The sequence below is a fragment of the Actinosynnema sp. NPDC023794 genome, from assembly GCF_040639675.1.
GTDB classification, from domain to species: domain Bacteria; phylum Actinomycetota; class Actinomycetes; order Mycobacteriales; family Pseudonocardiaceae; genus Actinosynnema; species Actinosynnema luteola.
Genome location: NZ_JBFAFR010000017.1, coordinates 55664 through 113334 on the forward strand (window position 1 = coordinate 55664; position 57671 = coordinate 113334).

General features: G+C 72.7%; 46 protein-coding genes and 1 pseudogene (2 of these 47 running past the window's edge). 19 read left to right on the top strand and 28 right to left on the bottom strand.

Features of this window, described 5'->3' with window-relative positions; all coding sequences use genetic code 11:
- The 3 genes in view from AB0H12_RS28995 to AB0H12_RS29005 are tightly spaced (at most 56 nt apart) and all read right to left on the bottom strand, a layout consistent with a single transcriptional unit that may run on beyond the window.
- Nucleotides 1-1236, bottom strand: the 5' portion of a protein-coding gene (locus AB0H12_RS28995) for an ABC transporter substrate-binding protein (RefSeq protein ID WP_499627049.1). The gene continues 111 nt to the left of window position 1, outside the view; 1236 of the gene's 1347 nt are visible here — the first part of the coding sequence; the start codon lies at nt 1234-1236; its stop codon lies off the left edge, out of view.
- A gap of 33 nt (nt 1237-1269) precedes the next feature.
- Nucleotides 1270-2079: a carbohydrate ABC transporter permease gene (locus tag AB0H12_RS29000; RefSeq protein WP_499627221.1), complete on the bottom strand. Its 810-nt coding sequence runs from the start codon at nt 2077-2079 to the stop codon at nt 1270-1272.
- A gap of 56 nt (nt 2080-2135) precedes the next feature.
- On the bottom strand, nt 2136-3074 hold the full coding sequence (locus tag AB0H12_RS29005; protein ID WP_499627051.1) for a carbohydrate ABC transporter permease: 939 nt from the start codon (nt 3072-3074) through the stop codon (nt 2136-2138).
- Between the two features lie 243 nt (nt 3075-3317).
- Between AB0H12_RS29005 and AB0H12_RS29010 the strand changes: the two genes are divergently transcribed.
- Nucleotides 3318-4736 (top strand): ricin-type beta-trefoil lectin domain protein, encoded by a 1419-nt coding sequence (locus tag AB0H12_RS29010; protein WP_499627053.1) that lies wholly within the window; start codon nt 3318-3320, stop codon nt 4734-4736.
- A 36-nt stretch (nt 4737-4772) separates the two neighbouring features.
- Here the strand turns inward: AB0H12_RS29010 and AB0H12_RS29015 are convergent, their stop codons facing one another.
- The gene (locus AB0H12_RS29015; protein ID WP_499627054.1) at nt 4773-6071 is read right to left on the bottom strand and encodes a BNR repeat-containing protein; all 1299 of its coding nucleotides are present in this window, start codon (nt 6069-6071) and stop codon (nt 4773-4775) included.
- Nucleotides 6072-6286: 215 nt separating this feature from the next.
- On the opposite strand from AB0H12_RS29015, the gene AB0H12_RS29020 reads away from it, so the two are divergent.
- Nucleotides 6287-7237 carry a sugar kinase gene (locus tag AB0H12_RS29020; protein WP_499627224.1) on the top strand — a complete coding sequence of 317 codons (951 nt, stop codon included), beginning with the start codon at nt 6287-6289 and terminating at the stop codon, nt 7235-7237.
- Between the two features lie 33 nt (nt 7238-7270).
- Here AB0H12_RS29020 and AB0H12_RS29025 read toward each other — a convergent pair whose 3' ends face one another.
- Nucleotides 7271-8377 carry a LacI family DNA-binding transcriptional regulator gene (locus AB0H12_RS29025; RefSeq protein WP_499627056.1) on the bottom strand — a complete coding sequence of 369 codons (1107 nt, stop codon included), beginning with the start codon at nt 8375-8377 and terminating at the stop codon, nt 7271-7273.
- Nucleotides 8378-8516: 139 nt separating this feature from the next.
- On the opposite strand from AB0H12_RS29025, the gene kduI reads away from it, so the two are divergent.
- Both kduI and AB0H12_RS29035 read left to right on the top strand, forming a co-directional pair.
- Nucleotides 8517-9347, top strand: a complete 831-nt coding sequence (kduI, locus tag AB0H12_RS29030; RefSeq protein WP_499627058.1) for a 5-dehydro-4-deoxy-D-glucuronate isomerase — start codon at nt 8517-8519, stop codon at nt 9345-9347.
- Nucleotides 9344-10114, top strand: a complete 771-nt coding sequence (locus AB0H12_RS29035; protein WP_499627060.1) for an SDR family oxidoreductase — start codon at nt 9344-9346, stop codon at nt 10112-10114. The genes kduI and AB0H12_RS29035 overlap by 4 nt, the downstream gene beginning before the upstream one ends.
- 6 nt (nt 10115-10120) lie before the next feature.
- Here AB0H12_RS29035 and AB0H12_RS29040 read toward each other — a convergent pair whose 3' ends face one another.
- On the bottom strand, nt 10121-11230 hold the full coding sequence (locus tag AB0H12_RS29040) for a LacI family DNA-binding transcriptional regulator (protein WP_499627062.1): 1110 nt from the start codon (nt 11228-11230) through the stop codon (nt 10121-10123).
- A gap of 360 nt (nt 11231-11590) precedes the next feature.
- Here AB0H12_RS29040 and AB0H12_RS29045 point away from each other — a divergent pair, with 360 nt between their 5' ends.
- From AB0H12_RS29045 to AB0H12_RS29070, 6 genes are all read left to right on the top strand, one after another.
- The gene (locus tag AB0H12_RS29045; protein ID WP_499627064.1) at nt 11591-13552 is read left to right on the top strand and encodes a DUF2264 domain-containing protein; all 1962 of its coding nucleotides are present in this window, start codon (nt 11591-11593) and stop codon (nt 13550-13552) included.
- A gap of 62 nt (nt 13553-13614) precedes the next feature.
- Nucleotides 13615-14919, top strand: coding sequence for an ABC transporter substrate-binding protein (locus tag AB0H12_RS29050; protein ID WP_499627066.1), 1305 nt, complete (start codon nt 13615-13617; stop codon nt 14917-14919).
- A gap of 76 nt (nt 14920-14995) precedes the next feature.
- Nucleotides 14996-15916, top strand: a complete 921-nt coding sequence (locus AB0H12_RS29055) for a carbohydrate ABC transporter permease (RefSeq protein ID WP_499627068.1) — start codon at nt 14996-14998, stop codon at nt 15914-15916.
- Nucleotides 15916-16824, top strand: coding sequence for a carbohydrate ABC transporter permease (locus AB0H12_RS29060; protein ID WP_499627070.1), 909 nt, complete (start codon nt 15916-15918; stop codon nt 16822-16824). Before AB0H12_RS29055 ends, AB0H12_RS29060 begins: the two co-directional genes overlap by 1 nt.
- A gap of 5 nt (nt 16825-16829) precedes the next feature.
- A complete protein-coding gene (locus AB0H12_RS29065) occupies nt 16830-17516 on the top strand; it encodes a YesL family protein (RefSeq protein WP_499627072.1) in 687 nt (228 codons plus the stop codon).
- A gap of 40 nt (nt 17517-17556) precedes the next feature.
- A complete protein-coding gene (locus tag AB0H12_RS29070) occupies nt 17557-18741 on the top strand; it encodes a glycoside hydrolase family 88 protein (protein WP_499627074.1) in 1185 nt (394 codons plus the stop codon).
- 43 nt (nt 18742-18784) lie between these two features.
- Here AB0H12_RS29070 and AB0H12_RS29075 read toward each other — a convergent pair whose 3' ends face one another.
- The gene (locus AB0H12_RS29075) at nt 18785-20236 is read right to left on the bottom strand and encodes a glycoside hydrolase family 43 protein (RefSeq protein ID WP_499627075.1); all 1452 of its coding nucleotides are present in this window, start codon (nt 20234-20236) and stop codon (nt 18785-18787) included.
- Between the two features lie 425 nt (nt 20237-20661).
- Here AB0H12_RS29075 and helR point away from each other — a divergent pair, with 425 nt between their 5' ends.
- Nucleotides 20662-22863: an RNA polymerase recycling motor ATPase HelR gene (gene helR, locus AB0H12_RS29080; protein WP_499627077.1), complete on the top strand. Its 2202-nt coding sequence runs from the start codon at nt 20662-20664 to the stop codon at nt 22861-22863.
- Nucleotides 22864-23158: 295 nt separating this feature from the next.
- Here helR and AB0H12_RS29085 read toward each other — a convergent pair whose 3' ends face one another.
- The 6 genes from AB0H12_RS29085 to AB0H12_RS29110 are packed head-to-tail and all read right to left on the bottom strand — an operon-like array spanning nt 23159 to nt 31512.
- Nucleotides 23159-24445 carry a cation:proton antiporter gene (locus AB0H12_RS29085; protein WP_499627078.1) on the bottom strand — a complete coding sequence of 429 codons (1287 nt, stop codon included), beginning with the start codon at nt 24443-24445 and terminating at the stop codon, nt 23159-23161.
- A complete protein-coding gene (locus tag AB0H12_RS29090; RefSeq protein WP_499627080.1) occupies nt 24442-25833 on the bottom strand; it encodes a cytochrome P450 in 1392 nt (463 codons plus the stop codon). The genes AB0H12_RS29085 and AB0H12_RS29090 overlap by 4 nt, the downstream gene beginning before the upstream one ends.
- A complete protein-coding gene (locus AB0H12_RS29095; protein WP_499627081.1) occupies nt 25824-26915 on the bottom strand; it encodes an alpha-hydroxy acid oxidase in 1092 nt (363 codons plus the stop codon). Before AB0H12_RS29095 ends, AB0H12_RS29090 begins: the two co-directional genes overlap by 10 nt.
- Complete coding sequence (locus tag AB0H12_RS29100) at nt 26912-28495, bottom strand: NAD(P)-binding domain-containing protein (protein WP_499627084.1); 1584 nt, start codon at nt 28493-28495, stop codon at nt 26912-26914. Before AB0H12_RS29100 ends, AB0H12_RS29095 begins: the two co-directional genes overlap by 4 nt.
- A gap of 10 nt (nt 28496-28505) precedes the next feature.
- Entirely contained in the window at nt 28506-29975 is a 1470-nt protein-coding gene (locus AB0H12_RS29105; RefSeq protein ID WP_499627086.1) for a class I adenylate-forming enzyme family protein, read from the bottom strand.
- A complete protein-coding gene (locus AB0H12_RS29110; RefSeq protein WP_499627087.1) occupies nt 29962-31512 on the bottom strand; it encodes an FAD-dependent oxidoreductase in 1551 nt (516 codons plus the stop codon). Before AB0H12_RS29110 ends, AB0H12_RS29105 begins: the two co-directional genes overlap by 14 nt.
- 63 nt (nt 31513-31575) lie before the next feature.
- Between AB0H12_RS29110 and AB0H12_RS29115 the strand changes: the two genes are divergently transcribed.
- Entirely contained in the window at nt 31576-33072 is a 1497-nt protein-coding gene (locus tag AB0H12_RS29115) for an aromatic amino acid ammonia-lyase (RefSeq protein WP_499627089.1), read from the top strand.
- Between the two features lie 70 nt (nt 33073-33142).
- Here the strand turns inward: AB0H12_RS29115 and AB0H12_RS29120 are convergent, their stop codons facing one another.
- Nucleotides 33143-34435: a sensor histidine kinase gene (locus AB0H12_RS29120; protein WP_499627091.1), complete on the bottom strand. Its 1293-nt coding sequence runs from the start codon at nt 34433-34435 to the stop codon at nt 33143-33145.
- The gene (locus tag AB0H12_RS29125; RefSeq protein ID WP_499627227.1) at nt 34432-35079 is read right to left on the bottom strand and encodes a response regulator transcription factor; all 648 of its coding nucleotides are present in this window, start codon (nt 35077-35079) and stop codon (nt 34432-34434) included. The genes AB0H12_RS29120 and AB0H12_RS29125 overlap by 4 nt, the downstream gene beginning before the upstream one ends.
- Nucleotides 35080-35287: 208 nt before the next feature.
- On the opposite strand from AB0H12_RS29125, the gene AB0H12_RS29130 reads away from it, so the two are divergent.
- Together AB0H12_RS29130 and AB0H12_RS29135 are read left to right on the top strand one after the other, a co-directional pair.
- Nucleotides 35288-35662, top strand: a complete 375-nt coding sequence (locus AB0H12_RS29130) for a PadR family transcriptional regulator (protein WP_499627093.1) — start codon at nt 35288-35290, stop codon at nt 35660-35662.
- On the top strand, nt 35659-37026 hold the full coding sequence (locus AB0H12_RS29135; protein WP_499627095.1) for a permease prefix domain 1-containing protein: 1368 nt from the start codon (nt 35659-35661) through the stop codon (nt 37024-37026). Before AB0H12_RS29130 ends, AB0H12_RS29135 begins: the two co-directional genes overlap by 4 nt.
- Nucleotides 37027-37060: 34 nt before the next feature.
- Here the strand turns inward: AB0H12_RS29135 and AB0H12_RS29140 are convergent, their stop codons facing one another.
- From AB0H12_RS29140 to AB0H12_RS29175, 8 genes are all read right to left on the bottom strand, one after another.
- On the bottom strand, nt 37061-38254 hold the full coding sequence (locus AB0H12_RS29140; protein WP_499627096.1) for a 3-deoxy-7-phosphoheptulonate synthase: 1194 nt from the start codon (nt 38252-38254) through the stop codon (nt 37061-37063).
- Nucleotides 38238-39449, bottom strand: coding sequence for an FAD-dependent monooxygenase (locus tag AB0H12_RS29145; protein WP_499627098.1), 1212 nt, complete (start codon nt 39447-39449; stop codon nt 38238-38240). The genes AB0H12_RS29140 and AB0H12_RS29145 overlap by 17 nt, the downstream gene beginning before the upstream one ends.
- Complete coding sequence (locus AB0H12_RS29150) at nt 39446-39595, bottom strand: hypothetical protein (RefSeq protein ID WP_499627100.1); 150 nt, start codon at nt 39593-39595, stop codon at nt 39446-39448. The genes AB0H12_RS29145 and AB0H12_RS29150 overlap by 4 nt, the downstream gene beginning before the upstream one ends.
- A gap of 512 nt (nt 39596-40107) precedes the next feature.
- Nucleotides 40108-41031 carry a hypothetical protein gene (locus AB0H12_RS29155; RefSeq protein WP_499627101.1) on the bottom strand — a complete coding sequence of 308 codons (924 nt, stop codon included), beginning with the start codon at nt 41029-41031 and terminating at the stop codon, nt 40108-40110.
- Entirely contained in the window at nt 41028-41351 is a 324-nt protein-coding gene (locus tag AB0H12_RS29160; RefSeq protein ID WP_499627103.1) for a PadR family transcriptional regulator, read from the bottom strand. Before AB0H12_RS29160 ends, AB0H12_RS29155 begins: the two co-directional genes overlap by 4 nt.
- Nucleotides 41352-41456: 105 nt before the next feature.
- Nucleotides 41457-41912 (bottom strand): pyridoxamine 5'-phosphate oxidase family protein, encoded by a 456-nt coding sequence (locus AB0H12_RS29165; protein WP_499627104.1) that lies wholly within the window; start codon nt 41910-41912, stop codon nt 41457-41459.
- Nucleotides 41909-42538 (bottom strand): glyoxalase, encoded by a 630-nt coding sequence (locus AB0H12_RS29170; RefSeq protein WP_499627106.1) that lies wholly within the window; start codon nt 42536-42538, stop codon nt 41909-41911. The genes AB0H12_RS29165 and AB0H12_RS29170 overlap by 4 nt, the downstream gene beginning before the upstream one ends.
- 244 nt (nt 42539-42782) lie before the next feature.
- A complete protein-coding gene (locus AB0H12_RS29175; protein WP_499627108.1) occupies nt 42783-44207 on the bottom strand; it encodes a WGR domain-containing protein in 1425 nt (474 codons plus the stop codon).
- Nucleotides 44208-44686: 479 nt separating this feature from the next.
- On the opposite strand from AB0H12_RS29175, the pseudogene AB0H12_RS29180 reads away from it, so the two are divergent.
- Nucleotides 44687-45874 (top strand): annotated as a pseudogene (locus AB0H12_RS29180) (transcription termination factor Rho, short form); the annotation flags it as partial.
- Between the two features lie 21 nt (nt 45875-45895).
- On the opposite strand, the gene AB0H12_RS29185 reads toward AB0H12_RS29180, so the two are convergent.
- Nucleotides 45896-46825 carry a DMT family transporter gene (locus AB0H12_RS29185; protein WP_499627109.1) on the bottom strand — a complete coding sequence of 310 codons (930 nt, stop codon included), beginning with the start codon at nt 46823-46825 and terminating at the stop codon, nt 45896-45898.
- 47 nt (nt 46826-46872) lie between these two features.
- On the opposite strand from AB0H12_RS29185, the gene AB0H12_RS29190 reads away from it, so the two are divergent.
- Nucleotides 46873-47784 (top strand): LysR family transcriptional regulator, encoded by a 912-nt coding sequence (locus AB0H12_RS29190; RefSeq protein WP_499627110.1) that lies wholly within the window; start codon nt 46873-46875, stop codon nt 47782-47784.
- Between the two features lie 73 nt (nt 47785-47857).
- Here AB0H12_RS29190 and AB0H12_RS29195 read toward each other — a convergent pair whose 3' ends face one another.
- Both AB0H12_RS29195 and AB0H12_RS29200 read right to left on the bottom strand, forming a co-directional pair.
- Nucleotides 47858-49300, bottom strand: coding sequence for an RICIN domain-containing protein (locus AB0H12_RS29195; RefSeq protein WP_499627112.1), 1443 nt, complete (start codon nt 49298-49300; stop codon nt 47858-47860).
- Between the two features lie 310 nt (nt 49301-49610).
- Nucleotides 49611-50288, bottom strand: a complete 678-nt coding sequence (locus AB0H12_RS29200) for a hypothetical protein (protein WP_499627113.1) — start codon at nt 50286-50288, stop codon at nt 49611-49613.
- Nucleotides 50289-50531: 243 nt separating this feature from the next.
- Here AB0H12_RS29200 and AB0H12_RS29205 point away from each other — a divergent pair, with 243 nt between their 5' ends.
- From AB0H12_RS29205 to AB0H12_RS29215, 3 genes are all read left to right on the top strand, one after another.
- On the top strand, nt 50532-51173 hold the full coding sequence (locus tag AB0H12_RS29205) for a TNT domain-containing protein (RefSeq protein ID WP_499627115.1): 642 nt from the start codon (nt 50532-50534) through the stop codon (nt 51171-51173).
- A gap of 210 nt (nt 51174-51383) precedes the next feature.
- Nucleotides 51384-52706: a cytochrome P450 gene (locus tag AB0H12_RS29210; RefSeq protein WP_499627117.1), complete on the top strand. Its 1323-nt coding sequence runs from the start codon at nt 51384-51386 to the stop codon at nt 52704-52706.
- A 70-nt stretch (nt 52707-52776) separates the two neighbouring features.
- Nucleotides 52777-55932 carry an ATP-binding protein gene (locus AB0H12_RS29215; RefSeq protein WP_499627118.1) on the top strand — a complete coding sequence of 1052 codons (3156 nt, stop codon included), beginning with the start codon at nt 52777-52779 and terminating at the stop codon, nt 55930-55932.
- Nucleotides 55933-55943: 11 nt separating this feature from the next.
- Here the strand turns inward: AB0H12_RS29215 and AB0H12_RS29220 are convergent, their stop codons facing one another.
- Both AB0H12_RS29220 and AB0H12_RS29225 read right to left on the bottom strand, forming a co-directional pair.
- The gene (locus AB0H12_RS29220; RefSeq protein ID WP_499627120.1) at nt 55944-56735 is read right to left on the bottom strand and encodes an ABC transporter permease; all 792 of its coding nucleotides are present in this window, start codon (nt 56733-56735) and stop codon (nt 55944-55946) included.
- Nucleotides 56732-57671 carry the 3' portion of an ATP-binding cassette domain-containing protein gene (locus AB0H12_RS29225; protein ID WP_499627121.1) on the bottom strand. Its footprint extends 32 nt past the window's final position, so 940 of the gene's 972 nt are visible here — the last part of the coding sequence; its start codon lies beyond the right edge, outside the window — the gene reads right to left on this strand; the stop codon is at nt 56732-56734. The genes AB0H12_RS29220 and AB0H12_RS29225 overlap by 4 nt, the downstream gene beginning before the upstream one ends.

The following is a 57671-nucleotide window of genomic DNA, read 5'->3' on the forward strand; positions in this document are numbered from 1 at the left end:
GTCGTTGAAGACGGTGTTGGCGTAGAGCTGGTAGGGCAGGTAGCTCCAGCCTGGCACGACCTGGCCGGCGGCGGCGGTCAGGACCTGGTTGATCTGCTGCCCGCCGAAGTAGGGCGAGGGCTTGTCCTTGAAGGCCGCGGAGTCGAGGTCGGCCTTCGTGGCGGGGAAGCCGCCGCTCTCCAGGAACGGCTTGACGCCGTTGCCGTTGTTGAGCCAGCGCACGAAGGCCGCCGCGAGCGCGGGCTTGGCGCTCTGCTTGAGCACCGACTGCGTGCTGCCGCCGTTCTCCGCGGTCACCGGCGTGCCGCCGTCGTAGGTCGGCATCGGGGCGACGGCCCACTTGCCCGCGCCGCCCGGCACCGAGGACTCCATCACGCCGGGCATCCACGCGCCGGTCGGCAGCGTGGCGATCGTGCCGTCACCCAGCGCCTTGTACCAGGCGTCGCTCCAGCCGGGGATCGAGGAGACCAGCTTCTCCTCGACGAGCTGGTCCCACGCGGCGGTCCACTTCTTCGCGCCCTCGTCCTGGAGGTCGATCTTCACGGACTTGCCGTCCGTGCTGAACGGCTTGCCGCCCGCCTGCCAGATCATGCTGGTCGTGAAGCCCGCGTCACCGGTGTCGTTGGTGATGTACTTGGTCGGGTCGGCGGCGTGCAGCTTCCGGGCCGCTTCGACGTACTCGTCCCAGGTCTTGGGGACGGTGATGCCGTGCTGGTCGAAGAGCGCCTTGTTGTAGAACAGGGCCATGGGGCCGGAGTCCTGGGGCAGGCCGAACAGGCCGCCGCCGACCTTGACCGAGTTCCACGTCGAGGGGGTGTAATCGCCCTCGAACGCCTGGAAGCCGTACTGGCCGAGGTCGACCAGCGAGCCGGTCAGCGCGAACTGGGGGAGTGCCTGGTACTCGACCTGGGCGACGTCGGGCGCGCCGGAGCCGGCCTTGATGGCGTTCTGGAGCTTGGTGTAGTGGTCGTTGCCGGTGCCGGCGTTGACGTAGTTGACCTTGATGTTGGGGAATTCCTTCTGGAACGCCTCGACCTGCGCCTTGGCGGACGGGGTCCAGCTCCAGTAGGTGATCTCGCCCCCGTCGCGCAGGGCGGCGTCGACCGCGTCCTGGGTGCCGGTTGCGCCGCCCGGCGTCGTGCCGCCGCCGTCGCCGCCGGAGGAGCAGGCGGAGAGCACGGTGGCGAGGGCGGTGGCCAGGACTATGGCCACCCGGCTGCGCCTGGTGGGTGACATGGTTGGGGGTCCTTTCGCGGCGGTGGGAGAGGGTTACTGCTTGACGCTGCCCGCGGTCAGGCCCGACTGCCAGAAGCGTTGGAGCAGCAGGAAAGCGATGACGAGCGGGACGATGGTGATGACGGAACCGGTGATCACGAGGTGGTAGATCGGCTGCGCGCCGACACCGGCGGCCTGCGCGCTCCACTGGTTCAGGCCCACGGTGAGCGGGTACCACTCGGGTTTGCTGAGCATGATCAGCGGCAGGAAGTAGTTGTTCCACGTCGACACCACCGCGAACAGCGCGACCGTCACCACACCCGGCGCGAGCAGGCGCAGCGTGACGGTGAAGAAGATCCGCAGCTCGCCCGCGCCGTCGATGCGGGCGGCCTCCAGCAGCTCGTCGGGCACGGCCTCGGTGGTGTAGGTCCACACCAGGTACAGGCCGAACGGGCTGACCAGGGACGGGATGATGATCGCCCACGGCGTGTTGGTCAGGCCCAGGTTGCTGAACATCAGGAACGTCGGCACGGCCAACGCGGTGCCGGGGATCGCGATCGCGCCCAGCAGCACGGCGAACACGGCGCGTCGGCCGCGGAAGCGGTACTTGGCCAGGCCGTAGCCTGCGGCGGTGGCCAGGGCGGTCGCACCGCCCGCGCCAACGACGACGTAGAGCAGGGTGTTGCCCAGCCAGCGCAGGAAGATCCCGTTGTCGTGGGTGAACGTCTGCCCGATGTTGTCGAACAGCGCGAACGTGCCGCCGAAGGCCAGGCCGGACGTCGACAGCAGGTCCTGCTGGGTCTTGGTGGCGCTGATCAGCAACCACGCCAGCGGCACCAGCGTGTAGACCAGGTAGACGGTCATCACCGCGGTCAGCACGCGGGACTTGCGGGGTCGGAGCGGGGACAGGGCCACGGTCCTCACGCACCCTTCCGGGAGCCGCGCAGCTGCACGACGTAGGCGATGATGGCGGTGATGACGCCCATGACGATCGCCACCGTGGCCGAGTAGTTGTACTGCTGGCCGCCGAAGGACAGCGTGTAGGCGTACATGTTCGGCGTGTAGAAGGTGCCGATCACGTTGGGCGCCAACGCCCGCAGGATGTTCGGCTCGTTGAACAGCTGGAAACTGCCGATGATCGAGAAGATCGTCGCGATCATCAACGCGCCCCGGATCGCCGGGAGCTTCACGCTCGCGATCGTCCGGAACGTGCCGGCCCCGTCGATGGCGGCGGCCTCGTACAGGTCGTGCGGCACGACTTTGAGCGCCGAGTAGAGGATCAACATGTTGTAGCCGACGAACTCCCACGTCACGATGTTGCCGATGGACAGCAGGATCCAGTCGCCCGACAGGGGTGCGACCACCTTGTCCCCCAACAGCCTGTTGAGGTCCGCGGTGAGGCCGAAGCTGTCGCCGTAGATGAAGCCCCACATCAGCGTCGCCACCACCGCCGGCACCGCGTAGGGCAGGAACACCACGATCCGGAAGAACCCCGCCGCGTGCAGCCGGGCGCTGTCGATCGCCAACGCCGCCACCAGCGCCAACCCCAACATGACCGGCACCTGGACCACCAGGAACAGCAGCACCCGCAGGAACGACTCCCAGAACTTCCCGTCCCCGAGCACCGCCGCGTAGTTGTCCAGCCCCACGAACTCCGTGCCGCCGAAGAACACCTGCTCGCGGAACAGGCTCAACCACACCGCGTAGACGATCGGCGCCAGGAACACCAACGCGAACACGGCCAGGAACGGCGCGACGAACAGCCAACCCTTCCGGTCGACGCGCAGGCGGCCGACGTTGCGCGCCGGACGTGCCGGACGTGCCGGTGGCGCTTCGACCGGCGCCGAGATGGACGTCATCGTCTCTCCTGTTGACCACGGCGGTGATGTTTACGCAAACATTTGGCGGCCGACGCTAGCTCGTCGGTTCGGGCCTGTCCAGGGGGCGAGGAGACCCGGGGCCCGGTGCGGGTTCCCGACCGGCCCCCCTTGACAGGCTGTCGTCCGGGTCACACACTGGCGCGGCCGCCGGTCATGTTTGCGCAAACATGACGTGTTCCGCAAGGTCCCCTCCACTCGGCACCACTCATGAGGAGATCAACGATGAACTCTTCGCCCACCCGACGCCGACGCTCGTCCCGCGTCGTGGCGGCGGTCGGCTGCGCCTTGGGCGTGGCCGGGCTGCTGACCGCGGCGGCCTCGCCCGCCGGCGCGGACACCAGCGGGTTCAAGGGGGTGAACTGGGCCGACCCGCGCGACAACTACGCCGCCGACGAGGTCGTGCCGTCGGGGTTGTCCAAGTCGGACAGCTACGCCACCACCCACGCCAAGGCGACCGCGGTCATCGGGCAGTTCCAGGCCAAGCTCGGCGCCAACACCGTGCGCCTGCCGGTGAACCCGGCCACCGTCAACGGCCCGTTCTGGAACTCCTACACCGGTGCGATCGACGCCGCCGCGGCCAAGGGGTTCAAGGTCATCCTGGGCTACTGGGAGTCCCCGACGGCCAAGGACGGCCGCATCGACGACACCGCCGCGTTCAACACGATGTGGAACCGGATCACCACGAAGTACGCGGCCAACGGCGCGGTGTACTTCGAGCCGATGAACGAGCCGTTCGGCTACAGCAGCCAGGAGTGGCGCGACGTCGCCGCGGCCTGGTTGACCGCCCGGCCGTCCGTGCCGCGCGGCCGCGTGTTCATCGGCGGCACGGGCTACAGCGAGGACGTCAAGCCGGTGTGCGCGGACAGCCGGCTCGACGGCACCTACCTCGCGCTGCACCAGTACGGTTTCTGGCACAAGGACTGGACCAGCCCGCAGCAGTGGGCCGACGACCTCCGGGCGCGCATCGGCACCTGCGCCTCGCGCACCGTCCTGGACGAGTTCGGCGCCGAGATGACCTCGGGCCTGAACTACAACGGTCCGGTCAACGGCTCCTACGAGGTCGCCTACATCCAGGCCGCGACCGACACCCTGCGCTCGCTGCGCATGGGCTCGGTGTACTGGCCGGGGCTGCGCACCGGTGACAGCTACTCGTTGACCACCCTGAGCGGCAGCGGCGCCAACCTCACCCTGGACGTCACCAACCCCAGCGGGGCCGACCGGCTGCGGTGGGCGTGGGGCGGCGGCGCCACGACGCCGACCGACGGCGTGCTGCGCGGGGCCGGGTCCAACCGGTGCCTCGACGTTCCGGGCGCGAGCCGGACGAACGGCACGGCGCCGACGCTCTGGGACTGCAACGGTGGCGCGAACCAGCAGTGGGCCCACACCGCAGCCCAGGAACTGCGCGTCTACGGCGCCAAGTGCCTCGACGCCGAGGGCGGTGGCGGCACCGAAGCCCGGCTGATCATCTGGGACTGCCACGGCGGCGCGAACCAGAAGTGGACCCTCCAGTCGAACGGCACGGTGACCAACAACCAGTCCGGCCTGTGCCTCGACGTGACCGGCGAGGCCACCGCGAACGGCAGCGCGGTCGGGTTCTGGCACTGCAACGGCAAGCCCAACCAGGTCTGGCGGCGCGGCTGAGGAGCTGACCGGGTTCCCGCCGACGCGGGAACCCGGTCAGGGCAACCGGAAGTCCGCGACCCGGATCGGCGACGGCGTGGCGCCCGACGAGGCCTGTTGGTACTGCACGGACAGGACGCCGTCGACCGCGACGCGCGTCGGGTCGACGTTGACCTCGCCGAACGCGTTCATCGCCGGCCGGTCGAAGAGCAGGGCCCAGTCGGTCCACCCGGAGGCCCTGCTCGCCGCCACGATCCGGCCGCGCGGCATCACCAGGTAGGCGTTGTCGGCGCGGTCGAAGACCAGTTTCGTGCGCTGGGTGCTGTTCGGCGGCACGGGCACCTCACGCTTGGTCCACGTGTCGCCCGAGCGGGTGAGGTGGAAGGTGCGGGCGTGCCGAGCCCGCTGCGCGGCGTAGTCCGACACGCAGCGGGCGAACCGCTCCGGCACGTAGCTGATCACCACGTGCGGCGTGCCGGTCGAGTCCACGGCCTGGCTCTCCTGGTTCATGAGCGCGTGGTCGGGGCCGAGGTGGTCGACGAGGATGCCGGGGGAGGAGACGGCCACGGGCTCCCCGCCGGTCGTGCCCACGACGCCGCCCGCGCCGGTGCGCCAGGTGCGGCCCCGGTCGTCGCTGTGGACGTAACCGGTGTCGTGGTTGGTCAGGCCGCCGGGGGCGCACAGCACGCCCGGGTCGTCCTCACGCCACGTGAAGGCGGCGTGCAGGCGTCCGCGCCGGTCGTAGTCCAGCCCGTGCAAGTACATGTTGCGCCTCGTGGACACGACGCCGTTCGGTCCGGTGTACTCGCCGGTGGCCGAACTCCAGGCGCCCAACCGCCGCCAGGTCCCGTCGTCGTACTCGGCCAGCTCGTTGACGCCGTTGCCGGACCTGCCGGTGCGGTAGCTCAGCTGGAGAACCCCCTCCGGGGTCACCACGAACTGCGGGTACGACAGGTCGCCCAGGTCGACGCCGTCGAGCGTCCGCTGCACCGCGCCGAACGCCGACGCGTTCCAGGGGAGCGGTCGCGTGGTGAGGCCGGGGATCGACTTCACGTAGAAGACGCGGTTGTCGTGCGTGTCCATCGCGACGTGCAGCGTCCCGTCCTGCGGGGAGATGCCGAGCGAGATCACGTTGTGCGAGTCGTCGACGCTCAGCCGGTGCGGCAGCACGACGCTCTCCCACGCGCCGCCGAGCCGCCTGCGTGCCACGACGGCGTTGCGGTCGGCGGTGTACCAGGTCGCGTACTGGTGACCGGCGTGGGTGACGATCGCGTCGCGCTGGAAGGAGTTGTTGTTGACCACGCCGTCGTACGACACGAAGAACAGCGCGGCCGGGTCCAGCATGGTGTCGGACACCAAGGTCGCCCTCGGTCCGATCGCTCGCCCGGTGTCCGACACCATCGCCGGTCCTCTCGTCGGTTCCCCGTGCTCGTCAGCTTGTGCGCGGAGTCGGTCCACCACCGTCCACCGCCGGACGAGCATGTGCGATCGTTTAGGTCGAGTCAAGCACTATTTGATCGTTTACGATCGTTTGGTTCGCGTCTGAGACCGGAGGAGTCGAAGTGGTCGCGGTGCTGTGCGTTGGAGAGACCATGGCCGTGTTCACCCCCGCCGAAGCGGGGCCTCCCGAGGAGGTGCGCACCTGGTCGCGGGGCACCGGCGGCGCGGAGTCCAACGTGGCCTGCGCCCTGGCCGCGCTCGGCGTTCCCGTCGGCTGGGTGAGCGCGGTGGGCGACGACCCGTTCGGCCGGGCGGTCGTCGCGTCCGTGGCGCGGGCGGGTGTGGACGTCTCGCACGTGGCGGTCGACCCGACCCGGCCCACGGGCCTCTACATCAAGGAAGCGGGCCGGACCGGCAGCGCCGTGCGCTACTACCGCGCCGGCTCGGCGGCGTCCGCGCTCGGGCCGGAGGTGGTCGATCGGCTGGACCTGGGCGCGGTGTCGCACGTGCACCTGACCGGCATCACCGCCGCGCTCTCGCCGTCGTGCCTGGCGCTGGTGCACGCCCTGCTGGACCACCCCGGCGTCACGACGTCGTTCGACGTCAACTGGCGGCCGGCCCTGTGGCCCCCGTCGGGGCCGGACGTCCTGCGCTCGCTGGCCGCGAAGGCGGACATCGTCCTCGTCGGCGACGACGAGGCCGAGGCGCTGTGGGGCGTGTCCGCGCCGATCGCCGTCCGCGAGCTGCTGCCCGAACCCGGCACGGTGGTCGTCAAGCAGGGCGCGGCCGGCGCGTCCGTGCTGGCGGCGGGTGCGGAGCCGGTGTTCGAGCCCGCGTTGCGCGTGGACGTCGTCGAACCGGTCGGCGCGGGCGATGCCTTCGCCGCGGGTTTCCTGGCGGGCCGCCTGGCAGGAAACCCGCCCGCGCGCTGCCTCCGGTCCGGTCACCTGGCCGCCGCCGGAGCGCTGTGCACGATGTCCGACGTCGCCGTGCCGCTGCCGCCGGCCGACGTGGCCCGGCTGCTCGTCGCCGATCCGGCCACGTGGGCCGCCGCCCGCGTCAGCGCCGCCGGCGTGCGGTGAGCCGGGAGGATCGGACCGGCGCGTGTGCGGTGATCAGCGCAGTGCTTCCGTACGGGCGCCGGTCGACGCGCGCTCACGCAGTTCGGAGCTGAGGACGACCCGGCGCACGGGCCGGTCGGGGCCCTGTGCCAGGCGTTCCAGCGCCAAGTGCACGGCGGTGCTGCCCACGGCGTACTTCGGCGGTCGCATCGCGGTCAGCGGCGGGTGGGCGAACCTGGCGACCTCGTCGTCGTAGGCGACCACGGACAGGTCGGCGGGCACCCGGATGCCGCGCTCCTCGGCGCGCTGCACCAGCGACACCGCTTCGCGGTCGGAGTGCACGACCAGCGCGGTGGCCTCGTGCTCGGCGCACAGGTCCAGGACCCGGTCGACGTCGACCGCCCATCCCGGCTCGTAGTAGGCGGCCACGCTGACCTCCGGCGCCGGCCGCAGCCCGAGGTCGGTCATCGCGTGGCGCCAGCCGTCGCGGACCTGACCGGACGTGGGGCTGGTCGCGCTGATCGCGAGCCCGATGCCGCGATGCCCCTGGCCGTGCAGGTGGCGGACGGCGAGCTCCGCGCCCGCCGCGTGATCGGTGCGCACGGACTCGACGTGCTGCCGGTACGGGCCGGACACCGCCGAGCGCTCCACCAGGACCACCGGCACGGGCAGGGCCGTCAGCCACGCGAGGAGCTCCTCGGAGCCCGGGCCCAGGGTCGGCGGCGCGACGAGCAACGCGTCGACCGCGCCGCTGCCGATCATCCACTCGACCTGGTGTCGCACGTCGTCGACCTGGTAGGACGCGCCGCGCAGCACGAGCCGCGCGCACTTCTGGTGCGCGGTGTCCTGCGCGCCGCGGATGACCTCGGGCCAGTAGTAGTCCAGCGACGGCACGACCATCCCGATCGCCGGCGTCGAGTCCTCGCCGGTCGCCTCAGCCTGCCCGGCGACCAGCCTGACGCCGCCGTGCACGCGTTCCACCAGCCCTTCGGCGGCCAGGTCGTTCACGTCCCGCCGCACGGTGACCGGCGTGACGCCCATGGCCTGGGCGATGTGCGTGATGCGCACGACGCCCCGGCCCGCCAAGTGCTCCAGCAGCCACTGCCGTCGGGCGGCGGGCAGCATCGCGCCCTTGGCCTCCGCACCCGGTTTGTCCGCCATGACCGCCTGCTCGCCTCGTCATCCTGATCGAAACTGATCGTAACAAGCAAACTGTACAGTCTTGCCCTTCCTTTGTGTCTGAGATTGACTGTTTCCGATCCTCAACTGACTGAAACGAACCGAAGGAAGGCAACGCAACGTGGAGCAGCGCTACGCGACCGCGCCGCAGCAGGTCCCGTCCATGACCACGGACGACCTGCGACGGCACTACCTGGTCGAAGACCTGTTCGCCGACGGCGAGGTGCGCGCGGTGCACAGCCACCACGACCGGGTCGTGCTGGTGGGCGCGCTGCCGCGCGGCGGCCCGCTGCACCTGCCCGCGTTCCCGGAGCTGAAGTCGGAGCGGTTCTTCGACCGCCGCGAAGCCGGGATCGTCAACGTGGGCGGACCGGGCACGGTGACCGTCGACGGCGAGGAGCACCGGCTCGCGCCGACCGCCTGCCTGTACGTCGGCCGCGGCGCCGAGGAGGTGTCGTTCGCCTCCGACGACGCCGACGCGCCCGCCGCCTTCTACCTGTTCTCCGCGCCCGCGCACACCTCCTACCCGACCGTGCTGGTGGAGCCGGGCGCCGGCACCGTGCGCGAGCTGGGCGACCCGCTGACGTCGAACCGCCGGACGCTGACCCAGTACATCCACGAGAACGGCGTCCGCAGCTGCCAGGTCGTGATGGGCGTGACGACGCTGCACCCCGGCAGCATGTGGAACACCATGCCCGCGCACACCCACGAGCGCCGCATGGAGGTGTACCTCTACTTCGGCCTGCCCGAGGACGCCCGCGTCGTGCACCTGCTCGGCGAGCCGAGCGAGACCCGGCACCTGGTCGTGGCCGACCGCCAGGCGGTGATCTCGCCGCCGTGGTCCGTGCACAGCGGGGTCGGCACCGCCGCGTACAGCTTCGTCTGGGCCATGGCGGGCGAGAACCAGGCGTTCGACGACATGGACCCGCACCCCGCGGCGGCACTGCGATGACGCCGGAGGTGGCCGGCCTGCTCGACCTGACCGGCAAGACCGCCGCCGTCACCGGTGCGACGCGCGGCATCGGGCTCGCCGTCGCACGGCTGCTGGCCGCCGCGGGCGCGGACGTGGTCGGCGTCGGCGCGTCCATGCCCGAGGGCGACAGCCCGGCACGGGCCGCGGTCGAGGGCGAGGGCCGGGTGTTCACCCCCGTGCGGACCGACTTCGCCGATCACGCGCAAGTGGCGGAGCTGGGCGCGCTGCTGGCCGGCCGGGGCGTGGACGTGCTGGTCAACAACGGCGGCACGATCCGCCGCGCGCCCGCCGCCGAGCACAGCGACGCCGACTTCGACCACGTGATCGACGTCAACCTGCGCGCCACCTGGACGCTGTCGCGGGACGTCGGCCGCGCGATGCTGGCCCGCGGCTCGGGCCGGATCGTCAACATCGCGTCGATGCTGAGCTTCCAGGGCGGTGTCACCGTGCCCGGCTACACGGCGTCGAAGTCCGCGGTGGCCGGCCTGACCAAGGCCCTGGCCAACGAGTGGGCCCACCGCGGCGTCAACGTCAACGCCGTCGCGCCGGGCTACGTCGCCACCGACAACACCGGCGCCCTGCGGGCGGACCCGGACCGCAACCGGTCCATCCTCGAACGCATACCGGCGGGGCGCTGGGCCGAACCGGAGGACATCGCGGGCGCGGTGCTGTTCCTGTGCTCCCGCGCGGCCGACTACGTCCACGGCGTCGTCCTCCCGGTCGACGGCGGCTGGTTGGCGCGGTAGGTGCGGTCAGCCGGGTGGGGGGACCGACGAGCCGCGCACGCGCAGGGACGGGGTGATCACCACCCGGTGCGACGGTCGGTCCGGGTCCCGCAGCCGCGCGGCCAGCAGCGACACCGCCGCCCGGCCGATGGAGCGCCGCGCCGGGCGCACGGCGGTGAGCGCCGGCGTGAACAGCGCCGCCACCTCGTCGTCGTAGGCCACCACCGACAACCCGGACGGCACCTGCACGCCGCGCTGCTCGGCGCGCTGGACCAGGGCCATCGCCTCGGTGTCGGCGTGCACGAGCACCGCCGTGGTGCCGGTCGCGGCCAACCCGTCGAGCACGTCGTCCAGCGCCGTGTCCCACCCGGCCGTGCCGGGCGTCGGGATCGAGGTGTCCACGGTGGACCCCGGGTCGAGGCCGGTCTCGGCGCACGTGTCGAGCCAGCCCCGGCGCACGTGCGGGGAGGTCGGGCTGTTCTCGCTGGTCACCAGGCCGACCTTGCGATGGCCCAAGGACACGAGGTGGTGCACGGCCATGGCCGCGCCCAGGGCGTGGTCGGACACCACCGACTCCACGACGGCCTGGCGCGGGCCGACCGTCGCCACGCGCTCGACGAGCACGACCGGGGTGTCGATGGTGCTCAGCCACTCGATCGTGGCCGCCGCCGACGGCGCGGTCAGGCTCGGCGCGGCGATCAGCCCGCACACGTCCTCGTGGTCCAGCAGGCGCTCCAGCTGGGGCCGGTCGTCGGCGCTCTCGTAGGACGAACCCCGGAGCAGGATCCGCAGCCCGTTCGCGGACGCCTCCTCCTCCGCGCCGCGGACCACTTCCGGCCAGTAGTAGTCGAGCGAGGGGACCAGCATGCCCGCGGCGCCGACGTGCGCGGGCTCCGCCGGGGCGTCCGACGGCCGGGCCGCGGGCGGCAGGAGGTCCGCGGTGGGTAGCGTGGCACCGCCGTGCACCCGGCGCAGGAGGCCCTCGCCGTCGAGGTGGGCGATGTCGCGGCGCAGCGTCACGGCGGTGACGCCCATCTTCTCGCTGAGGTCGGAGATCCGGACCGTGCCGTCCCGGCGCAGCGCCTCCAGGATCGACGCGTGCCTCCTGGCGGCGAGCGTGCGGGCCTCGGGGTTCACGACGCGTCCGCCGCGGTGGCGCGGGGCGACGGCGCCGTGGCGTGGAGCCCGCGTCCTGTGGTCGGCCGGGCCGTCACCCGCTTCGCGCCGGTCGCACCGTCCCCCATCCGCGCTTTCGTCACCGCAGGTCCTCTCGTCGTTGATCGTGACCCCAATTATGTGGGCGACTCGCCGTGACACCCCACGGCGACCGGCCGGTCCGCGCGCGGCGCCCCGTGCGGACGCGTGCGAAGAGCGATCATGTGAGTCTTGACACGATCGCTCGTGAACGTATTTACTGCTTAACAGGCAAAGCGATCAAAAACGAAAGTAACTGTGCACCGTTTGATCGAACGCCTTCGACGCTGAAGGACGAGTCACATGCCGCCGGAACCCCTGTTGAGGGCCGCCGCACCACCGACCCCGATCGCGGGGTGGACCCGCGAGGAGTGGGCGGGCACAGCCGACGCCATGCTGCGCGCGGTCCGCCCCTTCGCCTCACCCGGTCACGCGCGGATCACCCTGCCCGGACCGGCCGGCGGCTACGGGACCGACGTGGACGGCCTGGAGGGCTTCGCCCGCACGTTCCTGCTCGCGGCTTTCCGGATCGCGGGCGAACGCGGAGCCGACCCGGGCAACCTCGCCGAGTTCTACGCCGAGGGCATCGCGACGGGCACCGACCCGTCGTCCCCGGACCGCTGGGTGCGCTTGGACGAGCACGCGCAGGCCAAGGTCGAAGCCGCCTCGCTGGCGCTCGCCCTCGACCTGACCCGCCCGTGGCTGTGGGACCGCCTCGACCCGGCCGTCCAGGAGCGGGTCGTCGCCTACCTCTCGCCCGCCGTGGGCGACCCGACCTACCCGCGCATCAACTGGGTGTGGTTCCGGCTGGTGGTGCAGGCGTTCCTGCGGTCGGTCGGCGGTCCCTGGTCGCCCGAGGACGTCGCCGAGGACCTCGCCACCCACGACGGCTTCCTCCGCGAGGACGCCTGGATGGCGGACGGCCACGAGCGCGCGTTCGACCACTACGTCGGCTGGGCGCTGCACGTCTACCCGCTGCTGTGGTCGCGGATGCCCGGCGCGGCCGGCTTCGCCGAGGCGCGCCGCGAACGGGACACGGCGTTGCTCGACCGCTTCCTGCTCGACGCCGTCAGCCTGGTCGGCGCGGACGGGTCGCCGCTCGTGCAGGGCCGCAGCCTGACCTACCGGTTCGCCGCCGCCGCCCCGTTCTGGGCAGGCGCCCTCGCCGAGGTGCCGTCCACGCCACCCGGGGTGCTGCGCCGGGCGGCGACGAGCGTCGTGCGCCACTTCGTCGACCGGGGCGCGCTCGACGAGCACGGCCTGCTGTCCCTCGGCTGGCACGGGCGGTGGCCGCGCATCGCGCAGGCGTACTCGGGTCCGGGCTCGCCGTACTGGGCGGTGAAGGGCATGCTCGGGTTGGCCCTGCCCGCCGACCACCCGGTGTGGCTGGCCGAGGAACTGCCGCTGCCGGTCGAGCGGGGCGACTACGTGCGGGCGATCAAGGCGCCGGGCTGGCTGGTGAGCGGCACGGTCGCGGACGGTGTGGTGCGGGTCGTCAACCACGGCACGGACCACGCGGTCCCCGGTGACACCAGGGGCGACTCCCCGCTCTACGCCCGCTTCGGCTACTCCACCGCGACCAGCCCGTTGCTCGACCGCGACAGCTGGGCCGACCCGCACGACCAGGCCGTCGTGCTGGTCGACGCCGACGGTCGGACGTCCCACCGGTCCGGCATGGCGGTCGGCGCCACCGAGGTGGTCGACGCGCACGGCCTCACCGTGGGCGTCGGATCCTCGTCCGGTGTCGTGCGCTGGTTGGAGCCCGACGAGGCGCAGCAAGGTCACGGATCCGGCTGGTCGGGCCGCCACCACGACGCGGGCGCCGTCACCGTGCGCTCGTTCGTCCGCGGTGCGTGGGAAGTCCGCCTGGTCCGCGTGGACGCCGTCGCCGAGGACCGCCCACCGGTGGCCCTGAGGCTGTCCGGGTGGGCCGTCGCGGGCGCGGGCGTCGACCTCCGGTCCACCGAACCGCCGTGCGCCCGGGGCGACGACGGCACGCGCTCGACGCTGACCGTCCTCTTGGGGCAGACCACCGACTCGGGTGTGTCCACGCACGAGGACGCAGGCCCCCTGGGACCGGTCGCCGCGGTCCCGTGGGCCCAGTTCCCCGTCGTGCCCGGCGAGTGGTTCGCCGTCCTGCTGGACCTGGCGCGCGGCGCCCGCCCCTGGTCCGTCGAACCCGAGGTCCGGCTCGACCCCGGGCCGACGACCTGGGTCACCACCCGGTGGCCCGACGGCGCGCGCACCCGCGTCGCGCTGTCCTGACCGGCGGGCACCCCACCCGCGCTGCCCGTTCTCCCCGTGGCTCGACCAGGAAGTGAAGGACCATGCGACACCGCCATCCCAAGTGGACCGCCATCGCGGCCGCCGTCACCGCCCTCACGCTCACCGCCTCCGCCTGCGGCGCCGACGAACCCGCCGACAGCGGCGGCCCGGTCACGCTGACGATGAGCGCGTGGAGCCTGAACTCCACCCCCGAGTTCAAGAAGCTCGCCGAGTCGTTCCAGGCGCAGAACCCGGACGTGAAGATCGAGTTCAAGGAGTACGACGCCACCAACTACGACACGCAGCTGACCGCGGACCTGGCCGCCGGCAGCGGGCCCGACCTCTACATCCTCAAGAACCTCAAGAACTTCATCACCTACCAGGCCGGCGATCAGCTGCTGGACGTGTCGGACGTCGCCGGTGGCCTCGGCGACAAGGTCAACGGCCTCGGCAACTACAAGGTGGACGGTGTCACCTACGCCGTGCCCTACCGCCAGGACTCCTGGTACCTCTACTACAACAAGGACCTCTTCACGGCGGCGGGCGTGACGCCGCCCGACGAGACGTGGACGTGGACGGAGTACGAGAAGGCCTCGGCGGACCTGGCGGCGGGCCTGAAGGCCGCGGGTTCCCCGGCCAAGGCCGCCTACCAGCACGTCTGGCAGTCGACGGTGCAGGGCCTCGCGCTGGCCCAGACGTCGGGCGCCGACCTCGGCAGCGGTGACTACGGCTACCTGGCGCCCTACTACAAGCGCGCGCTGGAGCAGCAGCAGGCCGGCGCGCAGGTGGACTACGGCACGGCCACCACGAACACCCTCCAGTACCAGGCGCAGTTCGGCACCCAGCAGGCCGCGATGATGCTGATGGGCAGCTGGTACGTCGCTACCCTGCTCGCGCAGCAGAAGTCCGGCGCCGCGCAGTCGTTCCAGTGGGGCTTCGCGCCGGCGCCCCAAGCCGACGCGGGCGCCAAGGACAAGCCGATCACGTTCGGCGACCCCACCGGCATCGGCGTCAACGCCGCCATCGACGAGGGCAAGACCAAGGCGGCCAAGGCGTTCCTGACCTTCGCCGCGGGCGAGGGCGCGGCCACCGCGCTCGCCTCCATCGGCATCACGCCCGCGACGCTGACCGACCCCGTGGTCCAGGCGTACTTCGCCGTGCAGGGCATGCCGGCGGACGAGCTGTCCAAGTTCACCTTCACCACGCACGACACCCGTGCGGAGAACCCCGTCTCGGCGCAGACCGCCGCGTTGCAGAACATCCTGCAGGAGACGCACTCGGCGATCATGTCCGGGAGCACGCCGGTGGACGAGGCGCTGACCAAGGCGGGCGAGCGGGCCCGCAGCGAGGTCCTCGAGTCCAAGTGACCGCTCGGCGCGGGCTCGGCGTCCCCGAGCCCGCGCCACCACCAGCACACCACCTACGCAGGAGCACAGAGAGCCGATGAGCACCACGACGGTCGGCGGTCCGCGCAGCGCGGACCGGACGAAGCGGTGGTACCGGGCGCGCCGGTCACTGCAGGGCGCGTCGTTCGTCCTGCCGAACTTCCTCGGCTTCGGCCTGCTCACCCTGGGCCCGGTCGTCGCCCTGTTCTACATCTCGTTCACCAACTGGAACGTCTTCGGCACCGCCAAGTGGATCGGGCTGGACAACTTCACCCGCCTGCTCGGTGACGCGAGCTTCCACCGGGCTCTGCTCAACACGCTGTACTACTCGGCGTTCCACATCCCGCTCACGCTCGCGCTGTCGCTGGGCCTTGCGCTGTTGCTCAACCGGAAGCTGCGCGGCGTCGCGTTCTTCCGCACCGCCGCGTTCTTCCCGTACGTCACCTCGATCGTGGCCATCGCCATCGCGTGGAACCTGCTGTTCAGCCGCGACGCGGGCCCCGTCAACCAGATCCTCGGCCTGTTCGGGGTGGACGACCCGCCGGGCTGGACCGCGTCCTCGACCTGGGCGATGCCCGCCGTGATCATCGTCGGGATCTGGCGAGAGATGGGCTACTACATGCTGCTCTTCCTCGCGGGGTTGCAGACCGTGCCGCCGGAGCTGCACGAAGCCGCCCGGATCGACGGCGCGAACGCCTGGCAGCGCTTCCGCAACGTGACCCTGCCGTGCCTGCGCCCCACGACGTTCTTCGTCACGGTGATGCTCACCATCGGCAGCTTCAAGGTCTTCGACCTGATCCTCGTGATGACCAACGGCGGTCCGGGCCAGTCGACGCTGGTGCTGTCCCAGTACATCTACCAGAAGGGCCTGGTGGAGAACCGGTTCGGCTACGCCTCCGCGATCTCCGTCGTGCTGTTCGCGCTCTGCATGGTGGTCACGATCGTGCAGTTCGCCGTCAACCGGAGGAGGAACGCCTGATGGCCGCGCCGCGCACACTGCCAGACCTCGCCGCGCCCGGGACGGTCGGCGCCGGGCCCGCCGCGCCGCCCGAGCGGAGCGGCACGCGGTTCCCCGCGCCGGGCAGGATCCTGGGCTACGCCGTCCTCGTGGTGGCGGCGGCCGGGCTGCTGCTGCCGTTCTTCTGGATGGTCTCGTCCTCGCTGAAGACCGCCAACGGCGTCTTCTCCGTCCCCGTGACCTGGTTCCCGGACTCGCCGCAGTGGGCGAACTACGTCGAGATCTGGCGGATCTCGGACATGCTGGTGTGGTTGAAGAACACCGTCTTCCTCTCGGTGGTCGTCACCGTGCTCCAGCTGTTCACCGGCAGCTTCGCCGCGTACGGGTTCGCCAAGGCCCGCTTCCCGGGGCGCAACCTGCTGTTCCTGCTCTACATCGGCACGATCGCGGTGCCGTGGCAGGCGTACATGATCCCGCAGTTCATCATGATGTCCGAGGTGGGCCTGACCAACACGCCGTGGGCCGTCATCGCCCTCCAGGCGTTCAGCGCCTTCGGCGTGTTCCTGATGCGGCAGTACTACCTGACCATCCCCGACGAGCTGTGCGAGGCCGCCAGGGTGGACGGCCTCAGCGAGTACGGCATCTACTTCCGGATCATGCTGCCGCTGTCCGTGCCCGCCCTCGCCAGCCTGGCCCTGCTCACCTTCGTCACCACCTGGAACGACTACCTCGGTCCGCTGATCTACCTGCGCGACCCGGACCTGTGGACGATCCAGCTGGGGCTGAAGTCGTTCGTCAGCGAGTACAACGCCGAGCACGCGTTGATCATGACCGGCTCGGTGCTGTCCGTGGTGCCGATCGCGGTGGTGTTCCTCCTCGGGCAGAAGTACTTCGTCCAGGGTGTCGCGACCAGCGGGCTGAAGGGCTGACGACCGTGTCGCACGAGATCTACGCGCGGGTGTTCACCACCGCCTACGCGCTGCTGGCCACCAGTGCGCTCGTGGTGGGCACGAGCGCGCCGTTCCTGGCCGTGCTGCTGTTCACCCCGGTCACGGCCAGCTGGCCGTTGCTGGTGCTGACCGCGCCGTTCGTCGGCCCGGCCTTCGCCGCCGCGCACGCCGTGTTCGGCTCGACCGCGCGGGACGACGGCGCACCGGTCGTGCGCGGTTTCCTGCGCGCCTGGCGCCGGCACGCCCGCCGGTCCGTGATCGTGGCCGGCGCCGCGTCCGCCCTCCTGGTCGTGCTGGCGGTGGACATCCGCGCGGCGTGGGGCACACCCGTCGGCGCCGTCGCGATCCCCGTCCTGGCCGTGCTCGCGGTGCTCACCGCGGTGACCGCGCTGGTGGCGCTCACCGGCGTGGTCGAGCACCCCGACGTGCCGCTGCGGCGCCTGGTGCGGGCCTGCCTGTTCCTGGCGCTGCGCCGCCCGCACCTCACCGCGGTCTCGCTGGTGGCGCTGTGGGTGCTGGCGGCGGCCGTCGGCGCCCTGCCCGTGCCGGCGCTCGCCCTGCTGACCGGCCCGGCGCTGTACGTCGTCTGGGTGGGCAGTCGCGCGACCCTCCGGCCGCTCCGCGTCGTCCCGGGCCCCGGGCCCGACCCGCGTTCTGTCGCGGCGCGCTGACCCGCGCCCGCTGTTCCGTCACCCGTTCTGAGGGAGAACCATGTCCGCGGAAGCAGACCGCGCCGCACCGACCACCGACCACCTGGCCGCGGCCTGGAACGCCGCCCTGGCGACCGTCAGGGGCAACATCGCCGACTTCACCGCCTGGTACCCGGACGACACGACCACCGCCGGCGCGTACCGGCCGCGCACGGCCCGCGACGGCCAACCCGAGGGGGCGAACGTCGGGTGGACCACCGGCTTCTGGCCGGGGATGCTGTGGCTGGCCTGGGAGGCCACCGGCGACGACGCCGTGCGGCGGGCCGCGCGGCTCCAGGTCGACAGCTTCGAGGACCGGGTCCGGCGCGAGATCGACCTGGACACCCACGACCTCGGGTTCCTCTACACGCTGTCGTGCGTGACGCCGTACCGGCTGCTGGGGGACGCGCGGGCACGTGAAGCCGCGCTGAAGGCCGCGAACCACCTGATGGACCGCTTCCTGGAACCCGCGGGCATCCTGCAGGCCTGGGGCGACCTGGAGAACCCGCTGCAACGCGGTCGCACGATCATCGACAGCCTGATGAACGTGCCGCTGCTGTACTGGGCGGCCGAGACGACCGGCACGCCGTCGTTCTTCGACGCCGCCATCCGCCACACCGAGCAGCTGCGACAGCACGTCATCCGCCCGGACGGCACCACGTTCCACACCTACTACTGGGACCCGGAGACCGGCGAGCCGCTGCGCGGCGGCACCGAGCAGGGCCACCAGGACGGCTCCTGCTGGGCACGCGGGCAGGCGTGGGGCATCTACGGGTTCGCCCTCGGCTACCGGCACGCGCGGCGGGAGTCGTTCCTCGACGCGGCCAGGCGCTGCGCGGACTACTTCCTCACCCGCCTGCCGGAGGACCGCATCGCCTACTGGGACCTGGTGTTCGACGACGGCAGCGGGGAGGAGCGCGACTCCTCGGCCGCCGCCATCGCCGTGTGCGGCCTGTACGAGCTCGCGGACCACGTGGGCGACCGGGACGCCGCCCTGCGCTACCGCGCCGAGGCCGACGCCATCCTGGACAGCCTGGCCACCGCGTACTCGACCGCGCACGACCCCGGCGCCACCGCGCTGCTCCTGCACGGCGTCTACGACAAGCCCAAGAACGTCGGGGTGGACGAGGGCAGCCTCTGGGGCGACTACTTCTACCTGGAAGCCCTGAGCCGGCGGCTGCGGTCCGACTGGCGCAGCTACTGGTGACGTGACGGGGGGTGGGCGTCGTCGAGCGCCCACCCCCACGTCGTCAGCTGGTCAGCCGGAACGTGGCGTCCGCGCGACCCGTCGCGTCGGTGATCTGGTCGAGCCGGAGCTGGTAGGCGTAGTGCCGGAGGTACCGGTCCGGGTGGTTGTAGGACTGGAACGACGACCAGGACGACGAGGCGAGCCCGGCCACCTGGCGGAACGTGGCGTCGGCCTTGAACGTCGCGCTGCCGTCGTCCGCCGCCAGCACGAAGTCGTAGTTGTTGTGCCGCAGGTAGTAGCCCGGGTAGTTGACCGACTGGAACGACACGGTCCCGGAGCCCGCCAGACCGGGCATCACCCGGAACTGGGCGTCCTGGGCGGGGCTGACGTTCGGGTCGATGCGCACGTCGAAGTCGGCGTGGCGCACGTACCGGTCCTGGAAGTTGTAGGACTGGATGCGGTTGACCGGGGTGGTCGTGCCCCACTTGGCCAGGACTCGGCTCTCCTCGGCGGCGGTGAGGTTGAGGATCGAGCCGTGCCGCTTGCGGGTGGCGCCCAGGTTGTAGTCCGTGCGGGTGGTGAAGTTGCGGGTGCTGCCCAGGTTGGTCGACGTGATCGGCATGTACCCGCGGCCGGTGGCGTACTGGTCCAGCCACAGCGCCCACTCGTTGCGGCCGTTGAACTGCATCCACATCGGACCTTCGACCACGTTGCCGCCGCCGGTGCCGTTGGAGATGCCCATGTGCGAGAGGTTGCCGATGGTGGTCCACGAGCCGAGGATCGAGTTGCTGCCCTCGACGGTGATGTGGCCGTCGGCGGAGGCCCGGTAGTAGCGGTAGCCGCCGACGCTGCCGGGCGATTCGACGATCTGGGTGTCGATGATGCCCTGGCCCGCGCCGCGGTCGATGTAGAGCACCGGCGAGGTGACGGTCCGGAAGTCCCTGGTGCGCACGTAGTAGATGCGGTGCTTGGTGACGCCGTTGAGCGGCGCGTTGGTCGCCCAGTAGACGACGTACTCGCCGGACGCGGGGTCGTAGATGGCCTCCGGCGCCCAGGCGTTGCCCGCGCCGGAGATGCCGGACGCGACGTTCAGCAGCCGTGGCGCGGACCAGGTGACCAGGTCGGTCGACTCCCACACGACCAGGGACTTGCTGCCCCGGTTGGCGGCGTCGGACCACGACGTGCCGCTCGCGATGCGCAGGTCGGTGGCGATGATCCAGTACCGGTCGCCGGCGGGTGAGCGGACGAGCGCGGGATCGCGCACGCCGCGCGTGCCGACGGTGGACAGCAGCACGGGCGCGCCGTTGTTCAGGTCGGTCCAGCGCAGGCCGTCGCGGCTGTGCGCGAGGTAGATCTGCTCGCCGGTCGAGTGCTCGCCGGTGAAGTGCGCCATCAGGTAGCCGGTGAACGGCTCCAGAGCCTCGGCGCGCCGGTCGGTCGTCACCGACCAGGAGGTGAACAGCAGGGCGACGGCGGCGACCAGCGCGCCGATCCTCGTCAGTGTTCGTGGCACGGGTGATCTCCCTTGATCACGGGGGTGGTTCACGATCGGGGCGGTGCGGTGCTCGGCGGCGTGGGTGAGCGCTAACAACGCGTGCGGGCACCCGGGAGTAGCTGTGAGCACCCTCACGCTTCAGCGGCGAGTATGTTAGATGTTCGCGTTAACATCAAGGGGCGGCGTGGGCCTTCGCGCCACAGGCGGGGTGCGGGGGCGGGCGCTGGGGGACGCGAGCGCTCTGCGGCACTTTCGACGGCGACTCGTGCGCGTGCGGCGGACGGGTGGTCGACATCCCCGACGCCCGGTCCGGCGAGACGCCCGCACCTGTGCGATGTGCCAGGGGGCTTGACAGGGGCCGGACAATAGAAAATCGGCGTGCGCTCCGAAGTGGACTGGAGAACCCGCCGAACCTAAGACCACGTTAGCGCTGTGAGGGGCATGTGTCAACTCAGGGGTACGAAGAGGAACTGCGGTCCGAGCGGGGCTACGTGGCCGGGCTCTACCGGCGGCTGGACGCCGAACGCGCGCGGGTGAAGGTGGAGTTCGACGCCGCGCTGCGCGGCACCGGCGGCACGCCCATGGAACGCGACGTCGAGGTGCGCACGCTGGCCAAGGAGGCGAAGCGGCTGGACGTGGCCGACAACGGGCTGTGCTTCGGCCGGCTGGACACCCTCACGGGCGAGCGCTCGTACATCGGGCGGATCGGGCTGTTCGACGAGGACGACGAGTACGAGCCGGCGCTGCTCGACTGGCGCGCGCCGGCGGCGCGCGCGTTCTACGTCGCCACCGCCGCGAACCCGGAGAACATGCGCCGGCGCCGCCAGTTCCACACCCGCGGTCGCCTGGTGGCCGATTACACCGACGAGGTGCTCGGCCGGCCCGACGGCGGCGAGCGGGGTGACGCGGCCCTGCTCGCGGCGGTCAACGCGCCGCGCGGCGAGGGCATGCGCGACATCGTGGCGACGATCCAGGCCGAGCAGGACGAGATCATCCGGCTCGACCACCCCGGCGTGCTGGTGATCGAGGGTGGACCGGGCACCGGCAAGACCGTGGTCGCGCTGCACCGCGTCGCGTACCTGCTCTACACCCAGCGCGAGCGGATGGAGCGGCACGGTGTGCTGGTGGTCGGGCCCAACCCGGCGTTCCTGAACCACATCGGCCGCGTGCTGCCGTCGCTCGGCGAGTCCGACGTGGTGTTCATGACGCCGGGCGACCTGGTGCCCGGACTGCGCGTCACGGCCGACGACACGCCCGAAGCCGCCCGGCTCAAGGGCTCGCTGAAGATCCTGGACGTGCTCGCGGCGGCGGTCGCCGACCGGCAGCGGCTGCCGGAGGAGCCGGTGACGCTCGAACTGGGTGGCGGCACGGCGCGGATCGACGCCGCCACCGCGGAGTGGGCCAGGGAGGAGGCGCGCGCGAGCGGGCTGCCGCACAACGAGGCCCGCGCCGTGTTCGGCGAGATCATCACGTACGTGCTGACCGAACGGGCGATCGGCAGGCTCGGCAAGGGTTGGCTGACCCGGGACAACAAGGAAGCCTGGGAACGCGTGCGGGCGGACCTGGTCAAGGAGCTCGCGGAGGACGACGGGTTCGTCGCCGTGCTCGACGAGCTGTGGCCGGTCCTGACGCCGGCCTCGCTGCTGGCCTCGCTGTACACGTCAGCCGAACGGTTGCGGGCGGCCGGCGCCGACCAGGCGTTGTGGCGTGCCGACGGCGAGGCCTGGACGGTGTCGGACGTGCCGTTGCTCGACGAGCTGGTCGACCTGCTCGGCCGGGACCAGGCGGCCGACGACACCGCCGAGCGCCGGCGCAAGGCCGAGGCCGAGTTCGCCGAGGGCGTGCTCGACAGCCTGCACGGCCGCCAGGACTCGATGGACGACGAGGACCACCTGTACGCCACGGACCTGCTGTACGCCGAGGACCTGGCGGACCGGGTCCTCGAGCGCGACACGCGTGAACTCGTCGAGCGCGCCGCCGCCGACCGCGACTGGACCTACCGGCACGTCGTGGTCGACGAGGCGCAGGAACTGTCCGAGATGGACTGGCGGGTGCTGATGCGGCGCTGCCCCGGCCGGTCGTTCACGGTGGTCGGCGACCTCGCGCAACGCCGGTCCGAGGCCGGTGCGACGTCGTGGGACGCGATGCTGGAGCCGTACGTGCCCGGCCGCTGGGTCTACCGGGCGCTGACGGTGAACTACCGCACGCCGGCGGAGATCATGTCCGTCGCCGCCGCCCTGCTCGCCGAGTTCGCGCCGTCGGTCCAGCCGCCGGAGTCGGTGCGCGCGTGCGGCGTGCGGCCGTGGTCGAGGCGGGTCGCGGAGGACGAGCTGCCCGCCGCCATCGAGGAGTTCGTCCGGGACGAAGCCGGTCGCGAGGGCACCAGCGTGGTGATCGGGCCCGTGGGCGTGGCGGGCACCGTGCCCGCGTCGGAGACGAAGGGCCTGGAGTACGACGCCGTCCTGGTCGTCGAGCCGGAACGGATCCTCGCCGAGGGCCCGCGTGGCGCCGCCGAGCTCTACGTCGCGCTCACCCGCGCCACCCAGCGCCTCGGCGTCCTGCACCAGGACCCGCTGCCGCGGGCCCTGGCCGGTCTCGCGGAGATCGGGACGCCGGCAGGCGCCGGCGGTGGGCGGTCGGCCTAGCGGTTCGCGTGCGGCCGGCCCGGCTCCGAGGGCCGGCCGCGGACGCCCTGGTGCCTGATCGCCGGTCGGCCCACGATCGCGGCACGTCGCTTCCCGACCGGGTGGTCCGGTCCGGATCGGCACGGGGAGCGCGGACCGTGCGGCACAACCGGTGCAGGGCTCGACCGGGAGGGCGGGGGAAGTGCGTGCGGGAGACGCGTGGTGCCGACCGGGTGCGCGCTGCTGATCCTGGCGCAGGTGGGGGCCGGGGAGGAGCCGCCGTTCGCCGACGGCGGCTCCCACCACGGGGTGAGCCTCAGTTGTTCGACGCGGGCACCGCGGGCGGTATGAAGTCGGTCGCGCCGCGCTCCAGGCTCTCGGGCAGGGACGCCCGGTAGATCGGCATCGCGGCGGCCGTGGTGACGATCGCGACCGCGACGAGGATCGCGAACAACTCCGGTGTCACCATGTCGTGCGCGAGGCCGATGTTGATGAAGATCAGGATCATCAGCCCCCTGGCGTTCATCAGCCCGCCGACCGCCGACGCGTAGCGCCACGAGAAGCCCTGGGCGCGCACCACCACCGCGCAGCCGAGGTACTTGCCCGCGAACGCGGCCGCCATGATCACCGCGAGCGGCCACCACAGGGCGCCGCCCGCGCCGAACCCCGACACCTGCGTGTTCAACCCGCTGAACGCGAAGAACACCGGCAGCAGCAGGATGGAGTTCAGGTCGGTGAGCCGCGTCTCCAGCTCCCGGCGCACGATCGCCGACTGCGGCATCGCCAGGCCCGTGATGAACCCGCCGAACACCGAGAACACGCCGATGAAGTCGGTGAACCACCCGGCCAGCAGCACGACGAACAGCACGAGCGCCATCACGTCGCGGCTCATCCGGCCCTCGCGCTCCACCCGCGCGCCCAGCCGGGCGAACAGGTTGCGCCCCACCGTGAGCATCAGCAGCGCGAACACCGCCGCGCCCGCCACCGTGCTCACCGCGTCGAACGGGCTGCCCGCCGCCGCGACCGCGATGATCACCGCCAGGATCACCCACGCCGCCGCGTCGTCGATCGCCGCCGCGACCAGCGTGAGGCCGCCGATGGGCGTGTTGGCGATCCCGCGCTCCTGGAGGATCCGCGCCAGCATCGGGAACGCGGTGATCGACAGCGCGCCGCCGACGAAGAGCATGAACTCCCACCGGGTCGTGCCGTCCGGGCTCAGCGAGCCGAAGAACAGCGCCGCCACCGCCGCGCCCAGCGCGAACGTCGGCACGATGCCCGACGCCGCCAGCGCCGAGGCCCGACGCATGTTACGCCCGGCGGCCAGGCCGTGGTCGAGCGAGGATCCGACCAGGAACATGTAGAACGTCAACCCGATCGTGCTCAGCACGTACAGGGTGTCCTTGACGTCCGAGGGGAAGATCTGGGCCTGCACCCCCGGCGCGACGGCGCCCAGCAGGGCCGGCCCGAGCAGCACGCCGGCGACCATCTCGCCGACCACCCTGGGTTGCTTGACCGCCATGGCGACGCGCCCGCACAGGGTCGTCGCGGCGAGCACGACCGCGAGCGCGGCGAACACCTTCAACGCGAACTGGATCTGGTTCACTCGGCGATCTCCTGGGTGGAAGGCGGCTCTCGCCGCAGCGGACGACCCTGGCTGTCGTGCGTGTCGAAGTAGCGCCCGGCCAATCGCAGCCGGTGGGCGTGCAGGACCATGACCGTGCCGAGCACGAGCTGGACGACGCTGCGCCACACGTCCTCCCACCGGTCCCGCACCCGCAGGAACGCGCCGAGCACGGCGAGGCGGCGCGGCGGCAGCGGCTCGTCGGCCCGGACCAGCAGGCACGGGCCTCGGCTGGGCAACGACCGGGTGTGCCTGACCGTCGAGTGCGGCGTCACGCGGCGCAGCACCTCGCCGGTCGCGCCGCGCAGCGCCAGCGGGGACAGCCGCCACGCCGGGCACGGCCGGTTGGCGGCGACGCCGAACGGGATGTGGTGCGCCCTGCGGACCCGGACCTCCTCCCAGCGGTCCGGGTCGAACACCTCCGGGCGCGCGTAGCCGGTGGCGTGGTAGTCGGGATAGCTGAAGCACAGCACCGAACCCGCGGGCAGCGTGGTGCGCTCGTCCAGCTCGATGTCCCCGGTGGTGACGCGGTGCGCGATGCCGAACAGCGGGTAGAGCCGCATGGTCTCGTCCAGGACGTGGGTGAAGTAGCTCTCGTCGGCCGCGAGCCGGGCCGCCACGTGCGGGTGCTGCGCCAGCGCGAGCAGCAGGTGCGCCATCGCCTCGGACATCTGGACCACGGCCGTGTTGAAGAACGTGCCCTGCAGGTAGTGCACCTGCTCGGTGGGCGACAGGCTCGCCGGCAACGGCCGCCGCACGTCGCCCGCCGCGACCCGCCGGGCCAGGTAGCGGGTCAGCCGCGCCCGCCGGGCCGGGTGGCGCAGGCCGGTGCACTTCAACGACGTCACCACGTCGTCGGCGTGCCCCACGATCAGGTCACGCGCCTCGCGGGGGCACGGCTCGCCGAACACCAGCTCGTAGAAGTACTCCGCCCACACCGGCATCATCAGGTCGCGCAGCCGCACCAGCGTGACCCGCCCGGTGAGCACCTCGTCGAGCACCCGGCCGGTGCAGCGGGCCGCCGTCGCCGACAGCACGTCACCCGGCCCGGCGAGCAGCGCCCGCGTGGTGCGGGCCACGTCCTCGTAGCGCGGACCGGCCTCCAGGTGCTCCTGGTGCACCTCGGGGCCGGGGGAGAGCCAGTACCAGAACAGGTCCGACAGCCCGGCGCCCCGGCTGCGGCCGTTCGCGGCGGGGTGGCTGTAGACCTCCTGGAACCGGTCCGGCCCGACGACGGCGTTGGGGAACATGACCGCGTTGTCCCCGTTGACCTTCTCGAACACCTTGGCGCGCAGGGCGACCACCCGCGCCGGCAGCCAGCGCGGCGCGGTCAGCACCACCGCGGCGGTGAGCAGCCCGGTCACCCACACCGCGCGGACACCCCCGTCCCGCGCGCGACGACCAGGTCCCGGGTCAAGTCGGCCAGGTCACGCCCGCCGCACAGCGCGAGGACGTGGTCGAACTCGTCGCGCAGCACGTCGAGCACCCGGGACACGCCGGCCTCGCCGGCCGCCGCCAGCCCCCACAGCACCGGCCTGCCGACGCCCACCGCCGTCGCGCCCAGCGCGAGCGCCACGGCCACGTCACCGCCGCGCCGGACACCGCCGTCCAGCACCACCGGCACCCGGCCCGCGACCGCGTCGACCACCGCCGGCAACGCCTCGACCGCCGCCGGCGCGAGGTCGGACTGCCGGCCACCGTGGTTGGACACCACGATCCCGGCCACCCCGTGCTCGACCGCGAGCACCGCGTCACGCGGGTGGAGCACGCCCTTGAGCCACAACGGCAACGACGTCCGCTCCCGCAGCCGGTCCAGGTGCGCCCACGACACCGAGGGCGACATCTCGATGTCCCGCACGCCGCCCGGCGGGCCACCGGGCAGGTCTCGCATGTTCTCCGCCGCCAGCCCGGCCGGCAGGTCGTGGAAGCCGTGCTCGGCGTCGCGGCGGTGCCGGCCGAACACCGGGGAGTCGGCGGTCACCACCAGCGCCGTGCAGCCGGCCCGTTCCGCCCGGTCCACCAGGCAGTCGGTCACGTCGTCGTCGGGTTGCAGGTAGAGCTGGAACCAGACGGACGCGTCGGCGTCGACCGACCGAGCCGCCGCCACCACCTCGCCGATCGCCACCGTCGAGGCCATGCCGGACACCAGCACCGTCCGCGCCGCGGCCGCGGCCCGCGCGGTCGCCAGCTCACCGTCCGGGTGCGCGAGCCGGTGGAACGCGGTCGGCGCGATCAGCACCGGCAGGGCGAGGCGACCGCCGGGCAGGTCGACTCCGAGGCCCCGGGTCGCCCGGCCGCGCAACACCCTCGGCAGCAGGGCCAGGCGTCCGAACGCCGCCTCGTTCTCCCCGAGCACGACCTCGTCGCCGACTCCGCCCGCGTAGTAGTCGTAGTGCACGGGGTCGAGCACCGCACGGGCCTGCTCGTGCAGCTGCGCGAGCCCGGTGCTCACGGTGAACCCACGGCGGTCCGGTCCAGCCGGGCGTGCAGGAACGCCAGCAGCGGCGCCCGGTGCACGTCCTCGCTGTCCCACTCGTTCTCCAGGTTCTCGGTGAGGTGGTGCTCGTCGAGCAGCGTCCCGCCGCGGAAGTGCCGGACCACCGGGTGCAGGTAGCGGCCGTCGAGCCCGCTGGTGTCCTCCTGGGACACCCGGCCCGCCGTGACGTCGAACGGGTTGACCTGGTCGTGGTCCGCGCCGTACTCCAACGTCACCGCCAGGTAGGACTCGACGTCGCCGAAGTCGCCGCGGCCGACCGCCTCGTGCAGGTGGGCCAGCGGCACCTCCTCGGCGTAGCGCAGCGCGCCGTCCGGCCCCACCAGCACCGCGTCCGCCATGAACGCGAACAGCTGCCACAGCGCCGAGGTGCGGTTCACCCGCTCGACGACCGCGTCGGCCACCGCGTCGGGGGTGGGGGAGAGGTCCCGGCTCGGCCACGCCACCCCGTGGTAGCGCTGCTCCATGACGTGGTGCAGCGCCCGCACCCCGTACCGGAAGCCGTGGATGAACCCGCTCGTCGACTTCTTGAAGTCCCTGGCCTGCGTGATGGTGCCGGCGAAGAAGAGGTCGGGCACGTTCACCGACTCCCAGGCGGCGGTCTGGTCCGGGAAGCGGTCGTTGATCGTGAGCCGCGGACGGCACTCGGGCGCGAAGATCGACGCGTCGAAGCGGAACCCGGTCGCCATGATCACCCGGTCGTAGCGGATCTCCTTCACCCGCTCGGCGACCCGCACGAAGGCGACCCGCACCAGGAAACCGTCGCCGTCACGGCGGATGTCCAGCACCCGGCCGTCCAGCAACGCGTTCTGCGACTTGAGCTGGTAGGTGTCGAGGAAGTTGTTGTTGACCGCGCGCAGGTGGCCGACGAAGTGCGTCTGCCACGCCAGCTTCAGCGAGCCGGGCCCGGCGACGTGGATGACCGACGCGGTCTCGATCAGGTTGTCGGCGGTCTCGAAGGCGGAGTTGCCGCGACCGACGATCAGCACCTTCTGTCCGGTGAAGTCGGCGGGGTCCACCGACACCTCGTCGTACCGCTCGGCGAGTTCCGCCCCCTCGATCGGCGCCACGTACGGCTTGGACACACCGGTGGCCACGATGAGCCGACGTGCCCGGTAGGTGTCGCCGTTGCGGTCGCGCACCACGAAGTCGTCCGGCCTGGTCACCTCCACCACCGACGCGCCGTAGCGGATCGGGAGGTCGTGGGCGGCGGCGAAGTCGGCCAGGTAGCGGACCATGTCGTCGGCGTGCGGGAAGTAGCGCGGCGTGTAGCCGGTGAACAGCAGCGACGGGTCGTCGGACAGCAGCGAGTTCCAGTCGGTGCGCAGGTTGAGCTCGGGGTCGTCCCACCCGGTGTTCGGCTTGTTGATCGAGATCAGGGTGCGGTGCCGGGGGAAGCGGGTGAAGAACGCGCCGGGGGCGTCACCGGCCTCCAGCACCAGGTGGTCCCGCCCGGCGCGGGACAGCAGGTACGACGCCTGCAGCCCCGCCGGGCCGGCGCCGATCACGAGACACTCCGTGGAAACCTCGCTGGGCACGTCTTTCTCCTCACGTCCGGGTGGGGGACAGCAGGCGCTTGTCCGGCTTGCCGCTCGGTGCGAGCGGCGGTTCTTCGATCACGGTCACGGCCACCGGCGCGCACGCGGCGCCCAGCCGGTCGGTCACCAGCGCGCGCAGTGCCGCGAGGTCGGGCGGCCGACCGCCGGTCGGCACGACGAACGCGTGCACCGCCTCGCCGGTGTCCTCGTCCGGCACGGCGACCACGTACGCCTCGGCGACGTCCGGGTGCTCGGCGATGACCCGCTCGATCGGACCCGCGTAGTGCAGGTTCGCGTTGACGATCACCACGTCCCTGGTCCGGCCGGTCAGGTGCAGGTGGCCGTCGGCGTCGAAGTGGCCGAGGTCGCGGGTGCGCACCAGGCCGTCGGCGAACACCTCGGCCGACCGCTCCGGGTCCGCCCAGTACGCGTCGGCCTGCGCCGGCGTGCGGACGAACAGCTCGCCGTCGACCCCCGGCGGCGCCGGCGCGCCGTCCGCGTCGCGGACCTCGACGTGCACGGCGGCGGGCGGTGTCCCCACCGTGCCGGGCGGGTCGGCCGGTGTCGCCATCGCGATCATGCCCGTCTCGCTCTGGCCGTAGCCGTGGAACACGACCGGCCCGAGCACGTCCAGCGCCTCGCGGTGCCGGTCGGCCGTCAGCGGCGACCCGGACACCATCAGCGCCCGCAACGACGACAGGTCCGCCGGCGCACGGCGCTGCGCGGCGACGAGCTTCGCCAACCGCGGCACGGTGAACACGCTCGCCGAGGCGCGGTGGCGGGTGATCGCCTCGGGGAACACGGGCCGGTCGGCGACGACCGCGGTGCCGCCGGCGGTGATCGCCACCACCGCGTACTCGAACATCACCTGGCTCGACAGCGACCCGAACACCAGGAAGCGGTCCAGCCGGGAGGCCAGCTCGCGGATCGCCGGCGGCCACGCGTCCGGTCGTGCGGTCCACGCGGCCGTCATCGCGGCGTAGGTCTGCGCACAGGCCTTGGGCGCGCCCGTGCTGCCGCTGGTGTGGATCAGCCGGGCGACGTCCGCGGGCCTGCCCGTGCACCGGGGCCGACCGTCGGCACGGGTCTTGCGCAACGCGTCGACGGTCAGCGCGCGGGCGCCCGATTCGTGGGCGGTCGTGTTGTCCGAGTCCGTGATCACCGCGGCGACGTCGAGGCCGAGCAGGTGGCGCACCTGGTCGTCGGGCAGACCCGGCCGCACGCCCAGCACCCTCGCGCCCACCGCGTGCGCGGCGAGGATGGTGGCGAACGCCTCCGGGTTGACGCCGAGCAGGAGCGCGACGCCGTCACCCGGACCCAGACCTCGCTCGCGCAACCCGGCCGCGATCCGCGCGACCAGGTCGAGCATCTCCGCACCGGTCACCACGCGTGAGCCGTGTTCGAACACCGGCCGTCCGCCGGCGGTCTCGAGCACGTCGAGCACCGCGCGGGGGAACGGCTCGGCGTCACGCGCCGGCAAGGCACTCCTTCACGAACGCGGTCAGCGGCTGCTGGTGCACCGCCGGCAGGTCCCACTGGTTCTCGAGGTTCTCGGCCAGGTGGTGGGTCGCGTTGAGCGTGCCGTCGCGGTAGTGGCGCACCACCGGGTGCAGGTAGCTCGCGTCCCGCGCGGTGGCCGCGTCGTTCTCGACCACGCGCGGGACGGTGATGTCGAACGGGTCCACCTTGTCGTGGTCGGGCCCGTACTCCAGCGTCGCGACGAACCGGTGCTCGGCCGCGCCGAGGCCGCCGTCGGCGACGTAGGCCACCGGCACCTCTTCCTGGTACCGCGCGCCGCCGTCGGAGACCGTGACCACGTCGCCGATCACCGCGAACTGCTGCCACAGCGCGGACGAGCGGTTCACCCTGGCCACCAGCGCGTCACTGATCGCCTCCGGCGACGGCGCCAGCTCGGTCGACGGCCACGGGGTGCCGTGGTGGCGTGCGGCGAGGATGCGGTGCAGGGCGCGGACCCCGTACCGGAAGCCGTGGATGAACCCGCTGGTGGACTTCTTGAAGTCCCTGGACTGCGTGATGGTGCCCGCGAAGTACAGGCCCGGCACCGTGGTCGACTCGTACGCGGGCGTCTGCTCGGGGAACCGGTCGTCGATCACCAGCGCCGGGCGGCAGCTGTCGTCGAACACCGAGGCGTCGAACCGGAACCCGGTGCACGCCACGACCCGGTCGTACTCCACTTCCCGCGACGACCCCGCCGCGCGGGCGTAGCGGAACCGGACGCGGAAACCGCCGCCGGGCCGCGGTTCGACGAGCTCCACCGTGCCGTCGACGACCGCGTTCTCCGACTTGAGCTGGTAGGTGTCGAGGAAGTTGTTGTTCACCGCGCGCAGGTGGCCGACGTAGTGCGTCTGCCACGCCAGCCGCACCGAGTGCGGGCCGGCCACGTGGATGACCGCCGCGTGCTCCACCAGGGCGTCCGCGGTCTCGAACCCGGAGTTGCCCTTGCCGATCACCAGCACCCGCTGGTCGGTGAACGACTCCGGGTCGGTGTCGAACGTGTCGTAGCGCTCGGCGTGCTCGATGCCCGGGATGGGCGGCACGTGGAGTTGCGGAACACCGGTCGCCACCACGACCCGCGCGGCACGCCACGTCCGTCCACCGCGGTCGAGCGCGGTGAAGCCCTCGTCGTCGCGGGAGATCCGCACGACCTCGGTGTCGTAGTGGACCCGGACGCCGGTGGCCGCGGCGAAGTCGGCCAGGTAGCGGACCAGGTCGTCGGCGTCGGGGAAGTAGCGGCGGCTGTAGCGGGTGAACAGCAGCTCGGGATCGTCGGTCAGCAGCGAGTTCCAGTCCATCCGCAGCCGCTGCTCCGGGTCGGAGTAGCCCGAGTGGACCTTGTTGATGGAGATCAGGGTCCGGTGCCGCGGGTAGCGGGTGAAGAAGGTGCCCGGCGCGGTGCCGCGTTCGAGGACGGCGTAGTCGCGACCGTCGCGCTCCAGCAGGGCGGCGAGCTGCACTCCGGCGGGTCCTGCTCCGATGATCAGGTAGTCGTGCGCCATGAGCCAGGAAGCTACGCAGCCGATCTCAGAACTCTCTGAGATCGACTGCCTACCGTCGGTGCGGTGACCACGACCGTGACCGACGCACCCGTGGACCTCGGCGCACCGCTGACGAGCGACCACCTCCACCGTGCGGCAGCGCCGTTGCCCGTGCTCGTCAGCCCCGCCGTCCGGGAGCGGGTCGACCGGGGCCGCGAGTACCTGCGCACCGTGCTCGCCGACGACGAACGGCCCGTCTACGGCGCCAAGACCGGGTTCGGCGCTCTGATCGGCTTCGCGGGCCGTGAGGACGAAGCGGACCAATGCGACAACACCCTGGCACACCTCGGCGCGGGCCAGGGGCCGGACCTGCCGGCCGACATCGCCCGCGCCGCGCTGCTCGTGCGGGCGTGGTCGCTCGCCCAGGGCCTCTCGGGGGTCTCCGCGCACGTCGTGGACGGGCTCGCGGCGATGTTCGCGACCACGTTCGTCCCGGCGATCCCGCGCTACGGCTCGGTCGGCGCGAGCGGCGACCTCATCCCGCTCGCCTACGCGACCCAGGCGTTGCGCGGCCGTGGACACGCCTACTTGGACGGCGAGCGGATGCCCGCCCACGATGCCCTGCGGCGTGCCGGGCTCACCCCGCTCAGCCTCGACGGGCGCGACGCGCTGGCGCTCGTCAACGGCACGTCGGTCACCACCGCTGCCGCCGGGCTCGCGTTGGACAGCGTGCGTGCTTCGCACCGGGCGATCCAGGACCTGACGTGCCTGCTCGTGGACGTCCTGGGCGGTGACCCGGGTTTCCTCGACCCACGCCTGATCTCCGCCTTCGGGCACCCCGGTGCGGCCACCGTCGCCCAGCGCATGCGGGCCACGCTCGTCGGCACGATCCCGAGCGGCAAGCGTGCCCTCCAGGAGCCTTACAGCATCCGGTGCTCGCCGCAGCTGCTCGGCGCGGCCGAGGACGCGCTGCGCTACGTCGACGGCGTGGTGGCGGCCGACCTGGGCGGTGTCAGCGACAACCCGCTGTTCTTCCCCGGTGACGACCTCGTCGCGCACGGCGGCAACTTCTTCGGCCAGCCTGCCGCGTTCGCCGCCGACGTCCTCGCCATGGTCACGGCGTCGTTGGGCAACCTCGCGGAGCGGCAGTTGGACCTGCTGGTCGACCCGGTCCGCAACACGGGCCTGCCGCCGATGCTGGCCGCCGGGCCGGGACGCCAGCACGGGTTGCAGGGCGTGCAGCTGGCCACGACGGCGTTCATCGCGGAGATCCGCCGCGCGGCCCTGCCGGCGAGCACGCAGAGCCTGCCGACGAACCTGCACAACCAGGACGTCGTGCCGTTCGGCACCCAGGCCGCGCTGCGCTCCTACGACCTCGCCGAACTGCTCCGGCTGCTGTGCGGCTCACTGGCGCTCGGCCTGCGGCAGGCAGTGCACGTGGGCGGCCGACGCCCGACCGCCTCCCGCTGCGTCGCGCTGCTCGACGCCCTCTGCGACGTGATCGCCCCGGTGGACCCCGACCGACCGCTCGACGCGGACGTGCGCGCGGCGGCCGACCTGGTCACCGCGGGCCGGTACTGAACTCGGGGTCGGCGCCGTGGTCGGTCGGTGTGGTCGCCGAGGGGTCGGTGGCCGGGTCGGGTCGGCTCGGTCACCGCTGCCCGGTGCTGATCGGCTTGCCCGTCACGGCGTCGGCGGTGGCGGTGGGACTGGCTGTGGTGTCGGCGGCGGGTAAGCGCAGGGTGAACCGCGCGCCCTCGCCCGGGTGGCCGACGGCCTCCACCGTGCCGCCGTGGCCGGTCACGACCTCGCGCAGCAGCGCCAGCCCCAGCCCGAACCGCCGCTCCGGCCCGCCCGGTCCGCGGTGGAACCGGTCGAACAGCCGGTCCGCCTCCACCGGGTCGAAACCCTCGCCGGTGTCCGCGACCGTCAGCTCGACCTGCCCGCCCCGCACCCCGAGGCGCACGTCGATCCGGCCGCCCTCCGGCGTGTGGCGGACCGCGTTCGCCAGCAGCTCGTCCACCGCGCGCCGCAACGCGGTCTCCACCCCGATGACGATCAGCGGGCCGGTGGGGCGTTCGACGGTCAGCGTGATCCGCCGCTCGCCCGCCCGGTCGCGCTCGGTCCCCACCGCGGACTCCGCCACGGCGGCCAGGTCGACCGCCCGGCCGCCGAGGCCCTCGGACCGGCGGCTCAGCCTGGCCGACAGCAGCAGGTCGTCCACCACGTCGCCGAGCCCGCGGATCGAGCTGGCGAGCTGGTCGAGACCGTCGCGGTGGTCGTCGGGCAGGTCGGCCGCCTTCGCCCAGCGGGCGAGCAGCTGCGCCCGCGTGTACGCCCGCGCGATCGGCGTCCGCAGCTCGTGGCTGGCGTCCGTGACGAACCGCCGTTGCCTGGCCAGCGCCTCCGCCAGCGGCGCGACCGTGCCGCGGCCGACGCACAGCCCCAGCAGCGCCGCCGCGACCAGGCCGCCGACCTCCGCGATCGCCAACGCCACCAGCAGGTGCCGCCGGTCGGCGAGCTGGTAGCGCGTGTCGAAGACCGCCTGCACCGTGGTGCCGTCGGCGCCGGGCTGGGTCAGCACCAGGTACTCGGTGCCGTTGAGCTCCAGTTCGCGTTCGACGGTCCCGCCGGACGCCGCGACCGCGTCGAGGTCGTCGCGCCGCGGGAAGCCCGGCGGCACCTTCAGCAATCCGTCGTCGAGCACGCCGTCGTCCAGGACGAACAGCCACGTGCACCCCGGCGGCGTCGAAGGCGCGCCGAACCGGGCGTTGTACCGCAGCTCACGCGTCACCTGCGAATCCTGGGCGTGCACCATCATGGCGTACGCGATACCGCCGACGAACGCCACCAGCACGGTGATCGCCAGCGCGACCAGCACGCTGATCCGCAGACGAGCCCGCCGGATCACCGCGCGTTCCGCCTCGGCCCACGAACGACTCACAACGCCCCCAAGCGATACCCGAGTCCTTGCACCGTGTGCACCACCGAACGGTCGATCTTGGTTCGCAGGTAGTACACGTAGGTGTCCACAATGGATGTTGCCGAAGCGTCCGGGAACACCACGCGCCGCAACGACGCCCGCGTGTGCACCGTGTCCGGATGGGTGGCGAGCACGCGCAGCAGGGTGAACTCCCGGGTGGTGAGCGGCACCCGCCCGCCGTCGGGCAGCACTGCCTCCCGGTGCCCGACGTCGAGGTGCCCGGCGCCGATCCGCAGCACGTCGGCCAGTTCCAGCGCCCGCCGGCACAGCGCCCGCAGCCGCGCGCTCAACTCGTCCAGGTCGAACGGCTTCACCAGGTAGTCGTCCGCGCCCGCGTCGAGACCGTCGATCCGGTCGTGGACGGTGCCCATCGCGGTGAGGATCAACGCCCGCGTCCGCACCGACCGCGCTCTCAGCCGCACGAGGAGGTCGAGCCCGTCGAGGGCGGGCAGGCCGCGGTCGATCACCACCACGTCGTACGGGCGGGTGAGGCCGAGGTGCAGCCCGCGTTGCCCGTCCAGGGCAACGTCCACGGTGTACCCCTCGTCGCGCAACGCGGCGGCGAGCAACTCCACGAGCTCGCGGTCGTCCTCCACCAGCAGCAACCGGAAGCAGTTGGCCGGCCAGGATCTGGAGTCGCCCTGCACGCCATCAGAATCCCACTTCCGGGTGTTCGGTCAACGTGATGAGAGGGCCGACCATCGGGGTTCCGCCGCCCCGCGTCCCGAATGGTCCATTCCGCGCTGCTTGCTACGACGCGATACCTAGAAGTACTATGCCTTGCACATCTAGGGTACGTCTTCGGGAGGCAGGGTGAAGGTCGCCAAGGACCTCGTGGCCGCCTCGGCGACGCCGATGGTGCTGGGCATCCTGGCCGAGGAGGACAGCTACGGGTACGCCATCCTCAGGCGGATCAACGAGCTGTCCGACGGGAAGCTGGACTGGACCGAAGGGCTGCTCTACCCGTTGTTGCACCGGCTGGAGCGCCTCGGGCACGTGGAGTCGACCTGGCAGTCGGTGGCCGGCGAGCGGCGGCGCAAGTACTACCGGATCACGCGCAGCGGCCTGGCGGAACTCGCCGAGCAGCGCCGGCAGTGGGACGCGGTGGTCGACGCGCTCAAGGAGATATGGCCCCGTCCGGACGATTCGCGGCCGCTGACCACGTTGCCGCGGGGAGGCTTCGCATGACCGACGATCAGGGTGACCTGGACGCGCAGTTCGCCCAGTGGCGGCACTACGTGCAACGGCGACGGGAGCTGCGGCAGACCGACGTCGACGAGCTCGAAGACCACCTCCGGGGCTCGGTCGACGACCTCCTGGCCGCGGGCCTGCACGCCGACGAGGCGTTCCTGGTCGCGGTCAAGCGCATGGGCAGCCTGGACGAGCTGTCCCGCGAGTTCGCCCGGGAGCACTCGGAACGGCTGTGGAAGCAGCTGGTGCTGACCGGCGGGTCCGACGGCCCGGCGGCGGGCGGCCGGTCGCGGCGCGACCTGCTGGTGATGGTGGCCTGCGCGGCGGGCGCGGCGGTGTCGGTCAAGGCGCCGGAGCTGTTCGGCCTGAGCCTGGAGGACGACGCCGCGTTCTACGCGCCCAACGTCGCCCTGTTCGCGTTGCCGTGGCTGGCGGGCTTCCTGGCCTGGCGCCGTCGTGCGACGGCCGGGTTGATCGGCGTGCTGGTGGCGTTGTTCGCGCTCGGCGCGGTGGCCGCCAACGCCTACCCGCTCGCGGAGGACTCCCAGTCGGTGGTCCTGACCAGCATCCACCTGCCGATCGCGCTGTGGTTCGCGGTCGGTCTGGCGTACGTGTCCGACGACGTGCGGTCGTCCCGGCGACGGATGGACTTCGTCCGCTTCACCGGCGAGTGGTTCATCTACTACGTCCTCATCGCGCTCGGCGGCGGCGTGCTGATCGCGTTCGTGTTCGGCACGTTCGAGGCGATCGGGATCTCACCGGAGACCGCCATCACGCAATGGGTGCTCCCGTGCGGCGCCGCGGCGGCGGTGGTCGTGGCCGGGTGGCTGGTCGAGGCCAAGCAGAGCGTGGTGGAGAACATCGCCCCGGTGCTGACGCGGCTGTTCACCCCGCTGTTCACCGCGGTGCTGCTGGCGTTCCTGGTCACGCTCGGCGTCACCAGTGCCGGCATCGACGTGGAGCGGGAGGCGTTGATCCTGTTCGACCTCCTGCTGGTCGTGGTGCTCGGCCTGCTGCTCTACTCGTTCTCGGCGCGCGATCCGCTGGCCCCGCCCGGTGTGTTCGACAAGCTGCAACTCTCCCTCGTGGTCAGCGCGCTGGTCATCGACGTGCTGGTGCTGCTGGAGATCACCGGCCGCATCACGGAGTACGGCACCACGCCCAACAAGGCGGCGGCGCTGGGCGAGAACGTCATCCTGCTGGCCAACCTGGCGTGGACGGCGTGGCTGCTGCTGTCCCTGATCCGCCGCCGCGAGCCGTTCACCGCGCTGGAACGGTGGCAGACCGCCTACCTGCCGGTGTACGCGGTGTGGGCCTGGGTCGTCGTGCTGCTCTTCCCGCCGCTGTTCGGCTACCTGTGACGCGTGCCGCCGGGGTCTGACCGGGAGCGGTCGGTCACCGCGCGCACCGGTCGGCGGTCCACAGTGCCAGTTCCAGCGCCTGATCGCGGTTGAGGCGCGGGCCGTCGGTCGCCACGTCGTCGACCAGGTCCACGTGCAGGCCGCCGGCGTGGGTGCCGGCGGCCCGGTGCGCGTCGTGGAAGGCCCGCACCTCGGCCACCACGTCGTCGAGGTCGCCGGTGGTGGCGGTGAAGGTGTTGCCGTGCAGGGGATCGCACACCCAGCCCACCGGGACGCCGGTGTCGGTGACGGCGTCGAGCAACCGCGGCAGCACCCCGCGCACCTGCCCGGCACCCAGACGGGTGATGAACGTCAGCCGTCCGGGCACGCGGTCGGGGTTGAGCCTGCGGGCGAGCCCGGCCGCGTCCCGGGCGGTGGCGCTCGGGCCGAGCGCGACCGCCACCGGGTTGTCGATCCCGGCCAGGAAGTCGACGTGCGCACGGCTGCGGTCGCCCACCCACAGCAGGTGCCCGGAGGTGCCGAACCGGCGTCCGGTGCGCGGGTCGGTCCGGGCGAGCGCGAACTCGTAGTCCAGTGGCACGGTCTCGTGGCTGACGAAGAGGTCGGGCGGCCCGGGGTGCGGGCCCGCCAGCCGCGACCGCACGAGGGCGACGACGTCGGCGTGGCGTGCCGCGGCCGGCGTCGTGGTCAGGCGTCGGTCGAGCGATTCCCGCGCCGCGTCGGCGGTGGCGGGGTCGGACACCAGGGCGCGCAGCGCGTCCAGGTACCGGGCCGAGTTCCGGTGCCGGCGGCGGGTGTCCGGGCCCGCGGCGACGACCCTGCCGACGGCGACCACCGGCAGGCACGCGGCGTGGCCGAGCACGAGCGCCAGCTCGCGCGTGTACCGGTACCCGGAGACGTCGTCGGAGGTCTGCGCACCGGGGCCGCCGTGCAGCAGCAGCGCCTGCCCGGTGGCGACCTGGCCGAGTTCCGCGGTGAGCCGGTCGCACTGCTGCGGCAGCACCAGCGCCGGGGTGCGCGCCGGCACCGGGCGCACGCGCCGTTCTTCGGACCAACCGGACCGCTCGGCTCGGACAGGCGGCTCCGCGTGGTCGGACTGGCGCGTGCCGCCCTGTCTGGGCGACGGCGGCGTGAGGGCGACGTCGGGGGTGGCGCCGTCCGGCTGGACCCGCCGCGGCAGGGGGTGGACGGTCGGGACCGTGCCGCCGGGCTCAGACGAGTTCGCCATGGTGGGATTCCTCCGAGGTCGCCAGCGCGGCCTCCGCGTCGTAGCCGTGGATCCAGGCCAGGTCTTCGGGCAGCCGGCGCAGCTTGGCGTCGCGCTCGTCGGCGGCGGGCCCGTCCGGGAGCTGGTAGCACTCTCCGTTGCGCCGGGAACCCCGTTGCAGCATGCGGGTCCGGGTGCGCCGGGCCCGTTCGTAGCGGCCGAGCGCCAGCGCGGGCCGGTCCGGCCACGTGCGGAGGCAGGCCGCCAGCACCACCCCGTCCTCGACCGCCTGGTTCCCGCCCTGGCCGTGGTGCGGGAGCATCGGGTGCGCGGCGTCGCCGACCAGCGTCACCCGTTCCAGGCTCCAGCGGTCGACGGGCTCCCGGTCGAACAGGCCCCAGTGCGACACCTCGTCGGCCGCGCCGACGATCCGGGTGACCGCGGGCGACCACCCGGCGAACGCGGCCAGCACGTCGGCGACCCGGCCGCGGCGCACCCACGACTCCCGGGTCCACCGCGGGTCGCGCACCACGGCGAGGAAGTTCACCGTGTCGCCGCCGTGGACCGGGTAGGCGACCAGGTGCCTCGCGGGTCCGAGGTGGAACGACAGCGCGTCGTCGACCGCGTCGCCGACCAGGTCGGCCGCGACCAGACCGCGATAGCCCGACCTGCCCGAGTAGACGGCGTGATCGGCTCCGACGACGTCCGTCCGCACCGTGGAGTGCACGCCGTCCGCACCGACCACCACACCGGCCTCGACCCGCCGGTCACCGGAGAACTCGACCACGACCCGGTCGGCCAGCGGGGCGACGCCCAGGCAGCGGTGCCCGGTGCGCAGGTCGCCGCCCTCGTCGCGGTACCGCTCGGCCAGCAGCCGTTGCAGGTCCGCGCGGTGGAAGGTGTAGAACGGCGCGCCGAACCGGTCCTCGTAGTCGCGGCCCAGCGGCAGGGCCTGCCGCACCGCGCCGGTCCGCCAGTGGTGGAACACCACGCGCCCCGGCTGGAAGGCCATCCGCCGCAGCTCCGCGCCCAGGCCGAGCCGCAGCAGGGGCCGGGTGCCGTTCGCGCCGAGGGCCAGCCCCGCTCCTTCCTCGCTCAGCGCGTCGGCCTGCTCGAACACCACGACCCGGACGCCAGCGCGGCGCAACGCCAAAGCGGTGACCAGGCCACCGATCCCCGCGCCGACCACGGCGACCGGCACGTGCTCGGCGCTCACGGCGCACCGGGGACGGCGAGGGCGTCGTGCGCCGTCGCGATCACCCGGGGGCCGTCGCGGAACGCCGGCCGCCCGGTCACGTCACCGTCGCGGTGGCCGTCGCCGGTCAGGGGAGAGGTGGTGGACTGGAGTGGGACTTCGGGCATGGTCGCTCCTGCGCGGAAGTCACGGTGTGACGTGGTGGACCCCGACCTGTCACCGGGTCCACGACCTGCCATCCGGTGTCGCCCGTACGGGCGTCCGATCCTCGCCGGCGGCATCACGGGCCGTGCTGTGCGCCGAGCGTATGCGCCGGTCGCGGGGGCGGCAATCGCGGTCGGGGCGGTCCGGGACCGTCCCGACGGTCGACGGGTGGGCCGGGGGTCGGCCCGTCCGGTGTGCCGGACCGGACACCCGCGTCACCGGTGGCGGTGACGTCGTCCCGTCCTCGTGGTGAACGGAACGTCGCAGGTCACGCCCCGTCAGCGCGAAGTCCTCCGTCGGGGTACGCCCTGCCACGCGATGAGTGGTCGAACGGACGTGGAGTTGATTTCGTGACGCGTGGTGATCCGACGTCGCACTGAGGTGTCACGCCGGGGATCCGGCGGGCGGAAGACCACCCGACGGAGGGAAATGACGGTCGCCCGGTCAACGCCGGGCGACCTCGTCCACGGCCTGGTCAGGTGACCGGTCGGTCTGGACGCCGGCGCACGCGGCGTGGCAGGCCGCCCAACGCCAGCAGCGCGAGCACCGGCAGTCCGTAGAAGACCGCCACCTCCAACGACGTCGGCATGCGCAGCGACACGAGCAGCTGGGCGAAGCCCAGCACCGCGGTCACGGTCGGCAGCAGCAGGATCAACGCGGCCCGGCGGCCGACGCGCGACCGGTGACCGCACGCCACCACCGTGCCGCCGATCACCACGACGAGCCGGAGGAACTCGACCACCGCCACGCCGTACCCCAGGACACCCAGCGCCACGGTCACGCCGACCGTCGCGGCCACCACGAGGACCGCCCGAGGCCCGACCAGCTCCCGACCACGCGCCGGTCCGGGCGACCACGTCAGCGCGACGGCGGTCAGCAGTCCCACCAGGACCCACCCCGCGTCCATGCCGGTCCACCAGTGCTGGTGCGGGAGGAACGTCGCGACCAGCACGAACCAGCCCACGGCCGGCCAGGCGAGGACCGCGGCGGCACGCGACCGCCCGAGCAGGACGAGCACGGCCACGACGCCCCACAGGACCCACGCCGGCGCGTCCGGGAACTGCGTGGACCACGGCATGTCCGCCAGCGCGCCCGCCTTCACGAACCACGCGAGCTCGTGCACGCCGGTCGTCGCGCCGGCCAGCAGCGCCACCGGCCCGAGCAGGCTGACGATCGCCAGCACGTCCCGGGCGTCGACGCCGCCGTCGGCCACCACCACCCGCCGCAGGTGCAGCCGCACCGCGGCCCACATCAGGTCGACGTGCTCGCGCCGGCTCGGCCGGGTCCGGTCGCCGGCGCCCGACATCAGCACCGCCAGCATCTCCTCGCCGTGGCGTTCGCGGTGATCGCGCGGGTACCGCGCCAACAGCCGCCGGTAGCGCAGTTCCAACTCGCTCACGCCGTGCCCCCCGCCGGTCGCAGCCGCAAGCGTCGCTCCGCGGCTCGGGTCTGAGCCCGCAACCTCCGCACCTCGATCTCCAGCCTGGCTGCCCCCTCGTCGGTCAGCCGGTAGTAGCGACGGAGCCTGCCGTCGACGACCTGCTCCCGGTCGACCGCCACCCAGCCGTCCGCGGACAACCGGTCCAGCGCGGTGTAGAGGGTGCCCGCGCGCAGCTTGACCCGGCCGGCGGAGATCTCCTCGACGTCGAGCAGGATGCCGTAGCCGTGCTGCGCCCGTGCGGCCAGCGCCGTGAGGATCAGGAACGTCGGCTCCCTCAACGGACCATCTTTCACGTGATCGGTATATACCGGTCATCAGACTATGGCAAGTGCGGAGGCGCGATCGTCCACGATCCGGGGTGATGTCCGGTCACGCCGCGGCGGTCAGCCGAGCCACCGGCCGTCGCGCATGAGGGTGCGCCCCCGGAGCTCGTCGGCCTCGCGCCAGGCCTGGATCCGTCGCGGCCGGATCAGGAAGTACAGGTAGGGCTCGTCCTCCTCGCGCGGGTCGAAGCCGGTCCTGGTCGCGAACGCGTCGCCCGCCTCCGGGTCGAGGTCGGCGACGTCCACCGGCTCGGCGGTCCCGTCGACCATGACGACGTCGCGCGTCGGCCCGAGGCTGAGCCGCACGCGGCCGTCCGCCAGCAGGTTGCGGCTGGTGACGGAGGACCGCGCCGTCGAGATGAGGAACGCGACGCCGTCCCAGAGGTACGAGAGCGGGACGAGGTGCACGCCGGCCGGTCCGCCCGACGTCGCGACCCAGAGGTCGACGTCGGCCGCCAACCTCGCCCGGGTGTCCCGCAGCCTCTCGTCGAGGCCGCGCGGCGGCGCGTCCGTCATGCGTTCGCCGCCAGCCGGGACGACGCCTCCCAGGCGAACCCGTCCGGGTCGGTGAAGTCTCCGGCGTCGCCGCCGATCGTGAGCCGGTGCGACCCGGCGCCCTCGGGCGCGACGCCGACGTCCTTGGCCAGCGCGCGACGCCGGTACAGCGCCAGCTTGACGGGGCCCGACCCGGCGGCGAACTCGACGTACACGCGGCCGAAGCTCTTGCCGACGGCGAGCCCTCGTCCGGTGTAGAACCGCTTGCTCGCGGCCACGTCCGCGACGCCCAGCAGGAGCACGACCTCGTCGATCCGCCGGGTCGCGGGGCCGGTGTCCTTCTTGGCCGAGGTCGCGACCTTCCAGATCGCGCCGTCCGGCGCCTGCACGACGCCGCCGTAGCCCCACAGCGACTTCGAGGCGGGCTTGAGCGTGGTGGCGCCGGCGTCGAGGGCGGTCGCGACGAGGCTGTCCACGGTGGACGGCTGGGACACGGTGAGCGCCAGCGTGAACCCGCGGAAGCCGGTCGTCGGCGCCTCGGAGGCCCGCAGGCGGATCTGCCCGTCCAGGCCGAACGCGTCGGCGTAGAAGAGGTGGGCGGCCGCGGTGTCGGCCACGTCGAGGGTGACGGATTCGATGTTTGCCATGGGGAGAACGCTAGGTCCGATCCCACTGCCTGCGCTTCTCGATTCCTGACCGGTCCGGGTGCGGGCCGGCGCGGAAGTGCCACGACGCGACGCGCGACGTTCGACCTCGGCGATCACGCGCTGCGCGAGCCGCACCCCGACCTGGGTGCGGCTCGCCGGCCGGCGTCCGACGAGGCAGGCCGGCCACCGGTCCGGGCGGTTCGACACCCGGGAACGGCGCGCCGGCGGCGACCCCGTCACCAGGTCACCGCAGGCGCTTGATCTCACCGCGGGTGCGGTAGAACGATCCGCTCGCCGACGTGAGCACCTCGGTGACCAGGTAGCGGGCGCCGGGCACGCGGATGTTCTTGGGGAACTGCACGCCCCACGTCCGGTCGTAGCCCTCCGAGACGACGTGCACCCTGACCCGGCCGCCGACCTGCACGCACTCGACCACGACGCCGTCGCCCGCTGCGATGTCCGACACGACCTCGACCTCCGCGGTCGCCTCGACGCGGTCGATGGCGCCCGCCTTGATGTCCTGGCGCTGCGGCAGCTGCCCCTGCTCGGCCGCGCGCACGGCGGCCGGGCTGGCGTCGAGGCACGCGAGCGAGCCGTCCGTGGTCACCAGGTAGAGCCGCTCGTCGCGGTACTGCATGGAGAACGCCGAACCGCACCCCGTGGCGAGCTTCCACAGCCGCGTCCCGTCGGCGGCGAAGCAGTACACCGAGGACTGGTTGTCGCCCGCGAAGACGAACTCGCCGTCGGGCGACGTCGCGCAGGAGAACACGGCCGCGTCGCAGCGGTAGTCGCCGGTCATGCGCCCGTCCGACTTGGCGAACCGGTGCACCCGGCCGCGACTGGTGCCCGCGAAGACGTCGTCGCGCTCCTGCCAGCCGAACAGCACCTGGCCGACGGTGTCGGCGTGCCACGCCCGGTGTCCGCGGCCGGTGTAGTGGGTGACGCCGCGGGAGTGGCCGTGGAAGACGCCTTCCGGCGAGCAGCGGACCATCCAGGCGCTGTCACCGGTGGCCGGCACCGACCACTGGAACTCGTCCTCGTGGTCCACCACGGTCACCCGACCCTGGCGGTCGGACACGCCGAGCACGCCGTCGTGGATGTCGAGCCAGTAGATGTCGACGTCGTCGGCGATCTCGTAGGCCACCCGGGGCACCTTGGCGCCGAGGTCGTACACCTGGCCGTCGTCGCACCCCGCGTAGATCCAGAAGTCGTCGGCCACGATGCACTTCACCGCGTCGGGCAGCCCGAACCGCCCCGTGACCCGGCCGTCGTGGGTGAGGGTGTAGACGTCGCCGTTCTCGTTGCCGACCCACGCGTGGTCCTCGCCGATGAAGATCCCGAACGCCGGCGCGCCGGAGGCGAACCGCCACAGCACCGGAGCCTGGGTGGCCGTGGAGCGGGTGCTGACGATCTGCCGCCTGCTCACCGACCGGCGTTGGCGCACGCCCTTGACGGCGGGCGCGTAGCCCTTGCGCACCTTCTCGCCGATCTTCTTCTCGGCGGCCTTGAGCGCCTTGGCGTGGTCGGCGAAGGTCGCGCTCCTGACCTGCCCCTGCTCCCCGATCCGCCCGTAGGTGATGGTGACCTCGGTGTCGTCGACCCGCACTTCGTAGAACTTGTGCGCGCCACCGTCGGCCTCGGACAGCTCCAGGTACGTCGTGGCAGACATGCGTTCGCTCCTTCTTCACGTGATCTGCGGGCCACGCTATCGAGCGACACCGACAATTCCGCGTGGAGGCGTTCGGGGCGCTGATCGGGGAGACGGGGCCTCATCGAAACCGAGCATTCCTCACGCGAGTGCCGGTGTGGGGCCGAGTCCCCGAATCCGCCCGGTCCTCGACCGGTGCGGCCGGTGGGGCTCGATACCCGGGTGCCGCGCCGCCTGTGCGTGCTCCCGGCCGAGGCACTGCGGGCCGGACGGGAGTCCATTGTGGATCGCCTGCTCGGGAGCGCCGGTCGTGAGTCGGGCACGGCGTGGTCGCTCTCGACAGGTTCGCCGACAGCGGTTGCGCGGTGTCCAGGTCGGCGGCTATGCTGCGTGTCATCTCGTTCTCGCGGACGTAGGCGGCTGAGGCCCCACCCGCGAAATCCTTCGAAGTTCCCGGCACCGGTCGGATGTGGCTCGTCGAGCCTTTCCCGACGTGTTCCCGGGTCCCGTCGCGGCGTCGCCGCGCACTCCACCCATTCCCGCGATCAGGGAGAAAACCCTTGAACCACAACGATCCTTCCGACACCCGGCTCACCTCCGGCGTCCTCGACGTCGTCGACCGCCGCGCCGTCCTGCGCACCGACCGCTACCTGCCGGGACCGCTCGACGTCGCCGTCGCGCGGCACCTGGTGACCGAACACGGCCTGCGGCGCGGTGACGAGGTGCACGGCCGCGTCGCGCCCGCGCCCGGGGAAGGCAAACCGCCCTCGCTGGTCACGGTCGAGGCCGTCAACGGCGCGCACCCGCGCCACTCCCGGTCCCGGCCGTCCTTCGCCGACCTCCTGCCCGCCCACCCGGACGAACGGCTGCGGTTGGAGACGGAGGCGCACGAGCTGACCACGCGGGTGGTCGACCTGGTGATGCCCATCGGCAAGGGGCAGCGCGCGTTGATCGTCGCCCCGCCCAAGGCGGGCAAGACCACCGTCCTGCGATCCATCGCGCACGGCCTCGCCAAGAACCACCCCGAGTGCCACCTGATGCTGGTCCTGGTCGGCGAACGGCCGGAGGAGGTCACCGACCTCGCCCGAGCCGTGCCCGCCGAGGTCGTCGCCGCCACCTTCGACCACCCGCCCCGCGACCACACCGCGCTCGCCGAACTCGCCGTCGAACGGGCGAAACGCCTGGTCGAGCTGGGGCGTGACGTCGTGGTGCTGCTGGACTCCGCGACCCGACTGGGCCGGGCCTACAACCTCGCCGCACCCGTGTCCGGCCGGACCCTGTCCGGCGGCGTGGACGCGGGCTCCCTCACCGGTCCCAAGCGGTTCCTGGGCGCCGCGCGCAACATCGAGGGCGGCGGTTCGCTGACGATCATCGCCACCGCGTTGGTCGACACCGGCTCGGCGGGCGACGCGCTGCTCTTCGAGGAGTACAAGGGCACCGGCAACGCCGAACTGCGGCTGGACCGCAAGGCCGCCGCCCGGCGCGTGTTCCCCGCCGTGGACGTCACCCAGTCCGGCACGCGCCGCGACGACCTGCTGCTCACACCCCGCGAAGCGACGGCGACCCGCCTGCTGCGCCGTGTCCTCGCCGGCAAGGAGGACGCGGTCGACGTGCTCCTCGACGGCCTGCGCAAGACCGGCGACAACGCCGAGTTCCTCGTCCGCCTCACGAACACCACGCCGCGCTGACGCCCACGTGCCCGGAGGCGGTCAGCGGCGCGACCCGACGCTGACGAAGGCGACCGCGCCGAGCACCACCAGGCACCCGACCAGCTGCGGCGCGCTCGGCCGCTCGTGCAGCAGCAGGACACCCATGAGGATCGCGCCCACCGGCTGCAACAGCATCATCGTCGCGCCCGTCGCACTCGACAGCCGCGGCAGCGCCGTGGAGATCAGCAGCCAGCCGGCGATCTGGCCGATCAGCGCCAACGCGACCAGCCAGCCGAGCACGGGCCACCCCGGCGACAGGTCGAGCCGGCCCGTCGGCACGCCGATCGCCACCGCCGTCACCCCGGCCGACGCGGTGGCCAGGAACAACGTGTGGTCGCGGGCGCCGGGACCGGTGCTGCGGCGCATCAGCACCAGGTAGGCCGCGAACCCCACCCCCGCGCCCAACGCCAGCACCGCGCCCAGGACCGGGTCGGGGCCGAACGCCGGCGTGCCCGCCAGGCCACCCGCCAGCACGATCCCGCCCAGCAGCACGGGCGCGGCCCACACGAAGCGGTTCGACGGCCATTCCCGGAACACCAGGTAAGCCACCGCGGGCACGATCACCACCTGCACGGACAGCAGCACGGTCGCGATGCCCGCGCCGACCAGGGCGATCGCGTCACCCCACAGCACGAAGTCCACGCCGAGCCCGACACCGGCCAGCAGCGGCAGCAGCAACCGCCGCCGCGCCGTGCCCCGCCGCCGTTCCCACCACACCAGCACTCCCAGCACCGGTAGCGAGAACAGGCAGCGCCAGAACGCGCTGGTGCTGCCACTGGCGCCGGACACCTTGATGAACACCGACGACAGCGCGATGCAGAGGCTGCCCGCCATCGCGAGCATCGCCGGGTTCACCCGCGTGCCGGGCGGCACGGTCGCCGGTCGGGTTTCGGTCGTGGTCACCCGTCCACCCTGAGGTCCACCGACCATCAAGGACAAGCGAATTGTCGTCAGCGGAATTCGGTAGCATCTCTACTGTGTTCGGTTTGGAGCGGATGCGTGCCCTGCACGCCGTGGCGACCCACGGAACGGTCGCGGCGGCGGCCACGGCGCTGCACGTCACCCCGTCCGGCGTGTCCCAGCAACTGGCCAAGCTGGAACGGGAAGCCGGGCAACGGCTGCTGGAGCCGCACGGCCGCACCGTCCGGCTCACCACCGCCGGGCACGTGCTCGCGGGCCACGCGGCCACCATCCTGGCCCAGGTCGACAAGGCGCGGTCGGACCTGGAGCTGCTGCGCGAGGACATCACCGGCCCGCTGCGCATCGGCGCCATCCCCACCACCGTGCACGCCCTGCTGCCGCCCGTGCTGGCGGCGTTGCGCGCGCAGCACCCCGGCCTGGAGGTGACCCTGCACGAGGGCGAGGCGGAGGAGACCATGCCGCTGGTGGTCGACGGCAGGCTGGACGTGGCCGTCCTGGAGAGCTGGGAGCACCGGCCCGTCACCGTGCCGCCGTCGACCTCGCGGACCACGCTGCTGTCCGACGTGGGGGACCTCGCCCTGCCCGCGAGCCACCGCCTGGCGCACCGCAAGGCCGTCGACCTGGCCGAGGTGGACGACCTGCCGTGGATCGCCTGGAGCGCGGGCTCGGGCTGCTACGACTGGCTCGTGCACGTGCTGCGGCAGCAGGGCCTGGGCGCGCGGATCACCTGCACCGTCGGCAGCTACCCGACCCAGCTGGCCCTCGTCGCGGGCAACGTGGGCGCGGCCGTGATCCCGCGCCTGGGCCGCGACTCCGTGCCCGAGGGCGTGCGGCTCCTCACCACCCGTCCGGCGCTGAACCGCACCATCTACGCGATCAACCGCGCCGAGGACGACGACCGGGGTGCGATCAGGGCCTGCGTGGACGCCCTGACGTCGGCGGCGACCAGGTTCCAGCACCTCGCCTGACGGCGGGCACGCGAGCGCCCGCCCCCGACCGGAGAGCGTCCTGGTCGGAGGCGGGCGCCGGAGAGGGCCGCGCTCAGACTCTCGTCAGCTGGAACTGCTGGTTCTGCCCGGAGCTGCACGGGTACTGCTTGAACTGCAGGTTCTCCTGCGAGCTGGACGGCAGGTCCAGGCACTTGCCGGAGTGCCGCGCGACCAGCCTGGAGTAGCCCGACCCGGCGTCGACCAGCGACCACTGCTGGTTCTGCCCGGAGTTGCAGCTCCACTGCACGACGGCCGCGCCGTCGGCCGTGCTGCTGTCGCTCACGTCGAGGCACTTGCTGGAGTGCCGGGCGATCAGCTGGTAGTAGTTGCCGCCCGCGGACTGCAAGCGGAACTGCTGGTTCGCGCCGCTGCCGCACGGGTACTGCATCAACGCCGCGCCGTCCGCGCCGCTCGCGTTGGCGACGTCGAGGCACTTGCCGGAGTGCCGCACGCTGATCCGGTTGTAGGTCAGGGCCACGGGGCTGATCGTGCCGGTCGCCGCGTCGATGACGATCTGACCGGCGTTCGACAGGCTCATGGTGGTGTTGTTGGAGAACGTGATCGGGAGCCAGACGTAGCTGGAGTCGCTCACGGGTCCGTTCCAGGCGCCCGCCCAGCGGTCGCCCATGTAGAGGTACGACGTCGACTGGGTGCCCTGGATCGGCAGCACGTACGCGGGTTGCGAGCGGTACGTGGTCGAGTCGCCCACGTTGCGCATCTCGCTCCAGGGACCGGACACGCTGGTGGCGGTGGCGTACTTCGCCTGGTTCGGCGACCACCCCGTGGCGCCGGACGTGAGCATGAAGTACACGCCGTTGCGCTTGAACAACGCCGGCGCCTCGCGGTGCCCGCCCGGCCACGGGTTGCCGACCAGCTGCGCGACACCGCGGTAGTCGGCGTTGAGGCGGTAGATGTGCAGGTCGTAGTTCTCCCGCGCGGCCGAGATCATGTACGCCGTGCCGTCGTCGTCCTTGTACAGCGTGATGTCACGCGACATGTGGCCGAGCGGCCGGAAACTGCCCTGGTAGGTGTAGTTTCCGTCCACAGTGGACGAGTACGCCACGGCCGCGCGCGCCTCGCCGTAGTGCTGGCCGTTCTCCCAGTGCATCCACATGACGTACTGGCCCGTGGACGCGTTGTAGATGACCTTCGGCCGTTCCACCCAGGAGGTGCGCAGTTCCGAGTGGCTGTTCTGGGTGAGGACGTTGTTGCGGAACTCCCAGGTCTTCAGGTCGGTCGACCGGTAGACGGAGACGGCGCGGAACAGGTTGTCCGGGTGCCGGTTCTCGCCGAACCAGTAGTAGTAGCTGCCGACCTTGATCACCCCACCGCCGTGCGCCTGGACGAGGTTGCCGCTGGTGTCGGTGAACTGCACGCCCACGTCCACGGTGACGGGAGCGGCGTGCGCCGTGCCGCCGGGGAGCAGCAGGGTGGCCAAGCCGACGGCCGCGGCGGTCAACGCCGCACGCCACCGCCTCGGGGACAAGCGGGACATCTGGACTCCTTTGTCCGGCCCACCACAGGGATCGAACGGCCGGCGCCCGGTGTGGGCGAATCCGTGCGCCGGCCCATCAGGGACGGCTCGCCGTCCCGCTGCGCGGCCACCTCGCGCGGTCTGGCCCCGGTGCCGCCGGGCATTCCGTCGGCACCGTGCGGCGGCGTCGCCGTCCCACGCAATGTTTACGCAAACATCGGGACCAATGCTGGCAGTGCGCCGTGCCGGCGTCAAGACTCGGGCAGGCGGGACGGGAGCGGTGACGTCAAGCGGTGGAACCGCCGGGTGATCGTGTCCCGGTTCGCGTGGTTCACCAGTGGCGGTTGCAGCACTCGACGTGCAGCTCGACCAACGGGTTGCGGGCGTCCGGGTTGGACCGCTTGTGGCGTCCCAGCCCGATCTCCGCGCAGCAGTGCGTGTCGGGCAGGGCGGCGATGTGGGCCGGGCAGTCCTCGGCGAGCCCGCGCACCTGGTCGCCCTGGAGCTCGTAGGCCGGCCTGCTGCCGACGACGAAGAGGGTGTCGGCGGCGATGGTCCAGCGGAGGTGGTCGCGGAACTCGCGGTGGTGGCGCCGCTCGTGCTCCTCGCGCTCGATCGTGCGGAACGCGTCGGGCGGCAGCGCCACCTTGTGGACGGCGGCCGGTGACAGGCCGGCGCGGACCTGCTTCCACCGCGACACGGGGAACCGGAGGCTGTGGTGCAGCAGCACGAGGTCGAGCTTCCGGCCGCCGCCGTACTCCTCACCGCAGCGGGACGGGCTCGACCGCAGCGGCAGGTACACGAGGCTGCGGGGTGAACGCGCGGCCAGCCACCAGGCGAACGCGAGGTCCACGGTCGCGGCCTTGTCCACCGACATCTGCGCGCCGCGCGAGGTTTCGCGCAGTGACGCGTGGGGGATCGGTCGCGAGGGGCGGATCACCCGGTAGCCGTCGCCACCCAACCGCACGGCGCTGACGAGCGTCCGCCACTCCCGTCCGGCCAACCGCACGTGTCCACCCTCCTCCGGCGTCGATCGACGGCGACACTGTAGGCACCGGCGTCCACCGACGACCAGCGAATTGGCCGCGTCCCAAGGCGGTGCGCCGTCGGCCGCTACGCAGCGGAACCATGCACTCGACCGGCTCACGTGCCGTGATGGATCGGGTGAACCGGTCTTCGACGCCTCCAACTCGGAGTGGAACGGCGCTAGCGTTCCACTCCGTCCGGCCGTCGAGCACGAGGAGGTCGTCGGATGCGACGGTTCGCCAAGGTCGCCGCCGCCGTGTCGGCAGTCCTGCTGGCATCGGCCCTGGCCGCCGCCCCCGCCGCCCACGCGGTGCAGAACGATCCCACCGAGTGCTCCGCGGAGCTGTACCAGGACGACCGCAGGCTCGGGCCCGCGCGCCTGCCCGTGGCGGGCGCGGTCGGCGATCAGCTGGTCGGGTACGACCGCACCGGCGGCCTGTCCGAGGAGGAGTTCTTCGACACCTACTACGACAGCACCGCGAACTCGTGGCGCTACCCGCCGGCGGACGGCTACGAGGTCGACCAGGACGGCAACCCGATCAAGCAGCGGGAGACCCTGGACCGGGGCGAGCGGATCGACCGCTACGGCAGCGAGTACGGCGCGTTCCTCGCGCCCGAGGGCCTGCCGTACGCCACCCGCTCCATCCCGCCGCAGAACCTCGTCGGCACGCCGGCGGAGGACTGCAACTACCACGTCTACCTCGTCATCAGGGACTTCGCCGTCGACGCGGGCCCGATCGCACCGTGGTTCGCCCAGACCGGCGGCGGCAGTCAGTACCAGCTGCGGGGCGCGTACGTGCCGGACGCGCCGGAGCGGCTGAACGTGGCGTGGTTGCTGGAGCACCACTACCTCCAACGCCTGCGCTGACGGCGACCTCGCCCGGTGCTTCCCACGATCGTCGGCCGGTTCGGTGACGAGCCGGCCGACGATCGTGTGCCACGTCGGCCGGACTGAACCGGGTACCGCACTGTGTGAACGGCTCGATCGGCAAGCCGTAGTCGACGCAGCGGGACCGCACCGCCACGATGGGGGAAAGCGCGGGAGGTGCGGCCAGTGGACCCGGCAACGCGGATTCCCATGGCACGAGGTCGGTTGCCGGTCGTCGGGCACGCCTGGCCGATGATGCGCGACCCGCTCGGCTTCCTCGGCTCCCTCGCCCGCCAGGGGCCCCTGGTCCGCATCGCGTTCGGGCCGGTCAAGGCGATCGTCGTCTGCGACGCCGAGCTGGCGCAGCAGGTGTTCCGCGACGACCGCACGTTCGACAAGGGCGGCCCGTTCGCCGACCGGGTGCGCGACGTGGTCGGCAACAACCTGTCCACCTGCCCGCACCACGAGCACCGCAGGCAACGGCGGCTGCTGCAGCCCGCGTTCCACGTCGGCAGGTTCGACGCCTACGGGCGCACGATGTCCGCGCAGATCGCCGCCCGCGTCGACGCGTGGCGCGACGGGCAGGTGCTCGACGTGCCCGCGGAGATGGGCATGCTCGCCACGAACGTGCTCACCGCCACCATGTTCTCCGACACGCTGTCGCCCGCGGAGCTCAAGCGGTCGCAGGAAGACGCGGACGTGCTCGCCACCGACGTCCTGCCGCGCATGATGATGCCCAAGGCGCTCACCAGGCTGCCGCTGCCGGTCAACGTGAGGTTCGAGCGGGCGCACGTCCGGCTCAGGGCGATGATCGAGGCGATCGTCCGCGCCCGGCGCGAGGAGGGCGGCGACCGGGGCGACCTGCTGTCCGCGCTCCTCGCCGGGTACGACGAGGAGTCCACCGGCGCGGACCGGACCTTGTCGGACCACGAGGTGGTCAACCAGATGCTCACCTTCCACCTCGCCGGCAGCGAGACGACCGCCGTCACGCTCGCGTGGGCGCTGCACCTGATCGCACGCCACCCCGACGTCGAACGCCGCCTGCACGCCGAGGTGGACGCCGTGCTGGCCGGGCGGACCGCGGGACCGGGTGACGTGGCCGCGTTGGAGCTGACCGGGCGCGTGATCACCGAGACGCTGCGCCTGCGGTCACCGGTGTACGTCCTCACCCGCGAGGTCACCGCCGACACCGAGCTCGGCGGGCACCCGCTGCCGGCCGGCACGGTGCTGGCGTACAGCCCGTACCCCATCCACCACAACGCCGACCTGCACCCGGACCCGCAGCGCTTCGACCCCGACCGCTGGGACCCGGCCCGCAAGCCCGCGCGCCACGCGTTCGTGCCGTTCGCCAACGGCGCCCGCAAGTGCATCGGCGACAAGTTCAGCCTGATGGAGGCGACGTTGGCGCTGGCGTCCATCGTCGCCCGATGGCGGTTGCAGCACGTGCCCGGCGGCGAGGACGTCCGCCCTGCGGCGGCGGCGGTGATCCGGCCGCGTCGGCTGCGGATGCGCGTGACGAGCCGGGTGTCCTAGCGCCGCGGCCGGCGACCACGGCTGCCGGCCGCCGCACCAGCCGCCCGGTCCGGGTCGATACGCTGGCGTCGTGACCCCCGATCTCGTCCTGCTGTCCGGGGTGTCCTTCCACGGCCACGAGATCCCGGGTCCGCGACTGCGCGGTCTCCTCGCCCTGCTCGCCGCCGACCTGCGCGCCGGCTGCGGCGCCGGGCGGCTGGTCGACGGGCTGTGGCCCGACGAGCGGCCGGAGAACCCGCCCAAGGCCGTGCAGGTCCTCGTCTCCCGGGCACGGTCCCGGCTCGGTGCCGACGTGATCGCGCGGACCCCGACCGGCTACCGGTTGGCGTTGACCGAGGAGCAGGTGGACAGCTCGGCGCTGCTGGTCCGCGCCGAGGACTCCGACCGGTGTTCGCGGGCCGGTGACCACGCCGCCGCGCTCTCGCACGCCGCCGCCGGCCTGGCCCTGTGGAACGGCGACCCCGGCGACGACGCCGATCCCGTCACCGCGTTGCGGGCGGAGCGGGCCGCCGCACATCGCGCGCTGGTGCGGGCCCGCGCGCTCGCCCTGGCCCGGCTGGACCGGCCCGCGGAGGCGGTGGGCCCGTTGGCGGAGCTGGCCGCGGCCCGCCCGCGCGACGAGGAGGTGCTGGTCGAGCTGCTGCGGTGCGAGGCGGCGACGGTCGGCCCGGCCACGGCGCTCGCCCGCTACGACGCCCACCGGCGGGCGCTGCGCGATGAACTCGGCACGGACCCCGGCCCGTCGCTGCGGGCCGAGCACCGGCGGCTGCTCCAGGGCGCGGCGCCCGCGGTCCGGCACGGTGTCGCGCACGAGCCGAACCCGTTGCTGGGCCGGGACGAGGACGTCGCCGCCGTGGAGGCGCTGCTGCGCACCTCCCGCGTGACGTCGATCGTCGGTCCGGGCGGCCTCGGCAAGACCCGGCTCGCCCACGCCGTCGCCCGCCGCGCGGAGGCGTCGGTGGTGACCGTCGTGCCGCTGGCCGCCATCGCCACCGACGACGACGTGGCCCACGAGGTCGCGATAGCCCTCGGTGTGGGCGAGCACCGGACGCCGGGCGGGCACGTCGCGGGCGGTGACGTCGTCGCCGCCATCGCGGCCAAGCTCGCCGCCGCCCCTTCCCTGCTGGTGCTGGACAACTGCGAGCACGTCGTCGCGGGCGCCGCCGACCTGGTCCGCGCCCTGGTGTCGCTGACCGCCGAGCCGCGGATCCTCACCACCAGCCGGACACCGCTCGGCCTGTCGTCGGAGTCGGTCCACCAGCTGCCGGAGCTGAGCCTGGCGACGAGCGCGGAGCTGTTCGGGCAGCGCGCGCGGGCGGCGCGGCCCGGCGTCGACCTGCCCGCGACGGCCGTGGCGGAGCTGTGCCGCCACCTCGACGGGCTGCCGCTCGCGGTCGAGCTGGCCGCCGCACGCGTGCGGATCATGTCCGTGGCGGAGATCGCCCGGCGGCTCGACGACCGGTTCGCCCTGTTGCGCGGCGGCGCCCGGGACGCGCCGCGACGCCACCACACCCTGCACGCGGTCGTGGACTGGAGCTGGAACCTGCTGGACCCGGCCGGTCGGGCGGCGATGCGCGCGCTGTCGGTGTTCACCGACGGGTTCACCGCCGACGCGGCACGCGTGCTGCTCGGTGCGCTGCCCACGACGACGCGTGACGTGGACGTGGTGCTGGAGCACCTGGTCGACCACTCGTTGGTCAAGGTGTCCGACACGCCGTCGGGCACCCGGCTGCGGATGCTGGAGACGGTCCGGGAGTTCAGCGCCGCGCGGGCTGCGGTGGCGGGTGAGGCCGACGACGTGACGACCGCGTTCCTGGGGTGGGCGCGGGCGTTCGGGATGGCCGAGCACTCGAACCTGTTCGACTCCGACCCCTACGACACGGCCGCCGCGGTCAAGGCGGAGCAGGAGAACCTGCTCCAGGCGCTCCGGTCGGCGCTGCGCCGCGACGACCGGCCCACCGTCGCGGCGATCACCGCGGTCCTCGGCGGCATGTGGAGCCTGGGATCGAACTACCCGCGGCTCACGGCGTTGATCCGGCAGACCTCGTGGCCGCTGTCGCACTACCGGCCGGAGCCCGCGTTCGTCGAGGTGACCCGGACCGCCCTCACCGTGGCCGTGGCGTACGCGTTCGGCTCCGGTGGTCCGAGGCCGTCGCGGTCGGTCGTCGCGCTGCGCCGGCTCGGGGTGGCGGAGCCGGACACGGTGGTCCGGGCGATCGGCTGGGTGGTCGCCGCGCTGGGCGACCGGGTGGAGCTGCGCCGGCTGTGCGACAGCGCCGAGCCGCTGGTGGCCGGCGTCGCGAACGCCTTCGCCGGCTACTACCGGGAAGCCGTCGGCGACGTCGACGGTGCGCTGGAGGCGGCCCGGCTGGCACTCGACGTGTTCACCGGGCACGACCTGCCGTGGCCGCGCTCGTTCGGGCACGGCCGGGTCGCCGAGATCTGCCTGCGCTCCGGGCGGGGTGCGGAGGCCCGCGACCACCTGGTCGCGGCGCTGCCGCTGCTCCAGCGCCTCGGCGCGCGGGTCGACGCGGTCGGCGTCCGGGCGTGGCTCGTGCTGGCCAACCTCCAGCTCGGCGACACCGCCGACGCCGAGCGGTGGTTGGACGGTCTCACGCGGGTCGCGCTCGACGAGGAGGAGGCCGAGTCGGTCGGCTACGACCTCGGCATCCGGGCCGAGGTGCGGTTCGCCCGCGGTGAGGTGGAGGCGGGCCTGCGGCTGTGGCGGCGGGCCGTGGACCGGGTCGGCGACGCCGGCGTCCCGCTCGACCTGGACCCGTGGGCGGTGCAGGCGCGGTCGGTGGCCGTCGTCGCGCACGCCCGGCACGGTCGGCTCGACCTCGTTGCCGACGTCGCCGACGCGCTGCCCGGACCGCTGGCCGACCTGGTGGCCCAGCCGTTGGTCGACCCGCCGCCGCACCTGGTGGAGCAGTCGCTCTGCGGCACCCTGCTGGTGGCCGTCGCCACGGCGGACCTCGCCCGAGCCCGACAGGCCGGTGACCCGTGCCTCGCGCGGTCGGCGGCCCGGATGCTCGCGCTGGCCGAGCGGTTCCGCTTCTGGTGCGACTTCCAGCCGACGATGTCCCCGGCCGCGATCCGGGAGGACGCCGAGCGGGCCGACCGGGCGGCGTACGACGAAGCCGTGTCGTCGTACGCCGCCCTGGACCGGGCCGGGCTCCGCGCGGCGGCGCTGGACCTGGTGCGGGAACGTCCGCTCGGTCGGTGAACGCGGACCGCTCAGCGGGTGCGGTCCCGGTTGTAGAGCCGCTTCGCCCACGCGTACCCGGCCAGCGCGATCACGGCGCACCAGCCGAGCGCGATCACGGCGCTGTTCCCGATCGGCGTGCCGAGCAGCAGGCCGCGCACCGTTTCCATGACCGGGGTGAACGGCTGGTGCTCGGCGAACCACCGCAGCCCGGCCGGCAACGAGTCGGTCGGCACGAACCCGCTGCCGAACAGCGGCAGCAGCGTCAGCGGCATGGACAGGTTGCTCGCCGCCGCGACGGTCTTCGTCACCAACCCCATGGCGACGGCCAGCCACACGAGCGCGAACGTCGTCGCGGTGAGCACGCCGGTGACCGCCAGCCACTCGACCGCGGTCGCGTTCGGCCGGAACCCGACGAGCACGGCCACGCCGAGCACGACGGCGAGGCTGAACAGGGTGTGCAGCACGCTGCCGAGCACGTGCCCGGTCAGGACGGACACCCGGGCGATGGCCATGGTCCGGAACCGGGCGATGATGCCCGCCGTCATGTCGATCGCCACCGAGATCGCGGTGCCCTGCACGGCGCCGGTGATGGTGACGATCAGGATGCCGGGCGTGACGTAGCCGACGTAGGCGCCGCGACCGCCCGACCCGCCGCCGAGGCCGTCGCCGAGCATGCCGCCGAGCACGTAGACGAACAGCAGCAGCAAGACGATCGGCACGGCGAGCAGCATCAGCGTCATGGACCAGGCGCGGGACATGTGCCGCAGTTGGCGGCGCAGCATCGTGGTCGAGTCGCGGACGGCCAGGGAGATCGCGGTCATCGGGTGGTCGCTTCCTGAGCGGGGGCAACGGCGGCCGTGACGGGCTGGCCCGTCACGGCGAAGAACACGTCGTCGAGGTCGGGTGTGCGCACGGCCAGCGCGTCCACGTCGACCGAGGCTGCGTCGAGGCGGTCGAGCAGGGCTCTGAGCGAGCGGGCGCCGCCGTCGCCGGGCACCCGCAGGACCAGCGGCTCGTCGGCCGGGTCCGGCGCCACGCCCAGCGCCGCGGCGGCCTCGTCCAGGGCGCGGTCGTCGGCGAACCGCAGTTCGACGTGCCCGCCCGGCGCCAGCCGCTTCAGCTCGGCCGGTGTGCCCTCGGCGACGAGCCTGCCGCGGTCGAGCAGCGCGATCCGATCGGCGAGCCGGTCCGCTTCCTCCAGGTACTGCGTGGTGAGGAAGATCGTCACGCCCCGGGCGACCAGGTCGCGGACGATCTGCCACATGTCGCGCCGGCCGCGCGGGTCGAGCCCGGTGGTCGGCTCGTCGAGGAAGACCACCTCCGGGTCGCCGATGAGGCCCATGGCGAGGTCGAGCCGACGCCGCATGCCGCCGGAGTACGTCACGCCCGCCTTCTTCGCCGCCTCGCCGAGGTCGAACCGTTCGAGCAGGTCCGTCACGCGTCGTCGGCCCTCGGCCCGGCCCAGGTGGTGCAGGTCGGCCATGAGCAGCAGGTTCTCCTCTCCGGTGAGGAAGTCGTCGACCGCGGAGAACTGGCCGGTGACGCCGATCGCGGCCCGCACGAGATCCGGTTCGCGGAGCACGTCGTGCCCGGCGACGCGGACCTCGCCCGCGTCGGCGCGGATCAGCGTCGACAGGATCCCGACCACGGTCGTCTTGCCGGCGCCGTTGGGGCCGAGCAAGGAGAAGACGGTGCCCTCGGGCACGTGCAGGTCGATGCCGTCGAGCACCACCTGCCTGCCGTACGACCGGCGCAGA

Excerpts from the sequence above, each read along its gene's own strand:
- AB0H12_RS29000 (WP_499627221.1), bottom strand. The coding sequence starts at position 2,079 with ATGACCGTCTACCTGGTCTACACGCTGGTGCCGCTGGCGTGGTTGCTG.
- AB0H12_RS29005 (WP_499627051.1), bottom strand. The coding sequence starts at position 3,074 with ATGACGTCCATCTCGGCGCCGGTCGAAGCGCCACCGGCACGTCCGGCA.
- AB0H12_RS29010 (WP_499627053.1), top strand. The coding sequence starts at position 3,318 with ATGAACTCTTCGCCCACCCGACGCCGACGCTCGTCCCGCGTCGTGGCG.
- AB0H12_RS29025 (WP_499627056.1), bottom strand. The coding sequence starts at position 8,377 with ATGGCGGACAAACCGGGTGCGGAGGCCAAGGGCGCGATGCTGCCCGCC.
- AB0H12_RS29035 (WP_499627060.1), top strand. The coding sequence starts at position 9,344 with ATGACGCCGGAGGTGGCCGGCCTGCTCGACCTGACCGGCAAGACCGCC.
- AB0H12_RS29045 (WP_499627064.1), top strand. The coding sequence starts at position 11,591 with ATGCCGCCGGAACCCCTGTTGAGGGCCGCCGCACCACCGACCCCGATC.
- AB0H12_RS29050 (WP_499627066.1), top strand. The coding sequence starts at position 13,615 with ATGCGACACCGCCATCCCAAGTGGACCGCCATCGCGGCCGCCGTCACC.
- AB0H12_RS29055 (WP_499627068.1), top strand. The coding sequence starts at position 14,996 with ATGAGCACCACGACGGTCGGCGGTCCGCGCAGCGCGGACCGGACGAAG.
- AB0H12_RS29060 (WP_499627070.1), top strand. The coding sequence starts at position 15,916 with ATGGCCGCGCCGCGCACACTGCCAGACCTCGCCGCGCCCGGGACGGTC.
- AB0H12_RS29070 (WP_499627074.1), top strand. The coding sequence starts at position 17,557 with ATGTCCGCGGAAGCAGACCGCGCCGCACCGACCACCGACCACCTGGCC.
- AB0H12_RS29110 (WP_499627087.1), bottom strand. The coding sequence starts at position 31,512 with ATGGCGCACGACTACCTGATCATCGGAGCAGGACCCGCCGGAGTGCAG.
- AB0H12_RS29135 (WP_499627095.1), top strand. The coding sequence starts at position 35,659 with ATGACCGACGATCAGGGTGACCTGGACGCGCAGTTCGCCCAGTGGCGG.
- AB0H12_RS29140 (WP_499627096.1), bottom strand. The coding sequence starts at position 38,254 with ATGGCGAACTCGTCTGAGCCCGGCGGCACGGTCCCGACCGTCCACCCC.
- AB0H12_RS29150 (WP_499627100.1), bottom strand. The coding sequence starts at position 39,595 with ATGCCCGAAGTCCCACTCCAGTCCACCACCTCTCCCCTGACCGGCGAC.
- AB0H12_RS29165 (WP_499627104.1), bottom strand. The coding sequence starts at position 41,912 with ATGACGGACGCGCCGCCGCGCGGCCTCGACGAGAGGCTGCGGGACACC.
- AB0H12_RS29170 (WP_499627106.1), bottom strand. The coding sequence starts at position 42,538 with ATGGCAAACATCGAATCCGTCACCCTCGACGTGGCCGACACCGCGGCC.
- AB0H12_RS29175 (WP_499627108.1), bottom strand. The coding sequence starts at position 44,207 with ATGTCTGCCACGACGTACCTGGAGCTGTCCGAGGCCGACGGTGGCGCG.
- AB0H12_RS29185 (WP_499627109.1), bottom strand. The coding sequence starts at position 46,825 with ATGGTCGGTGGACCTCAGGGTGGACGGGTGACCACGACCGAAACCCGA.
- AB0H12_RS29195 (WP_499627112.1), bottom strand. The coding sequence starts at position 49,300 with ATGTCCCGCTTGTCCCCGAGGCGGTGGCGTGCGGCGTTGACCGCCGCG.
- AB0H12_RS29205 (WP_499627115.1), top strand. The coding sequence starts at position 50,532 with ATGCGACGGTTCGCCAAGGTCGCCGCCGCCGTGTCGGCAGTCCTGCTG.
- AB0H12_RS29210 (WP_499627117.1), top strand. The coding sequence starts at position 51,384 with ATGGCACGAGGTCGGTTGCCGGTCGTCGGGCACGCCTGGCCGATGATG.
- AB0H12_RS29220 (WP_499627120.1), bottom strand. The coding sequence starts at position 56,735 with ATGACCGCGATCTCCCTGGCCGTCCGCGACTCGACCACGATGCTGCGC.